Consider the following 51,055-nt stretch of genomic DNA (forward strand, 5'->3'; position numbering starts at 1 on the left):
AGCGTGTCGCGGAGTTGTCGGAGTTGCGCGAGCTGGTCCTCGGTCGGTGTGAAAGGTGATCGAGGGAAGCTGATCTCTTCATTCAGTGTCTGCATCCACGCGTGGGCCCGGTCGGGCGAGTCGAACAGGTCGGTGATGCCGCGACCGTCGTAGTAGCGGCTGCTCAGGAAATTGGTGGACGGGCAGGGGCTGTGCATCGATCAGTCGGCGACGCGTTTACGTGGCCGGCCACGCCGCGCCGTCTTCTTGACCGGGGCTCTTCGTCGCGGCTCGGTTTGCTGCGGCTCGCCTTCGTCCTCGTCTTCACCCGGGTCCTCATCCGAACCTTCGGCGGTGTCCGCTTCCTCGTCCGGCTCCTCGTCCTCCTCCTCGTCCGCATCGGCTTTTGGGCTGTCGGATGGTGCGTCGCGCCAACTGAATTCGACCTCGATCTCGGCCTGGGCGCCGTCCACCTCGATCTCGAGTTCCCATTCGAGTCGGTCGGCGACGACGAGCGAAATGGTGTCACCGCCCGAGTCCAGTTTCACTTCGGATCCCGTCGCCAAGGCGCGGCCGAGTGCGATCAACCGCTCGGATGCCTGCTTGCGGGAAAGTTCGGCCTTCTGCTTGATCTCCAGCTTCGGCACGGCAACTCCTGACCTCGGTGAAGTATGCATCCACGGTATCTGCCGCGGGGTAGGCAGGAGTCGTGAACGAGGAGTCGTGAACGAGGAGTCGTGACGATTTCGAGGTTCGCCGTCCTGGCAAGTTACGTGCGCGCGACCGATCGCGGCGAAAGTACTTCCGGGCGCGATTAGACTTGCCGGTGTCGCAGGCCTGCCGATGATGTCGGGCCCGGTGCCTTGCCGGTGCCGGTTCGTGTGGCGATGGTTCTGTTCGTGTTGCGACGGTCGACGGTGCGGTCGGTGGTTCTTCTGTCAGGAGTTGTCATGGCCCGTTCCGTTCGAGATGAAGAAGGCCGTTCGTCGGCAGATGAGGTGACGCTGCACGACCTCGAGATGGTGGTGCAGGCACTGACCGGCCGAGGTGCGGACGCAGATGCCGTCGAGTTCGGGAGCAGTCGAGGAGCCGCAGAGCCGGCCGGGCAATCCGACGTGCCGGATGGGAGGCGTCGTCGCCGCGCACAGCGGTGAGCCCGTTATCGGCGGTGAGGGGTACGACCAGGGGCCGCGTGAAACAGTCATGAGTGCTTGCTCCGAGAGCAGCGACATGTGACGCTGACCACATGGTGGAGTCGCGTGAGCTTCTCGACGATCTCTGTCCGCTCGTTACTCAGCGGACAGGACGCCCGGTCCAGGAGTGGATCGCGTGAGCCGCGTCGTGCGAATCGGCAACTGCTCCGGTTTCTACGGTGACCGTCTGTCGGCGATGCGCGAGATGCTCGAAGGCGGCGAACTCGACTATGTGACCGGTGACTACCTCGCCGAACTGACGATGCTCATCCTCGGTCGCGATCGTCTGAAGAATCCGGATCTCGGTTACGCCAAGACGTTCCTGCGGCAGGCCGAGGACTGCATGGGTCTTGCCCTCGACAAGGGGGTGCGGATCGTCGCGAACGCCGGGGGTCTCAATCCTGCGGGTCTGGCCGCGGCGCTGCGCACGGTTGCGGATCGGCTCGGTCTGTCCCCGCGCATCGCCCACGTCGAAGGCGACGATCTCCTTGCTCGCATCGACGAGTTCGGTTTCGACGCCGACCCGCGCCCGCTGACCGCCAACGCGTATCTCGGTGCGTGGGGCATTACGCGGTGCCTCGATGCCGGAGCCGATATCGTCGTGACCGGGCGCGTCACCGACGCTTCGGTGATCGTCGGTCCCGCCGCCGCCTACTTCGGTTGGGCTCCTGATGACTTCGATGCACTCGCGGGTGCTGTTGTCGCAGGGCACGTCATCGAATGCGGTACCCAGGCGACCGGCGGAAACTATGCGTTCTTCACCGAACTCGACGACCTCGTCCGCCCCGGATTCCCCATTGCCGAGATCGAAGCCGATGGCGCGGCGACCATCACGAAGCACCCGGGCACGGGAGGAGCCGTCACCGTCGGCACGGTCACCGCACAACTGATGTACGAGGTGACGGGCGGACGCTACGCGAACCCCGATGTCACCGCGCGCATCGACACCGCCACGCTGAGCCGGGAAGCACCCGATCGTGTCCGCATCACCGGCGTGAAGGGCGAGCCGCCCCCACCGACCCTGAAGGTGTGCCTCAACGCGCTCGCCGGGTTCTACAACGAGGTCGTCTTCGTCCTCACCGGACTGGACATCGACGCGAAGGCCCAGTTGGTGCGATCTCAGATGGAATCGAATCTGCCGAGGCGGCCTGCCGAACTCGAATGGACTCTCGCTCGCACCGACCATGCCGATGCCGACACGGAGGAAACCGCGAGCGCTCTGCTGCGCTGCACTGCGCGCGATCCCGATCCCGACGTCGTCGGACGCGCATTCACCTCCACGGCGGTCGAGTTCGCCCTTGCAAGCTCTCCCGGGTTCTTCGTCACCGCTCCGCCCGGCCCGGGCACCGCCTACGGTGTCTACACGGCCGAGTACGTCGAGGCGACCCGCGTGCCGCACATTGCAGTGTTGCCAGACGGCACCCGCGTCGACATCCCGGCCGCGGCGACCACCCGGACCCTCGAACCGTTGCCGGACCCGAGTGTGCCCGCGCCGCTGTCGTCCGGACAGACTCGTCGCGTTCCGCTCGGCACGATCGCCGGTGCCCGCAGCGGCGACAAGGGCGGTGACGCCAACATCGGGTTGTGGGTCCGATCCGACGACGAATGGCAATGGCTTGCAAACACTCTCACCGTCGACACGCTGAAGGACCTGCTCCCCGAGATCGAACCCTTGCCTGTCACACGTCATCTGCTCCCGAACCTGCGGGCCGTGAACTTCGTAATCGAGGGAATCCTCGGTCGTGGCGTCGCCTCCCGTGCCCGCTTCGACCCCCAGGCCAAGGGCCTCGGTGAATGGTTGCGCGCCCGATACCTCGACATCCCCACCCTCCTGCTGGAGAAGCACACGTGAGCACCTTGATCTCGACCCTGGATGCCGGCTCCACCGAATACGGCGCAGCCGCCGATACAATGCGTGCTCGCCTGGCCGAACTCGATACAGAACACGGCAAGGCCCTCGCCGGCGGGGGAGAAAAGTACGTCCGGCGACACCACGACCGAGGCAAGTTGCTTGCGCGGGAGAGGATCGAACTACTCCTCGACCCCGACTCGCCGTTCCTCGAGCTCTCACCGCTCGCGGCCTGGGGCACCGAGTTTCCCGTCGGCGGCAGCGTCGTCACGGGCATCGGTGTGGTCGAAGGCGTCGAATGTGTCATCGTGGCCACCGACCCCACCGTGCGCGGGGGAACTAGTAACCCGTGGACGCTCCGCAAGACGTTGCGTGCCGACGACATCGTCCTGCAGAACCGGATGCCGCTGATCTCCCTCGTCGAATCCGGTGGCGCGGATCTGCCCACGCAGAAAGAAGTGTTCATTCCCGGTGGCCGGCTCTTCCGCGATCTGACCCGGTTGTCGGCGGCAGGTATCCCCACGATCGCGGTGGTCTTCGGCAATTCGACCGCCGGCGGCGCATACATCCCCGGCATGTCCGACCACGTCGTGATGATCGAGAAGCGGTCGAAGGTGTTCCTCGCCGGCCCGCCGCTGGTGAAGATGGCCACCGGTGAGGAATCCGACGACGAGTCGCTCGGTGGCGCCGAGATGCACGCGCGTATCTCGGGTCTGGCCGACCACTTCGCGGTCGACGAACAGGACGCGGTGCGCATCGGTCGCAGCATTGTGCGGCGCCTCAACTACCGCAAGGCCGGCCCTGCACCCCGGACGGACGTACGCGAACCGCGGTACGACGCCGAGGAGCTGCTCGGGATCGTCCCTGAGGATCTTCGGCAACCCTTCGATCCGCGTGAGGTCATCGCCCGCGTCGTCGACGATTCCGACTTCGACGAGTTCAAACCGCTCTACGGGTCGTCGCTCGTGACCGGCTGGGCACAGGTGCACGGCTATCCGGTCGGGATTCTCGCCAACGCGCGCGGCGTGCTGTTCAACGAGGAATCGCAGAAGGCAGCCCAGTTCATCCAACTCGCGAACCGTGCCGATACGCCGCTGTTGTTCCTGCACAACACCACCGGGTACATGGTCGGTCGGGAATACGAGGAACGCGGCATGATCAAGCACGGGGCGATGATGATCAACGCGGTCGCCAACTCCACGGTGCCGCACATCTCCATCCTCATCGGCGCGTCCTACGGCGCCGGTCACTACGGCATGTGCGGACGTGCCTTCGAACCGCGGTTCCTGTTCGCGTGGCCCAGCGCCAAGTCTGCGGTCATGGGCGGTGCCCAACTGGCCGGGGTCATCTCTCTCGTCGGACGCGCTGCCGCGCAGGCACGCGGCCAGGACTTCGACGAGGCCGCCGACGAGGCGATGCGCGCGGCCGTCGAGAACCAGATCGAAGCCGAATCGCTGCCGATGTTCCTGTCCGGTCGTCTCTACGACGACGGCATCATCGACCCCCGCGATACCCGCACTGTGCTGGGACTGTGCTTGTCGGCTGTTGCCACCGCCCCGATCACAGGTGCCGAATCCTTCGGCGTCTTCCGGATGTGAGGTTCCCGTGACCGAATCGACCATCACCACGGTGCTCGTGGCGAATCGCGGGGAGATCGCCCGCCGCGTGTTCGCGTCGTGCCGTCGGGCCGGACTGGGGGCGATCGCGGTGTTCTCCGATGCCGACGCGAACAGTCCGCATGTCGGCGACGCCGATGCCGCCGTGCGACTTGCGGGAGTCACCCCTTCCGAGACCTACCTCGACGGGAAGAAGATCGTCGCGGCAGCGTTGGCGACGGGCGCCGACGCGGTCCATCCGGGTTACGGATTCCTTTCCGAGAACGCACGATTCGCGCGCGAAGTGCTCGAGGCGGGGTTGATCTGGATCGGACCGCGCCCGGAGTCGATCGAACGGATGGGCTCGAAGGTCGAGGCCAAGAAGATCATGGCCGACACCGGTGTCCCTGTTCTTGCCGAACTCGACCCTGCCGACATCACCGACGCCGACCTCCCGGTGCTCGTCAAGGCCTCCGCAGGCGGCGGTGGGCGCGGAATGCGGGTGGTGCGGACATTGGCCGACCTGCCTGGGCAACTCGACGCGGCCCGCCGGGAGGCCGCGTCGGCGTTCGGCGACCCGACGGTGTTCTGCGAGCGGTATCTCGAGAACGGGCGGCACATCGAGGTCCAGATCCTCGCGGACCGCCACGGCACGGTGTGGGCGGTGGGCGAACGCGAATGCTCGATCCAACGTCGCCACCAGAAGGTGATCGAGGAAGCCCCCTCGCCGCTCGTCGACGCGATCGAGGGGATGCGCCCACGCCTGTTCGACGCCGCCCGGCGCGCCGCTCAGGCCATCGGGTACGAGGGCGCCGGCACCGTCGAGTTTCTCGCGGACCGCTCGGGGCGGTTCCACTTCCTGGAGATGAACACGCGCCTGCAGGTCGAGCATCCCGTCACCGAATGCACGACCGGGCTCGATCTCGTCGATCTCCAGTTCCGCATCGCCGACGGTGACCTCCTCGACCCCGAACCACCCCCGGTACACGGCCATTCCGTGGAGGCCAGGCTCTACGCCGAGGACCCGGCCCGAGACTGGCAACCGCAGTCCGGCACCGTGCACCGTTTCGCGCTGCCGCAGGAGGCACGCGAGTTCGACGTGCTCCGGCACACCGGTGTGCGCGTCGATTCCGGTGTCCTCGCGGGATCGGAGGTCGGGGTCCACTATGACGCGATGCTCGCCAAGATCATCTCGTACGCACCGACCCGTGACCGCGCGGTGCGGCTGCTGGCATCGACGTTGACGCGCACCGAGATCCACGGCATTGTCACCAACCGCGACCTCCTCGTCGCGGTGCTGAAACATCCCGCCTTCCGTGCGGGGGAGACCGACACCGCCTTCTTCGACACCCACGGACTCACGGAACTGTCGGCACCGCTCGCCTCAGCGCACGCGGAAGCGGTGTCCGCGATCGCCGCTGCTCTGGCGGAGTCGGCCACCAATCGCACCGCTGCCACGGTGAATGCGGGACTGCCCTCGGGATGGCGGAATCTGCCCTCGCAGCCGCAGGCCACACGATTCACGGGCGTCCACAATGACCACGTGGTGCGTTACCGAGTCACCCGCGACGGTGTCCACGTCGACGGCCGTGACGACCTCGGTGTCGTCGGGTTCGCCCCGGATCGCGTGGTTCTGGACGTCGACGGTGTCCGCCGGCATTTTGTGGTGGCGCGATACGGCGACGCGGTGCACGTCGACTCGTCGCTCGGACCGGTGCGCTTGACTGCGGTGCCGCGTTTCGTGGACCCCACCGCCCGAATTGCTGCAGGATCACTGCTCGCACCCATGCCGGGATCGGTGATCCGGCTCGGCGCTGCCGTCGGCGATGTGGTGGAAGCGGGGAGGCCGCTCGTGTGGCTCGAAGCGATGAAGATGGAGCACACCGTCACCGCACCCACTGCCGGCACGCTCACGACGCTCGCCGTCGAAGTCGGCGATCAGGTCGCCGTCGGCACCGTCCTCGCTGTCCTCACCCCGCACGACGTGTCCGCACCGGTCGAGAGCCCCGACAGCGAAGGGGGCCACCACATCGAGGAGTTGTCATGACCGAACCCGATCCGGTGGTGGTGCGCTACGTCGTCGACCACGGCGCTGCGACACTGACCCTCGACTCCCCGCACAACCGCAACGCCCTGTCCGTACCGCTGCTGACCCAACTGAGCCGCGGACTCGTCGACGCGGCCGCCGACCCCGCCGTCCGCGCGGTCATCCTCACCCATACCGGTGGAACATTCTGTGCCGGAGCGGATCTGAGCGGCTCTTCCGGATCCGCGCAGGAATCGGCTGCCGCACGCACCCGCGACATGACGGCCTTGCTCCGGCAGATCCTGGAGCTCCCCAAGCCGGTCTTGGCCCGCATCGACGGGCACGTCCGCGCCGGCGGCATGGGTCTGATCGGTGCCTGCGACATCGTGGTCGCCGGGCCGGCTTCGACGTTCGCACTTACCGAGGCACGGCTCGGTCTGGCCGCGTCGATCATCTCCTTGACCGTGCTCCCGCGATTGTCGCCGCGCGCAGCGGCACGGTACTTCCTGACCGGCGAACGGTTCGGTCCCGAGGAGGCGTCCTCCGAGGGTCTCGTCACCCTGTCGGTGTCCGATACCGACGCTGTCCTGGTGGAGTTGCTCGCGGAGATCCGTGCCTGCTCACCGCAGGGTCTGGCCGAATCGAAACGCCTCGTCACGCAGCGGATCCTCGAGGACTTCGATCGTTACGGAGACGACCTGGCAGCACGTTCGGCGCGGATGTTCGGTTCCGAGGAAGCCGCGGAGGGGATGACGGCGTTCCTACAGAAGCGGCGCCCGTGGTGGGACATTCGGTGAGAGGGTGTCACCCGAGGCCCTGCGTCATTTTGTGCGGAGCGAATACCGATCCTGCCGATCTCGTCACCGGGCGCCCGGTGCGCGAAACGACCGTCTCCACCCTGCTCGGCGACGCGGTGCTGAAAGTTCGTGGCACGCCCGGGCATCGGGTGGTCTCGATCGCATCGGATCTCGCCGGAGAGAACGGGTTCGAAATCGACGGCGACTCGGTGCTGCTGGATCTGCCGCCCGATCGCGGCCCGACGTCGTCCGCGCGCTCGTCGCCGACAGCATGGATGTGTTGTCGGTCGGACCGGCCGAACGCATCCTCGAGGACGTGTTCCTCGAAATGACCACTCGTTCCACACCCACGAAGGGGGCGTGACATGTCCGCCTCGACACTCCGCTCGCACTCCGATTCCACCTCACTTGCCGCACGGCACAACACCGTTGCTCGGAGCTTGCGTGCCGAGTTGTACCGGTTGCGTTCGTGGCCGGCGATGTGGACGACGGTCGGCACGTGGTTCCTGCTCGCGATGGTTTTCGGCTACGTATTCCCGTACGTCTCCTACACGACCGGAACGGCCGGCTTCTCCACGGAAGGGGAGCCGACCGAAGCGTTGCTGCAGAGCGTCCTGCCCGAATCGATCCCTGACGTCCTGGTCCAGGGCACACCGTTGTTCGGTGGTGCGCTCGTGCTCGTCCTGGGTGCTCTCATCGCCGGGAACGGGTACAGCTGGGGAACGTGGAAGACCGTGTTCACTCACGGCCGTCTGCGCCCGACAATCGGTGCCCTGCTCGCTCTTGCGGTGATCGTTGCCGCGATGGTGGTCGTCACCGCTGTGCTGTGCACGGTCGTGTCCGTCTCGCTCGCCACGATCGAAACACAACCGCTCACGATGCCGTCGGCCGGCGCACTTCTTCGCTCCGCGGGTGCGGCGTACCTCGTGTTCATGATGTGGGGAACGATCGGCTTCGCCCTCGGCACCTACGCCCGCAGTGCGGCGCTGTCGGTCGGCCTGGGGCTGGTATGGACGGTTGTCGTCGAGAATCTGCTGCGGGGCGTCGGCTCCGCGCTGCAGCTCGTCGAGGACGTGACGGCCTTCCTGTCGGGAACCGCAGCCGGATCGCTCGTCGGCGCGGTGACCGGGGGAGGGGAGGGCACACCCGGGGTGGTGGATGTGATCTCGGGACCGAGGGCGCTCATCACCGTCGCCGCCTACATTGCCGTCGCAGTGGTCGCCACCGGGATTCTGGTGCGGAGCCGGGACGTGAACTGACCGCAAAGATTCTGCCGGTGGGATAACCGGAACAGGGCCGGGGTACCCGATCGCACATGACGACCAGCTCGAGGGGCCCTGACGATTCGAACCCCGATTTCTCGGCGCCCGCGCGACGTAGCGATACTCCGGTACCCCCATCCGGGGCGACACCGGATCCGGACGCTCCCAGCAGGCTGCATCCCGACGTCGCCCGGGGCAAAGGCATCAGAGGCACCCGCACCGGGGCGTTGTGGACTGCCCTGATCGTCGGTGTGTTGATCCTGCTGTTGCTGTTGGTGTTCATCCTGCAGAACCTGGACAGCGTCACCCTCGAACTGTTCGCGTGGGACTTCTCGTTGCCGCTGGGTGTGGCACTGCTGTTCGCTGCGATCGCCGGAGCGGTGATCGTCGGCCTCGCCGGGGGCCTGCGGATTCTGCAGCTCCGCCACGCCGCCAACCGGCAACGCGCACGCACTGTCCGGTAAGACAGATCTCCGACTGCAGTACACCCACGCCGGCCGCTCTTCCTTCGTAGAGTGAAAGATCTCGAGTGGGGAGAACGCCATGGCCGCCACAGGACCGACCGACACCGCTCCTGTGCGCGGCGGGGCGGCGGCCACGATCGGCGTCGAAGAGGAATTCGTCCTGGTCGATCCCCGTACCGGTCGTCCCCTCCTGCGCAGTCTCGACGTGCTCGCGGCCGGACGCACACTCGGCATCGAGCTCGAGGTCGAGCTCTCCCCGTGTCAGGTCGAGACCGCCACCACGGTATGTACACACCTGCAGGACCTACGCGAAGAGCTGCGCCGCTCCCGCGCGACGGCCGCCGACGCCGCAGCGCGCGCAGGATGCCGGCTCGTAGCGGTCGGCACACCGATCTTCGAACCTCCGAGCGGATCGGTCACCGCCACGCCTCGCTACCAACGCATGGCACAGCACTATCGTGGCGTCGCCGACGGCGTGATCTGCGGATGCCACGTGCATATCGGTGTCGACGATCGTGACCGCGCGGCCCAGCTCATCAACCATCTGCGCCCATGGCTTCCCGGCCTGCTGGCGCTGACCGCCAACTCGCCGATCACCGACGGCCGGGACACCGGATATGCCAGCTGGCGATACCTGCGGTGGGGGCGCTGGCCGAGCGCGGGACTGCCCCCGCAGTGCGCCTCGGCCGCGGAATACGACGCGGCGGTCGAATCGCTGCTCACCACCGGCACGATCCTGGATCCTCGAATGGTCTATTGGGATGTGCGGATCTCCGCGCATCATCCGACCCTCGAAATCCGCATCGCGGACGTGCCCGCGACCGTCGAGGAGACCGTCACGCTGGCCACCTTGGTGTATGCATTGGTCGCCCAGGCGACGGCATCGATCGAACGCGGCGAGCCGACGCCCTCGGTCGATCAGGAGCTGCTGCGCGCGGCGTGCTGGAGAGCGGCCCGGGACGGTCTGGCCGGGCGCGGTGTCGATCTCGGCTCTGGGCAGTTGGTTCCGGCAGTCGACCTGATCTGGCGACTGCTCGCTCAGGTCCGGTCGATCCTGGAGGAACTCGACGTCTACCGCTCCGTGCACGACACTCTGTCGGGAACCCTGGATCGAGGTAATGGGGCGATCAGGCAGCGTCGCATTCTCGAGAGCGGGGGTTCCTTCACCGATGTGGTTGCCGACGCGGCGCGACGCACTGTGGAGGGCTACGGGCCGGATCTGCGTCCGTCATGACCGACACGACAGCCGGGGTGCCGCGCTTGCGGACCGACGCTCATCGGGGAGCGGATCGTCCTAACCTCGGGCCGAGCTCGCACCGTATCGAAAACCGCTGACCCGACACGATCCCGGCAAGATCGTGCCCGATCTCGCGACGGCATTGGCGATCGGTGGGGACTGCCTCGCCGACATCAGCCAACTGCGGGCTCACCCGGAGATCTTCGGTGCGGTGGCCTCCGACCCACCGTCTCCCGCCTGATCAGCGTGTTGGCCGTCGACGCCGACACCGCGCTCGCCGCGATCGACCGGGCCCGCGCCACAGCCCGTCGCCACGCCTGGACCGCCGCCGGTGCGTCGGCTCCCGAGCACGCCATCGACGAAGCGCATCCGCTGGTCCTCGACATCGATGCCACCGAAGGTCACCGCGCATTCCGAGAAGGAACAGGCCGCCCCGACGTTCACGCGAGGCTTCGGTTTCCATCTGCTGTGCGCGTTCGCCGACCACGGCGTGGGCGGCACCGGTGAACCCGTCGCGATGCTGCTGCGGCCCGGGCAACTCGGGATCGAACACCGCCGCCGATCCTCCCCCAAGCACTACGTGCAGCGCGGTACCCCCATCACCGTCGTGCAGGACGCACTCGCGCAGCTGCCGCTCTACCCGGGATACCGGGTCGGGAAGAAGGTGCTGGTGCGCATCGACGGTGCCGGCGACACCCACCAACTGATCGAGTATCTGACCAAGCGGCGCCTGTCGTACGCCCCCGCGAGCGGGAGGGACCCCCAGGTCGGATTGGGGTTGACCGACGCCCACGCCGAAGCGATCGACCTGGTTCCTGATCGGGCCTGGACCCCGGCCTACGACGCCGACGGACAGGTCCGCGACGGCGCCTGGGTGACGGAGTTGACCGGCCTGCTCGATCTGTCGTCGTGTCGACAGGCATGCGGGTGATCGTCCGGAAAGAGAGGCCGCATCCGGGTGCGCAGTTGCGGTTCACCGACCGGGACGGCCTACGCCTGACCGCGTTCGTCATCAACCCCCGGCGCGGGCAACTCCCGGACTTGGAGCTGCGGCACCGGCGTCGGGCCCGGTGCGAGGACCGGATCCGAGCAGCGAAAGTCACTGGGCTGCAGAATCTTCCGCTGCACGGTTTCGATCAGAACCGGATCTGGCTCGCGCTCGTGCAGCTCGCATGCGAGCTGACCGCGTGGATGCAGATGCTCGCATTCACCGAGGTTCCGGCACGCAGGTGGGAGCCGAAACGGCTACGACTGAGGCTGCTGTCGATCGCGGGGAGGATCGCCCGACACGTCCGCCGTGTTCGTCTGCCGCTGCCATCACAGCTCCGGATGTCGATGTCCTTCGTGGTCGGCCTGAATCGGCTCGCAGCGCTTCCTGCGCCTGCGTGACCTGCACGTACCTGCTCCATCGAGACGAAGGAACTGTTTCCGGGGCCGTGGACCTCGGCGTCACCCGACCGTGTCGGGCAGTCGACCGTGGATGCACACCGCATCCACGGTCTCCCCACCGAATCCGAAGCTGCTCAGTCTGACACGTGATCCGCGCGAAAGATCGAGGCTAAGCAAGTATTCCTCGGCCTCGTCATTTCTCACGGGTTTGCCACGTGCAGCACGGTCTTGGCATCGGAACGCGCAAGCCGCGGATTTTCGCAGCTCGGAGTAAGTCCTGGGCTCTGCCCCGGTTGTGTGAAATGACAAGTAGATCTGTTGGCGGTTCGAAGGTTTCGAAATAGGATGTGACCCGGATTCATTTGCGCGCCGGAATATTGATGACGCAATACCCGCCGATGGACTCTTGATACCATCCGGCATGCCGCCACAATTGTTGTGACTGGCGACACACGCAGCTCGCCGGTTCATCTACAGCTCCAGGGTCGACGACGCCTTCCTATCCGGGGAGGGACGATCAGCTTCACGCACGCGCGGGCACGATTCGCCTACCGGGCGTCGAACCGTGAGAGCTCTTTCATATGCTTGGCGGTACGCACGCCGTAATCGGCGTCGGTCGCGTACGGTTCCACCGATCCGGACACCGACCGGCGAGTGACGTGCGTCTCGTCTGGGCTGCACCCAACAGCCTGCGACGTGTCAGACGAGCCGGAAAGGCAGAGGAGCGCAGTGAGCACCCCGGAATTGGCACAGTGGAACTCGCAAGAGGCTATTGCGGAAGCAATGATCCCGATCATCGGCGGTCTGCACCGCCGGCATTCGGTCACGATCTTGCTTCACAGCCGCTCCCTCGTGAACAAGTCGGTGATCGGTATTCTGCGGACGCACCGTTTCGCGCGTCAGATCCGCGGCGACGAGCTGTCGGTCGAGGCAACCTTCCCGTTCCTCCAGGCATTGACCGACCTCGACCTGCAGCCGTCGAAGATCGACCTCGGCCTGCTGGTGACGGATTATCAGGCCCAGGGTGCCGGACGATCCATCCCGGATTTCGTCGCTGAGAGCCTCGCGGATCTGGTCGGCGGCGCGCAGACGAGCCCCGCGAAACCGCAGGACGTGGTCCTGTACGGGTTCGGGCGAATCGGCCGGCTCGTCGCCCGTCTGCTCATCGAGAAGGCAGGCTCGGGCAATGGGCTGAACCTGCGTGCTGTGGTGGTCCGTAAGGGAGGTGACGACGACCTGACCAAGCGTGCCTCTCTGCTGCGTCGCGACTCCGTCCACGGACAGTTCAACGGCACGATCAAGGTCGACACCGAGAACAACGCCTTGGTCGCCAACGGCAATGTCATCAAGTTCATTTACAGCAACGATCCGGAAAGCGTCGACTACACCGAGTACGGCATCGACAAGGCCATCCTGGTCGACAACACCGGAATCTGGCGCGACCGCGACGGTCTGTCGAAGCATCTCCGCCCCGGTATCGCCAAGGTGGTGCTCACCGCACCGGGTAAGGGTGATCTCCCGAACATCGTGCACGGTGTCAACCACCGCGACCTCGACCCGGACGAGACGATCGTGTCGTGCGCGTCCTGCACCACCAATGCCATCGTTCCGCCGCTGAAGACCATGGACGACAAATTCGGTGTGGTGCGTGGTCACGTCGAGACGGTGCACTCGTTCACAAACGACCAGAACCTGCTGGACAACTACCACAAGGCCGACCGTCGCGGACGTTCCGCGCCGTTCAACCTGGTGCTCACCGAGACCGGCGCCGCTTCGGCGGTCGCGAAGGCGCTTCCCGATCTGAAGGCGAAGATCACCGGCAACTCGATCCGCGTTCCTACGCCGGATGTGTCCGTCGCGATCCTTCACCTTCAGCTGACTCGTGAGACCACCAAGGAAGAGGTGCTCGAGCACCTGCACCAGGAGTCGCTCACCGGTGCGCTGCGCCGCAACCTCGACTACACCTCGGCCACCGACGCAGTGTCGAGCGACTTCATCGGCTCGCGCGCGGCGTGCATCATCGACGCCAATGCAGCGATCGTGGATGGCGACACCGCCATCCTCTACGTCTGGTACGACAACGAGTTCGGTTACTCGTGCCAGGTGGTGCGAACGGTCCAGTACCTGTCGGGTGTGGAATACCCCGTCTATCCCATCACGGAAGCCGGCCCCGTGGAGCACGTCGAGGAACCTACCGCTGCACAGGCATAACAGTCCTGCGCAGACTGCAGTAACGACAGTCCGCTAGGGACTCGCCGACGAGGGAACCCATCCTTACCTGAGGATGGGTTCCCTTTTGCGTTGGGCCATTGGTGGCGTCGAGGAGGAGTAGCGGCCGTCGAAACTCGGGGGAGGTTGTGTGCGGTTCCGGCGAAGAACACGCACACAACCTCCCCCGAGTTCGTCACTCTGGAACTGATGCACACCGCGCGGTCGGCGAACTCTCCGGCCCGACTCGGTCAGGGATGGTAGTCGGGGTACTTCGTGTGCAGCTGGAAGTACCCCGTCACGTTCTCGCGGAGCCAGTCCTTGCCGTCCTCGGGTGTGCGACCGTCGCAGATCGCGTCGCCTTCGATGCAGACTCGTTCGACGTGGATCTCACCGAAGTCGTTCCGGCCGCCGGCGAGCGTCACACCGGGAGCGACGGGACCCGGGAACAGGGTCTCGACGCCGCGGTCGTCGCGGGGGTCGGAATAGAGGACGCCCGAGATCCGTTCGGGGGGAACGGACCCGTCGGCTGCGATCTCGGCGAGAACATCGCCCGCGATCGAGGCGCCCTGCGAGTAGCCGAGCACCAACAGGTCCGAGTCGGGGCAGGTGCTGTGTCGGACGGTGATGGTCTGGCGGAGTCGCTGATGCCCGATCTGCTTCGACCTGTCGTAGGCGATGGTGCCGTCGTCGTCGATGCCGTCGAAATCGTCGTGCGAGCCGGTCCCGGGCAACGGCACAACCACTGCGGGGTAGCGGATGTGTTCTACCACGGTGCCGGGAGACTCGAACCGAGCGGAGATCTTCGCCAAGGGGGATGCCGGGTCGATCGAGTCGCGGGTTTCGAAGCCGCGGGTTCCGTCGACGGCGAGGACGTACCGTTCAGGGCAGTTGCGGACCGGGTCAGCGGACGCGGAACCGTCCGGACCCGCGACGCTCAGACCTGCGGTGAGCAGACCTGCGGCGAGCAGGCCGACGGTGCGTGTGCGTCTGCGATCGATCCGGGACATGCGCGATTCTCCTCGTGTGCCCCCGACAGACAATAACTGAGGCCGATGATATCGATGTCCCGTTTGTTCGTCATGTTAAGGATGCGTGCTTTTCGGTGATCGTGGTCACCCCTGACCGGTGACTCCGGTGGCATGTCCGTCAGGGCTGGTCGGCCGGGATGCGGGCGGCCAGCTCGGTGATGAAGCCGGCGATCTCGTCGGGGTTCTCTTCGGCCATGAAGTGGCCGCTGGTGGTGCCCTGGTAGGTGAGATCGGGTGCCCACGCCTGCCAGAGGGCCGAGGCGTCGAAGCCCAGTTGCGAGCCCCAGTCCTGGGAGATGACCGCGACGGGCATGGTGAGCCGAGCCCCGCGTTCGCGGTCGGCGAGGTCCATGTCGAGATCGATGCCGGCGGTGGCGCGGTAGTCGGCCACGATCGAGTCGACAGAGTTGATCGAGCTGGTGACGTAGTGATCGCGCTCCTCGGGCGTGAAGGTGGTTCCGGTGGGGTCCCACGCATCGAGGAACGAGCCGAAAAATTCCGGGGCGACAGCGGCGATCATCTTCTCGGGCATCCCTGCGGGCTGGGCCATGAGGTAGAGGTGCCAGGCAACCTTGGCGTTCACGCCCTGAAGTACGGCCCAGGTGTCCATCGTGGGAAGGACGTCGAGGATGCCGAGGTAGTCGACGGCGTCGGGGTGGTCGAGTCCCGCAGGGACGGCGACGAGCGCACCGCGGTCGTGACCGACGAGCCCGACGTGGTCGAAACCGATCTCGCGGGCGACCGCGACGATGTCGTTCGCCATGGTGCGCTTGGAATACGACTCGGGATTGTCGGCCGGGGGTTGGTCGCTGGCGCCGTAGCCGCGCAGGTCGGGGACGATCACGGTGTGGTCGTCAGCGAGTGCGTGGGCGACGTGGCGCCACATGTAGTGGGTCTGCGGGAAACCGTGCAGCAGGACGACGGCCGGACCTTGCCCGCAGACGGCGACGTTGAGCTTCACGCCGCCGTCCCCGGTGATCGTGCGGTAGGTGAAGTCCTCGATGGTGCAGCGGGTCATGGGGTCTCCGTAGTCGTAGTCGTGGTGGAGGTTTCGGGGTGGCCGGAGAAGATCCCGGCGGGCAGGTCCGTTCGGCCGGCGGACGCGGTGAGCGCGGGAATGATGACGGTGTCGACGAGGGCTTCGAGGTAGGTGTCGTCGACGGTGAGACCGTTCGCTCGTCGCAGGAGCAGGACGGTTCCCACGACCTCCTCGTATGCGAATGATTGAGCGTCCGAAGGGAGTTCGCCTCGTGCAACGGCATCGTCGAGGACCGCCTGGGGGAGACGTGCGCCTGTCGGGCCGACGGTCTCCTCGATGGCGTCGCACAACTCCGGGTCTTCGAGTCCCGCGTGGAGCAGCATGAAGGCGGCGTTGCTGTCGGTTGCGGACATGGTGAGGCTGAGGCGTTGCGCAAGCATCAGCAGGTCGTCGCGGAGTGTGTCGCCGCGCCGGAGTGGGACTGCCGAGGGATGCGCAGGGGCGTCCTTCACTGCTGCGAGCACCATGTCGCGCTTGGACGGCCATCGTCGATACAGCGTTGCCTTCGACGCCTGGCAACGTCGAGCGACCGCCTCGAATGTCACGCCCTCGTAGCCTTCCTCGGCCAGTAGTTCGAGAACGGTGGTGGTGATCCGACGCTCGAGTTCGGCGTCGCGTGGACGTCCGCGTTGCACAGGCGGCTTATTCAGATACGACACGTTCCGTATCGTAAACCAGATGGCCGCTGTCGGCGAACTGCAGGGTCGACACCCGCGTCTTTCTGGTCACGGTCGATTGTGATGCACTGTCTCGTTGTCGGCATAACGGACATCGGCGAGGAGATCGGTATGGGTTCGAGGTATCACCATCTGGCGTTCGGCCCGGAGGCGGTCGCGCGTCAGGAAGCTGCGGGCAGCATCGTTGCCTATGGTGCCGACCTCGACGAACCCGACCGAGGACCTCAGCCGTTGGGCGACCGGGAACTCGCTCTCGTACGCGAAAGCTTCCAGTTCCATATGGCGACGGTGACCCCGAGCGGATGGCCGTATGTCCAGTACCGCAGCGGACCCGTCGGGTTCCTGCACCACCTCGGTGGGCAGACGATCGGGTTCGCGGACCATCGAGGCAATCAACAATTCGTCTCGGTCGGGAACATCGCGGACAACGGAAGGGTCGCGCTGTTCCTCGCCGACTTTCCGCTGAAGAGACGGTTGAAGCTCTTCGGTACCGCGCGGGTGGTCGATGCGGAAGACGACCCGCAGCTTCTCGACCGGCTGCGCGATCTCGGCGACGGGCGGAGAATCTCGGCGCGATGCGAACGAAGCATCGTCATCGAGGTCGAGGCCTTCGACTGGAACTGCTCTCGGAGCTTGATCCCGCAGTACACCGACGAAGCGGTCCGCGCCCGGATCCGTCCCTACATCGACGAGATCAACGACCTCCGAGCCGAAGTGGATTCTCTTCGGACTCAGCTGAAGGCGGCACGCGAGGGCTGACAACCGCCGAGGGTGCGCGCGTGCAGGCTCAATCCCGACCGAGCTGTGCGACAACCAGATGCAGTGCTGCGGTGGTGGTCAGAGTCCGGACCCGTTCGCGGTCGCCGGGGAAACGGCGGGTGACCGTGTACGTCGGCCGTCCCTCGATCGCGACGCCGAAGCACACCGTGCCCACCGGCTTGGCCTCGGTTCCCCCGTCGGGGCCGGCGACCCCGGTGGTGGAGACCGCGACGTCGACCTTCAGGCGCCGTCGGGCACCCTCGGCCATGGCTGCGGCGACCTGCTCGCTCACCGCCCCGTGTTCCGCGATCATCTCGGCCGGTACGTCGGTCAGATCGGACTTCGCGTCGTTGGAGTACGAGACGACGCCACCCATGACATAGGCCGACGACCCGGGACGGTCGGTGAGCCGCGCGGCGACGAGTCCGCCGGTGCACGACTCCGCAGTCGCGATCGTGCGGCCGTCGAGGACGGCGATCAGCTGGTCGTCGATGGTGGAACCGTCGGTCGAGAAGATCTCGCGTCCATGGTGTTCGGTGAGGACGTCGAGAAGGCGATGGTAGATGTCCGCGTCACCGGAGGCGACTCGCGTCACCATGTCGAGTTCGCCGTGTCGGAGGCAGGTGGTGATCTCGAGGCGTTCGAGGCCGGCGATCTCTGATTCGGCCCGGCGCAGCGTCTCGGCGAGTTGTGCCTCGTGCAATCCGTAGGCGCGCACGGTGTGCTGCTGCAGGTCGTCGGCTCGCGCCAACACGTCGGCGACCGCGGGGGAGGCGACCGCGCTCGGCCACATCGCCTGCAGCTCACCGGGCGGGCCGGGCAGGATGACGATGGTCGGTACCGGCCGTTCGCCGGCGACCGCGGGGATGACCACGCCCGGCGCTGTACCGGTGGGCGGCAGGGCGGTGGCACCGGCGGGCACGTGCGCCTGCTTCCGGATCCCGATACGCGTCGGTCCGGTGTCGAGATCGGGGGTGTCCGGGCGGAACCGGCGGATGACACCTGCGATGTGTTCTTCGAGTTCGGGGTCGAGCAGCAGTTCGCGATCGCAGTACTCGGCGACGGTGGGGACGGTGAGGTCGTCGGCGGTGGGACCGAGACCCCCGCTGGTGACGATGAGATCGACGCCCTGCTCGGTGAGGAACCGTAACTGTGCGGTCAGGTCGGCGGGCCGGTCACCGCAGATCGTGATGTGGGCGACGTCGACGCCGAGTTTCAGGAGTTGGTCGGACAACCACGGTCCGTTCAGGTCGGAGATCCTCCCCGTCAGCACTTCGGTCCCGGTCACGATGATTCCTGCACGCACGCTCACGGAGCCGAGCCTAGTCGGCGACGATCATCGTGGACGCCTCACTGCCTTGTTGCGACGGTCTGCGAGGCGGGCGAGCTCACGAAGCATGCCGGGAGCCCGGCGCGCCATGGTCAATACTGCCCGGTCCGAGACGGTCGGGCGTGGTGGCAGCGCAGGCTGTGCAGGACGGGCCCCGACCGTCGCCCTGAACACCTGGACCTGACCGGGCACACCTTTGAGCCGATGCCTGCCCAGGTCGGTGAAATCGAAATCTCCGCCGACCGCAAGCTCGCGCACCGCCTGTGAGCATCGCACCTCGCCAGGCCCGGAGGAGGCAGCGATCCGCGCTCCGATATGGACCGTCATTCCGGTCAACCCGGGACCGGTGCGGGTCACCGACCCGACATGCACGCCGGAGCGCACAGAGAATCCGAGAGTCGATGTCGATCGGATGATCCGGTGCGCGCACTGCAGTGCGGCCACTGGACCGTCGAAGACACTGAGGGTCCCATCGCCCGCGATGCCCACCAGCGTGCCTCCGCCGGCCTCGACCTCCGCGCGCACGAGTCGGTCGTGCGCGCCCAGCAACCTCGCGAACCGGTTGTCACCGACCTCCGCGAGCAGGTCGGTGGAGCGGACGACATCGGTGAACAGAACCGCGCCCAGGAACCGATCGGCCTCGACCGGATGGTCCGTGCCGCTGACGAGTTCCTCCACGTGGTCGAGAACAGGAATCAGCACTTCACCCAGGGTTGAGCCGAGGGCGATCGGTGGCAGCTCGTAGAAGCGGCCGTTCGGAATCTGCGCGGCCATCCTGCGGCCGGCCTCTCGAGCGAACAGAGTGTCCGGCTGATGCAACACCTTCGTCGGGCATTGGATTGCCGGCAGAATCAAGGAGTAGTTCGCGCGGAGAGCCCACTCGAGATGTTTCTGGGCAGTTCTCGGTGTGGCGGAGCAGCGTTCGAGCAGCGCCATGATCCGTCGATTGTGTGGGACATCGAGGGTCGGGTGTGCCAGGGACGTGAGCTTCCCTTGACCCCAGCATGCGTACGCATCCCGATACGACTCGACGAACCGGTCTCGCTCGTCAGCAGTCCATCCCGGTGGCGGATCACCGTCGGACAGCAGGGTATCGGACCAGGGTTCGGCGAGGACCAGCCCGGAAACGCGGTCGGGGTGCCGAGCAGCTACCAGGGCAAGGGGCCCGCAGGTGCTGGCTGCGCCGACGAGCGTGGCGCGATCGACCTCGGCGTCGTCGAGCACCGCGACGACGTCGTCGGCCTGCTCCTCGAGCGTGGGGACGTGCTCGACGGGATCGGACAGTCCGAACCCGCGTCGCTGGAAGAACAGCGAACGCGCGAAGCGGGCACAACGTTCGAAGTTGTAGTGGAAGTGCGGATCGGTCCACATCAGGTCCGGATGCATCATGTCTTCGAAGAACCACGCGATCGGATGTGGCCCCTCACCCACGATCTGATACGCCAGTGCGGCGCCGTCGCGCTGGATGTACCGCGTCACGGGCGGATCCATGGGAACAACGATAGGAGCCGGTCGACAGCGCGGCGAGTGTCGGCTGTCGAAACCGACCGGCGACGGAAACCGGCCTCTATCGTGAGGTTGCTGAGGAAAGCGTGGTCTTCACGGCGCGTCTCGCATGAGACGGGTGGACGCCGGAGCAGGGGTGTGCTGCTTTCTGTGGTCGCTGCAGCGCTGCTCCTGGGTGTCTTCGCATCAGGGTGCGCTTCGATGCGCGGCGGGGTGGAAGGCGATTTCGGTCGGGCAGCGCAGCAGATCGGTTCGGCGGCGGTCTCGGCTCAGCTGAGCCTGGAGGTTTCGCCGACGGTCACAACACCACCGCCGCCACGGACACCGCCCTGTCGGACATGCTCGAAGAGGTCGACCAGGCCGTCTCGGCAACCGCGGATCGAGCGGTGGACACCCCCGGCCAGGGAACCCTGCGCGCCGAGGTCCTGCAGGCGGCGAACACGGTTACCGGACAGATCATCCGGGGACGAGACATCGTTGCCGGAGTCGGCGAGCAGACCGAGCTGACTGCGGTTGCGGCCGAGCTCGGACGTGCAGGTACGGAGTTGCTCGATCTCGGAGACCGTCTCGAGGCGGCCGGATGAGAAGTCTCTTCGCCGTCGCTCTCAGAATCCTCACCGCGATCGGGGGATTTCTCGACATCGGTGATCTGGTCACCAATGCCGTGGTGGGCGCGCGTTTCGGGTTGTCCTGGCCTGGGTGGTGCCGGTAGGCGTGCTGGGAATCTGTGTCTTCCGCAGATGTCCGGCCGCGTCGCTGCGGTCAGCGGCCGAGCCACTTTCGAGATCATTCGCGAACGTCTCGGGCCGCGCATGGCAGTGGCGAATCTGAGCGCGTCGCTTCTGATCAACCTGTCGACGTGGACCGCCGAGGTCGGTGGTATCGCGCTGGCGTTGCAGTTGGCGAGCAGTGTGAACCCGAAGATGTGGATTCCGGTAGCCGCCCTGGCGGTGTGGCTGGTGATCTGGCGGGTGAAGTTCTCGGTGATGGAGAACGTCACCGGGGTGGTCGGACTGTGCCTGGTCATGTTCGCAGTGGCGGTGTTCCTTCTCGGCCCGGATTGGGGGGCAGCTCGCGAACCAGGTGTTCACTCCATCCCTGGTGGACAGCGAAAAACTGGCGGCATATCGGTATTACGCGATCGCGTTGTTCGGTGCGGCGATGACTCCGTACGAGGTGTTCTTCTTCTCCTCCGGGGCGGTGGAAGAGAAGTGGACGGTGCGGGATCTGGCGAAGTCCCGGCTCAACGTTCTGGTCGGATTTCCCCTCGGCGGCATCCTCTCGGTGGCCATCGCCGCGCTGTCGGCGATCGTGCTGATGCCCCCTGCTCGTCCGGTTGTATCAGCCAGTGGGGGAGTGCCGTCGCCGGAGGTCGTCGGGATTCTCCTCTCGCCTTGCCGGCGCGCCGCTGACCGATCACGCCGCGGCCTCGACGATGCTGGGCAGAGTTACCACGCTCCGGCGGCGGCACGTCGCTGCTGCCGACGCCCGCCTTTTCCGTCGTGACGTCGCCTTGCCGGTATCCGCTGCGCACGTCGACGCAACGCCAGCTCGTGCTGCAAGCGCTCCGCAGACAGCTTGCCCGGACCGTGAATGCTCGTGCCGTCCGGCCGTTCGATCGTGGTGGCCATCGCCGTGTTTCTCCTCGAGGATCTCGAAATTCGCCAGCGTCCAGTAGTACTCCTCGACAAGTGCTGGGGCAATGGAATTTACGCCATTCTGCTGAGCACGAATGAACACCAGGCGATCACGAGTGACGGCGTTGTGTCCGCTGCCGTGGACCAACAGCACTTCCGGCCCACGGCCACCGAAATCGAGTCCCGACAGCACGCCGTCGTCGACGGCACTTCGATACGGGTTCCCGACACCATCACCATCCCTCGCCGTCGATAGCTCGGCGAGACTGCCTACCGCAGAACGTTACCTACCCCTCGTGAGACAACCGATCCATCCGATCGGTCAACGGAATTCGGCCGAGCGCCTTTGCATCGGATCTCAGGCCGCAGCCGGCGCGCGACACCCGCACCGCACGGCACGCCCCTGCTCGTCATCGGGAAGCCACCCGTACTCGTCGCAGTCGCCGCACTTCGGGTGGAGGACACGGGGCGTCGACAGCGACCGCCACAACGGCAACCATCCGTGCGCCAGTCGCATCGGATTGCCCGGTCTGTGCACGGATTTCGCTGCCGCAACCAGAGCCGGCACGCCGTGTGTGGCGACGAGTGTTTCGATCGCCGCTGCCGCATCGGGTTTGAGGTAGACGAAGGTCGCGGTGAGCCCGGCCTGCCTGCAGGCTGCCGCAAGCTCGACCACCGCCGGACCGAGCGGTGTCTTCGCGACGCGCGGTGTGCGGTTGGTTTCCGTCCTTGGTGCATCGGTACTTGAAAGAGCGCCTGGGTCTGCGATGTCCGCGCTGCCGCGGGTCGGATTCTCAGGCGCCGGGTCGGTGGCGGGACGTTCGTAGATGGTCTGGATGGTGATCCATTGGCCGAGTTCGTTCTGGATCTTCTCGCGTACCAGGTAGCCGAGGTCGGCGAGCTCGCGCAGAGCGGATCGGATCGCGTCGCGACCTTCCTTCGGTGACTGTGCCGCGATCGAGTCGGCGCGGGTGCGCCAGTCGTCGGGCTTGGACAGCAACCAGACGAGCACACCCCGCGCGCGGAAGGACAGCCGCTCGTCGGTGATGACGGCATTGCTGAGGACGGTGAAGTTGGCGGCAAGGCGCGGTCCACGACGCACGCCGCCGGCCAGGGTATTCTGACCCACGTTCGACTCCTGTTCAGTCGGACATCCGGCCCGTCGGGAGCTGCAACTCCTGGCGGGCCTTATTCGATTGTGGCCGCGCGGATCGGCGGCGTGCTGGCATCGTGCCACCGTCTGTACAAGGCGCGCAAGGAATCGAGCGGAGGGTGCTCGAGTTTCGGTGTTCTCGACGTCGCTGAGCGGGGTCCGGAACACCGAGGTTTCCCCGACGCTAGGGGGACGCTTCGAACCGCGCCTCGACGTCGGCGGTGAGGGTGACGCGGTCGGGTTCGAAGACCAGCGCGGGTTCGGCGGACTCGGGTGCGCTCATCGCATCCGAGCGCAGCATCGCTGTGCGCATCGTCGGAGCGCCGCCCGCGTGGACGGGTGAGGGCTGGGAGCCGAGCATGCCCGGATCGGCGATGGCCACCGCACGAACGGTGGCGAGACCCAAGGACGTCGTGTACGCCTTCGCCTTGTCGAGGGCGTCGCGGACGGCGAGGTCGCGGACCTGTGCGAGTCGCTTCTTCCGGGCCTTGCGGGTGATCCACCACTGGAGATCGGCGACGGTGACCACCTCGAGTTCGGCGACCTGCTCGACGAACGCACCCACAGCGTCGAACTCGTGGAAGGTGACGGTGATCGACGCCGACGAGTTGTACACCCACGGCCGGTTCTTGCCCTCGCGGTTGAACGGGCGCCGCCGGCTGTGGCGTACCCGATCGAAGGTCCACCGCTTCACCGGGCTCGGGGTGCGCTTGCGCAGTTCGGTGACGAGATCGGTGATGGTGGCGACGGCCGCGGTCACCGGTTCGGCGGCCTGCTTGCGCGACGAGCCGTCGGCGTGCACCCGCAATACCACCGTGCACCGGTTGGGTGCGACGGTGCGCTCGGCGTGCCCGGTGACGGTGATCGTGACGGGAGGCTGGGTCATGCGCAGGAGTGTGCCAGCGCGAGCCGTCCCCGTCGGGCAGACGGCACGTGCCACGGTCGGAACCGTCGAATCCGACCTTCCGGGCGTCGCATTCGTGCCACTCTGAAGTTGTCAGAAGTGAGAGGTGTGACTGGTGGGACGACTGGGTATCTGAGTTGGGTCGAACTAGCCAGTGTTCACGAAAGGACTGCACATGCTCGGACTCGGAATCCTCGGTTGGATCATCATCGGTGGTCTCGCCGGTTGGATCGGCAGCAAGATCATGGGCACCGACGCCCAGCAGGGCATTCTTCTCAACATCGTCGTCGGCGTCATCGGCGGCTTGATCGGTGGTTTCCTGCTGAAGGTCTTCGGGGTGGATGTCGAAGGCGGCGGACTGATCTTCAGCTTCCTGACCTGCCTCCTCGGCGCGGTCATCCTGCTGTTCCTCGTCAAGGCCGTCACCGGCCGAGGCGTGCGCCGCTGACCGCTCTGCATCAACGAGGTCCCGGATCCACACGGATCCGGGACCTCGTTCGTGTCGGGGGTCGGCTCGTCAGACCAGTTGATCGCGAAACCAACGTGGGTCGGGATTGGTATGCGACACGTCGCCGACGAACACCGTCGGCACCGTCTCGTTCCCGCCGTTGACTTCCCGGACCCGAGCGGCCGCAGCGGGATCCCGCCAGATGTTCACCCAGATCGCGCGACGCGCGCGAGTGCGCAGGGTGGCGCGCAACCGGATGCAGAACGTACACCCCGGGCGCCAGTACACCACCGGAACGCCGCGGGTTGCGGCGTCGCGACGGGCGGTCGCGTCGTCGACGTGATGGGGGAAGAACAGGGGAGAGGTGACCCAAGCAAAGACGAGGAGCAGTACTGCCGTCACCACCGAGGTCACGTCGAATGCGCCAGTGAGCAGAACGACCGCCGCGACGGCCACCATCGCTGCGGAGAGGATCCAGGTTCGCCACACGCGTGCGAGCCTATCGCCCGGGCGGGAGGCAGAAGCCAACTCGTCCGCCGGCCTGCAGTCGTCTCGGAACGGGACGCGTCGCAGGCTCGAAGCTCCCCGTCACCCCGCCCGACCAGCCGGTCTGCCGCCGGGCAAGGTGGCGCGATAGCGTCTTCGGTCATGGTCGTCACCGAGAATTCACCTCCTGTATCCCCGCGGTTGGTCCGCTCGATGTTCATCCCTGCCGTAGGGGTGGCGCTCGTGCTGACTCTTCTCGCGGCGGCGACGGTACCGATGCGCGACCGCCTGTATCTGTCCGTCGCTCAGACCGTCGAGGGGTCCTTCCTCGGACCGCTCGCAGGTCTCGTCGCGGACAAGGGGCTGCTCGTCCTGGTCGCCTTCACCGGTGTGCTCGCGGCGTGGCTGTGGCGGAACGATCGACGCAGCTTCGGCACCCTCGCCGTCGGCGGTATCGGTGTCGTGGGTGCCTACCTGTCGAGTGAACTCGTCAAGCTCGTGGTGACGGAGCCGCGACCGTGTCGCGCACTCGGGATCGAGACGGTGCTGGAATGCCCCGAGGTGGGTGACTGGTCCTGGCCGTCGAACCACTCCGTCATCGCGGCGTCGTTCGCCACGGCGTGTGTCCTCGCGGCTCCGCGTCTGATCTGGCTGGTCGCTCCGCTCGCCGCGGTGCTCGCCTTCTCCCGGGTGACGGTGGGGGTGCACTACGTCCACGACGTGCTGTCGGGCATGGCGCTCGGCGTGTTGATGGTCGCGCTGGTCGTCGTGGTGCTTCTGCCGTTCGCGTCGCGGCTTCCGATCCTGTCGCGCGAGGCACCGGCCGCCCCGCCCATCGGATAGGCGAACTGGATACGGCACACCGAATCCGGCTGTCGGCAGAGCGAATCTGCAGGCAGCCGGATTTTTGTTGGCAAGTCGGACGGGGCGCGACCGCCTCGAAGCTGTCGCGGTCGTGCTCATGGTGGGCTTCATGCTGCTGTTGAGCCCTGTCGCCGGCGTCGTCATCGTTGTCGACCTCCGCGTTCGGGGTACTCGATGCGCATGAAGGATCGGACCTACCGTTCGAACAGCTGACCGCCCGGATCCGGGAGGGACGGTTCGTCGGACTCCTCGGTGAGCGTGACCTGACCGGAGCGGGCGTGCCGGTAACCTTCTTCGGCGAACCGGCCTGCATGCCTGCCGGCCCGGCCAAGCTCGCGATCGATACGGGTGCGCCGCTGCTGCCGGTGCACTGCTGGTTCACTCCGGGCGGTTGGGGGTTCCGCATCGACGCCCCAATCGATACCGCAGGCGGCGTAGAAGCCACGACCCAGTTACTGGCCGACCGGTTCGCCGCCGGTATCGCCGCGCATCCCGCCGACTGGCACATGCTGCAATCGGTGTGGACGGCCGACCGGCGGGACCGCACACAGACACCCGGCAGACAGTGACGACGTCGGTTTACGCGGCAGGCCTCGTGGACCGTCAGAAGAAGTCGGCAGAGGTGATCTCGGCGCGGAAGAACTCGCCGTCCGTGCCGGTGCCCGTGTCCCAGCTCGCGCGGATCCGTGAGGCGATGGTCATGCCACCGAACCGGTGTTCGGCCTCGACCGCGACGATGAACGGATACCGGCCGAACTCGTGATTGTCGGGGTTGCCCCACCGCAGCATCCGCACCCCGCACAACGCCCCGTCCTCGGCGACATCCAGACGCACGGTTTCCTTGCGGCCGGCCACCGTCCAGGTCGCCGCGGCGACGAATTCGTCGCCGCGCCACCGTGCGAGGGGAAACGACGTCGGCACGAAGATGCTCTCCCCGGCCAGGCGGCCGACCGCGCTGTCGCTGACATCAGGGCCGTCCGCGGACATCACCGGAATGATTCCCCCTATCCGACAACGCATCTCGCCACAACCGTCGGTGAAGCGGTCGTACCCCGACACTGATACCGGGCCGATCCGAGTGGTCGCAGCCCACACGAATCCCGACGTCGGGGCGAGGAGTTGGACAGCGGTGAACGGTCGCCAGGATCCGAGCCGGATCTGCCCGGACATCTCGAGTCGTGCGGCTGCGGCCATCGGCGTGCCCTCGGCCACCGCATGGTTGATCCAACGCCGCGCAGCAGGCGGCAGGGGTTCGGTCAGGGCCGGGACGAACCGCTCACCGGTGCCCCTGATCTCGGACAGAGCACGCCAGTGTGCGCCGACATGATGAGCGGCGCGCGGAATAATCGGTGCACGGCCCATGCGCACGAATCCTCCACCGGTCGATTCGGCCCTTCACGATGCTTCGCTCGGACTCGGTGCTTCATCGATGGGGTGGGCCGATACTCGCTGATTCGAGCAAATTATGCCTGGGCACCGTGTCCTTGCCGACGGAATCGTCGATCATCGCGTTATAGGTGACCCTGCCCAGTCGGTCGGCGGTGACGTCCCTGGGTACCCGGTCGCCGGGACGGAAGAGGTACACATGAGCGTAACGAGTAGAGGACGGTGCCGACGCGGGGGTTCGGTTCGATGTTGACGGCCCTGTGGTACGGACTGGGGACCGCCGTGCCCTTGTTCCTCGGAGCTGCGATCGGCCTGCTCTACAACCTGCCCCGCCCGGTGCTCGCGGGGTTGATGGCCTTCGGCGCCGGTGCCATGGTGGCGGCGGTCTCCACAGAACTGTTCGCCCCGGCCTTCGCCGACCAGGGGTTGTGGGCGGCCGGCGGGGCCTTGATGCTGGGAACCGTCGTCTATGTCGTTGCCGATCGCGTAATCGAGAACATGCTCGGCCCTGCAGCCCTGGGTTGGGCGCTGATGCTCGGGGCCCTCCTCGACGGCGTTCCGGAGAATGCTGCGTTGGGGACCACTCTCGCAGCCGGCAGCGGTGGAATCGTGTTGCTGGTGGCCGTGGCGGTTGGCAACATCCCCGAGGCGGTGGCGGGTGCGGCGTCGATGCGGTCGGCTCTGTCGCATCGCTCTGCTCTGCTCATCTGGGGCGTGACGGCCGTTCTGCTGGTGGCGGTGGTTGTGGTGGCCACTGCGTTCGCCGATTCTCTGCCGGAAGCGGGAATTCCGCTGATCCAGGCATTCGCTGGAGGCGCCACCATTGCGGTGATCGCCGACTCGTTGATGCCGGAAGCCTATCGAGAAGGCGGATGGTGGGTCGGTATCTGCACTTCGCTGGGATTCCTGGTCGCCTTCGCTCTCGGTGCATGAAAAGCCCACCCTCATCGGATCCGGCCGAAAGTTCGGACCCCCGATACTCTTCAGAACGGATTTGCCGTTGACCCAACGAGATCCGCAACGGAATTGATGACGCGGGTCGGGCGGTAGGGGAACCGCTCGACGGACTCGCGGGTTGAAATGCCGGTCAGGACCAGCAGTGTCTGCAGACCGGCCTCGAGGCCGCAGACGATGTCGGTGTCCATGCGATCACCGATCATCAGCGTGTGTGCGGAGTGCGCACCGATCGCACGCAGGGCCGACCGCATCATCAGGGCGTTCGGTTTGCCCACGAAATACGGCTCACGGCCGGTCGCGCGGGTGATGAGCGCTGCGACTGCCCCGGTGGCAGGAAGCGAACCCTCCCGTGACGGGCCGGTCGGGTCCGGATTGGTCGCGATGAACCGGGCGCCGCGTTCGACCAGTCGGATCGCGGTGGTGATCGCCTCGAAGGAATACGTGCGTGTCTCACCGAGGACGACGTAGTCCGGGTCGCTGTCCGTGAGGACGTAGCCGATGTCGTGCAGCGCGGTGGTCAATCCGGATTCACCCACCACGTAAGCGCTGCCACCGGGACGTTGATTGGCGAGGAACGTCGCCGTCGCCAGCGCGGAGGTCCAGATCGATTTCTCGGGCACGTCGAGGCCGGAGCGCAGCAGGCGCGCCCGCAGATCTCGGGGTGTGCGGATGGAATTGTTGGTGAGCACCATGAACGGCGTACCGGTGTCGCGGAGCTCGGTCAGGAACGCGTCGGCACCGGGGATCAGGTGATCCTCGTGCACGAGAACACCATCCATGTCCATCAGGTAGTTCCAGACCGGCGCGGATGTGGGTTCTTCGCTCATTCTCCGAGTGTGTCACCTACTGTTCCGGTCGGCAGCCGATACAAGGCGATCACCCGCCGAGGTTCGCGACGGTCGAGCCGAGCACGCCCGCCTGTAGCTCCAGGTCGCTCTCGTCGTGGTCCCGATCCCGCGGTAGCTGCTTGCGGAGGTCTTCCCTGGTGACCACGAGGAACGCTCGGTTCTCATCCGTGAGCTCCTGACCTCCGACCACGCGGAAGCGTCCCTCCTCCAGAACGAGTGCGGGGTCATCGAGCGTCGAATCGAGGAGTTCTCGAAGGTCGGTGGCGGTCAAGTTGGTGGGCACATGTCCTCCTGCACTTGCTGTTCTTTCGAACCTGTCGGTGTCTTCCGGAGGTACCCGGTGGAGCGGTGGCCGAACCCGGTGGTATTCGGTCGCCGGGGCGGGTCGGCCACATCCGTGCGGGAAGCGCATCCGGTGGCGAAGGCTCGCGTGGCGGAGTGCGCCGACTCGCGTTACGAAATGTGAAGGGATCGGGTGCGTTCGGTCGCCTCTCGGCGAAAGGCGCAACACGGCTCCAGTCGAACGGAACTTCCGTGAAGGCAAAGGGTTGAGCCCGAGGGACACGAATACGCACCCGATCCGCCCAGCACAACGCGACCCGATGGCTATCTATTCCCGGTGGGGACAAGCGTGCGGAAGCCGAACGCGTGCGTGACGGACTGTGACCGCGGACATCTTCGTTGATGCTTCAACCGGCGTACGATCGAGACCACTCATGTACACAGACTTCGCCACACTCGGCGGAACTCTCATCTGGTTCGGCGCTCTGATCGCCCTTACCCACATCCTCGGCCACACCCTCTGACCTCCGACCCACGGTCGGCCACCCCATTCCTGAGGCGTCCGCCGAACGCCCAGAGGGTGCTCTTCACACTCCCGTGCCGGCAATCGCGGTTAGCGTGGGTGGTACGGGCATCTTGCCCGCCACTTTCTCGCCTTGACACGCGGCATCGTGAAACAGGCGGAAGAGGCTGCATTTCATGGCCGAATCGATCGAAATCTTGATCAAGGCCCTTGGAGATCTATGAAGACCGCCGAGCGGACGGCACGATCTCGGTGAAGCACTGCGTGCGGTGACCACGGCCGCCGCGGTGACGATCGCCGGGGTCGAGTGCGCCGACATCGTGCTCATCGGCAAGGACACATTCGAGGCGCACGGAGTGGCGTCGTCATCGTCCCGGGAACTCGGTCGGATCCAACGCGACGCCGGTGGTCCCTGCATCGACGCTGCCGGGGTCACGAGCGTGGTCTACAGCAGCGACCTGCGGTCCGAGAGACGGTGGCCGCAGTTCACCGAGGAAGCCCTGCTGGTCGGGGTCGGCAGTGTGTTGTCCTTCCAACTCACACCCGAACCGATATCGCCGGTTCGCTGAACCTGTTCGCATCGAAACCGCAGGCCTTCGACGGTGCTGCGGTAGCGCTGGGCATCGCACTGGCGGCGCAGGCGGCCGCCGAGCTCACTGCTGCACGCGCGGAGCTGCATCTGCGCTCGGCGTTGGGCACCCGAGACACCATCGGCCAGGCCAAAGGTCTTCTGATGCAGCGCTGCGGTGTCGATGCCGCCCGCGCCTTCGTGATGCTGCGGACGCTGTCACAGGATCTCAACGTCGCCGTCGCTCGAATTGCCGAGCGAATCGTCGAGGACCACACCGCTTCTCTGTGATCGGTTGTCGGATCACGGAACTTCGAGGTATACGGGCTCAGTCCAGACAGAACTCGTTGCCTTCGATGTCCTGCACGACGATGCAGGACTCGTCCACACCGTCGGCGTGCAGAACCTTCACTTGCGCGGCGCCGAGCGTCACCAGTCGGTCGGACTCCGCTTGCAGAGCAGACAGTCGCTCGTCGCTCTCCAAGCCTGTGCCGACGCGCACATCGAGATGCACCCGATTCTTCGCAGCCTTCGCTCGGGTCCGACGAAATCGAAGGTGACCTGTACCTGCCTGACCGACACCATGCGGGTACGCCCCGTGGCCGAGAGCGGACCCTCGGATCGGCGCACGACACTTCGATGAGCCCGCTACACCACCGATGCACCCCATCCGAACGCAGCCACGGCCACGATCGCTACCGCCCACAGCGGCGCTGTCACTTCGAATCCTCCACGTGTCGTCGGTTGGTAGAAGACCGCCCGCAGGCTACGTAACCGTGCGTTCCATTACAGGCGCGCAACAGAGTTGCAACAGTCTTCTCCGATACTCGAGAAACGAACAGACACCCTGTTCGCCCGGGAGGATGCTGGATCATCCGAGTTACACGGCTGCACTCCATCTCGTTGCGCGATTCTTCACGACCCCGGGGGGGGGTAGCTCATGAACACCGACAGCTGCTCGCGCGACGTTCCACTACCTCGGCGTGACGCCGCCGTACGAACCGATCGCCTGAGGGAGACGGAATGTCGGTCGTAGAACCATCGAAGAGTTCGAGGACCCGCAAGCACCACGACGGCGCCGACTTCCACGCCGAGAAGAGCGAATACCTCGAAAAACGTTCACTTCGTAAAGGAACCGCAGGGTGGGTGCTCCTTGCGGGACTCGGTGTCAGTTATGTCATCTCCGGTGACTACGCCGGATGGAACAACGGACTCGCCGAAGGCGGATTCGGCGGTCTGCTCATCGCCGGCGTGGTCATCGCGGGCATGTACTTCGCGATGGTGCTCGGGATGGCGGAATTGTCGTCGGCGCTCCCAGCTGCCGGCGGTGGATACACCTTCGCGCGTCGCGCGCTCGGTCCCTGGGGCGGATTCGCCACCGGCACGGCAATTCTCATCGAGTATGCGATCGCACCTGCGGCCATCGCGACGTTCATCGGCAGCTATGTCGAATCGTTGAACATCTTCGGGATCACCGACGGACGGTGGATCTACCTCGCTGTCTACGCCATTTTCATCGGCATCCACCTCACCGGTGCGGGCGAAGCGCTCAAGGCGATGTTCGTCATCACCGCCATCGCACTTGTCGGACTCGTGATCTTCGCAGTCTCTGCGGTGGGACTGTTCGAGTCCGACAATCTCACGGACATCGCGCCGACCGATGCCGTCGGCGCCTCGGGCTTCCTGCCGTTCGGTTACTTCGGTATCTGGGCCGCGGTCCCGTTCGCGATCTGGTTCTTCCTGGCGATCGAGGGCGTTCCTCTCGCTGCGGAGGAAGCGCGTGAGCCGGAGAAGAACGTGCCGCGCGGCATCATCTCCAGCATGCTGGTGCTCTTGCTGACCGGAGCGACCGTGCTGTTCCTGGCGACCGGTGCGTTGGGCGCCGAGGGGTTGTCGAACTCGGGCAACCCGCTCGTCGAGGCGCTGGGTGACGGGACAGCGGCGAAGGTCGTCAACTACATCGGGCTCGCCGGGTTGATCGCCAGCTTCTTCTCCATCATGTACGCGTACTCGCGGCAGACTTTCGCGCTGTCCCGGGCCGGCTACCTGCCGACGAGCCTGTCGGTGACGAGTTCCCGCAAGGCACCCATGCTCGCGTTGATCGTTCCCGGCGTGATCGGTTTCGTCCTGTCGCTGACCGGTGAGGGCGCGATGCTCCTCAACATGGCGGTCTTCGGTGCCGCCGTGAGTTATGTACTCATGATGGTCAGCCACATCGTGCTGCGCGTGCGCGAGCCCGGGATGCGGCGTCCGTACCGCACACCCGGTGGAATCGTCACGACATCGTTCGCGCTGGTGATCGCTGCGGCCGCTGTGGTTGCCACCTTCCTCGTCGATCCTGTTGCGGCTCTGTGGACGTTCGCCGCGTTCGCTGCATTCATGGCCTACTTCGGTCTCTACAGTCGCCACCACCTCGTCGCGAACTCCCCGGACGAGGAGTTCGCGGCCCTCGCGAAGGCGGAGGAAGAGCTGGGGTGACGACCTCAGGCCGGGTGCGCGGCCGTCCGCTCACACCGCGCGGACCGAGGTGGGTTCGTAGACCATGACCGAAGCCGTCGGCGCTCCACGGCAGGTCAATCGGCACGGGGGAGTGCGATGGGCCCGCAGTTCGACGTCGACACGCTCCGGGTGCGGTGCACGACCGGCGAGCCGGACCCGCCAGCGATCACCCTCGCGCACACTCTCGGCGACCGTGTAATCACTGCGCCCGGCCGGACCGAAGCGTCGGAGCGTGGCAGCGAGCGCGGCCTGCTGAGGCGGAGACATATCGGTGTAGCCGCGTAGATGGTGGTGGTGGATCCGGTCGAAGAAGTGTTCCTCGATCGTGAGGACGGACGATTCGGCGTCGAGACCGCCGTAGTAGACACCGTCGGGTACGACGACGACATTGGCGGCGAACCGGTCTCCGCCTACGTGCGAGCATTCCCAGACCTGATCGGGCCAGCGCTCGGCCAGAGCGCGCGCGACCGGCCGTCCACGCACGGCGCAGCACGGATCGTGGTGACCGTGAGCGCAGACCAGGACGACGGAGGGGCCGCTGAGGTCGCCGGGAGTCTCGAGGGCGGTGACGATCTGTGTCAGATCCTCCCCGCGATCCCACATTCCCCATTGCTGACGCACCGTGCCCGAGGTCTCGCGGCGGAGCACCGCCCACTGGTCGTGCCCACCGCGGCGACGACGGCCCGGGCGCTTGACCAACAGTATGCGTGCGCGGGCCGCCTGCGCGGCGGAGAACACGGCCGTCTTGGCCGCGGCGTCGAGATCGAGCCCCTCGAACCCGTTCACCGGCCATCTGCCCCGATATTCGACGAGGACCCAGACGAATCCGCGCGGGGCCGTGCCGGCCATCGGATCACCCCGCTGTCGGGCACTGTCTGCGCAGAAGAAGCGTTCGGCTGAGGCCACAGTGCACCGTCACTGTTCCGCGGGGACGAGGATCCCTGCGCGCAACAGCCGTTCGACCAGGTCGGTCCCGAGGGTTTTCGTCGGGTGGGATCCGCCGTCGAGCAGGCGCGTGACAGACGGCAGTTCATCGTCCGCCACGGCGACACGGCCCACGCGCGTGACCAGGTGTGAACCTTCCAGACGTCCATACAGCGCGCTGCGGAGTTTCACCGTGGTGTCGGGGCCGAGATCGTGGACGACGGCGAATTGGGCGAGCGGCCCCAGCGGTGCAGGACGCGCCTGCTCCCGCCGGGCACGGTGGAACAGGGAGGCGACGTCCGCCTCGGCCAGTGCGGCGATGAGATGCTCACGTACAGCAGTGATCTCGTCATCCGGATCGTCGATGCCCATGGGTAGTGCACCGCGCATCTCAGGATCGTCGCCGAGCGCAGTGAGCGCTGCTCGGGTCAGATGCTCGGCAAGTGCGTGACGCGTCCACGTATGGATGCCGACGGTGAGGTGGATGGAGATCTCCCCTCGGGCCTCGGCGGCATGGATCCAGCCGCGCGGTAGATAGAGACAGTCGCCGGGTTCGAGCACGGTGTCGATGCACGCCGGCTCTGTCGCGGCTCGGGCGACAGCGGCGCGGTGATCGATCCAGGGCTGATTGCGCAGCGGCGCCGGGTGGACAGGCTCGTGGATCACCCACCTCTTGGTTCCCTCGATCTGCACGACGAAGACGTCGTGGACGTCGTAGTGGTGGCTGAACCCCTGGTTCCGAGGTGGAGTGATGTACGCGTTGACCTGGACGGGATGTCCGAGTTCGTCGCTCAGAGCGGTGCCGAACTGCGAGATCGGTTCCCACGTGCGGTGCAGTGCCTGCAGGACGAGGGTGGCACCGTCGGCGAGGTTGCGCCAGAGCATCGTGTCGTCGAGTTGGTCGGAGATGGTCGCTCCGACACCGCCGGGGGAGGTGAACGACGAGTCCGGCAGTGTCGTCCCGTCCTTGGCGACGCGAAGAAAGGGCGTGCGAAGTCCTCGGCGCGAGATGAGTTCATCGACTGCCTCGACGGAGAACAGGTCGGTGAATGTGCCGGCGCGACGCGTCAGCAGTGGTGCACGTCCCCAGATTTCGGACGCGAACTTCTCCCGACCGATGTCGATCAAGCGTGTTTCCAGGACTCCGGCGTCCGTTTCGACGCCGGAGTCCTGGATGCGATATGAGGAGTCCTCACACCTAGCTGCCTCCGTCGGCTCCGCCATCGGCACCTCCGTCAGCCCCGCCGTCGGCTCCGCCGTCACCGCCGCTGTCGGCTCCACCATCGGCGCCCCCGTCGGCACCCCCGTCAGCTCCGCCATCGTGAACGCCCGGGACGCCGGCTGCACCGCCGTCCGCCGGGCCCTCCTCACCTTCGTCCTTGTTCGGATCCTGCTGTGGGTCGGTCATGATTCCTCCCGAGGTCAAAAGGCTTGGGAGCAGCGGTGTTACCGGCTCCCGGAGCCTGCAGCGGTGTATTGTTCGGCCGTTGTCAGCTTATCCCGGCGTATCGGCGGCCACGTCGATTCCGGGATCATCGAACCGTTGTCCCAGACGTTGTACCCCGCGCACTCGCAGGTGCGGCGCTGCGAAGAAGAAAAGTCGACGCGTTGCTCGCCGATAATCGGGTACAGGAGAGTATGGCTGACGAGAATCCCGACGCGTCCGAGTTCGACCCGCAGAACCCTGATCCCGCGAACACTCCTGGTCTCGAACCCGGAGGCGGGGTGGCGCCCGGAGATACTCCGCCCGCCGAGACTGCTGTGGGCGGTCCGCAACACGAACCGCCGCAGCGCCGCAGTGCCGGGGCCCTCATCGCCATCGCGATCGTGGTGATCGTGGTCCTGGTGGTGGCCGTCGGTCTGATCATCCGAGCAGTCGGGCTGTTCTGAGCGCGCGACGAAACGAAGGTGAAGAGGTAGCGGAAAAGCGAACTGCCTCCCGGTAGTAGAGAGGGGCGTGGACCGGTCGCATCACGCCACGAAGGCGATAGCACGCCGCCGTATCAGTCGACTCGATGCGACGGCGGGTTCGGCGCACCCCATGTTCCGAGCCAGACCGTCTTCACGTTGGCCAGCATCCGTCTCGACTCGGCTTCGGACGGCCTGAGTGATCGGTCCTTGAAGAAGGCGATGACGATCATGTCGGTCAGGGTCGTGACGAGGCCTTCGTGGTCGTCCGACAGCGGAGTGATCTCCCCGGCGTCGGCGTCCCTACTCATCTGCGCGGCCAGTCGGCCGTTGAGATCGGTGACCAGCGCTGTCCACCGCGCGCTGAGCTTGTCGTCGTAGTTGACCGCCTGCAGGCCGGCGACCATCACGCGGTCGCGCTCGACCCAGGCGCGGTAGGACGTGCCGAAGAGCCGGTCGAAATAGTCGGCGTGGGATTCGCCGGCGCTGGATCGTCACAGCCGCACGCGCAGCGGGACTGTCGTCGCCGATCCAGAGTATCTGGACCGCCGTGAGCGACCTGGCCGGGCTCGCGGAATCGTCCCGAGTCGGCCGCATCCAAGGATTCTTCGGACGCTCCGTCGTCCACCCGAAGCAGATCGACATTGTCAACGAGGCCTACACGCCCTCGGCCGAGGAACGAGAGCGCGCGCAGCGCATCGTTGACGACGCGTCCGCGTCCTCGGCGGCGAGGGAGACCGCGGTTCTCGACGAGAACGGCAGATTCATCGACCCGGCGGTCGTTGCGAATGCTCGCGTCGTACTCGACCGAGCCCCGGCCATCACAGTACGAGGAGCCACATCATGACCGAACAAACCATCACCGGTCCCGACGCACTGCTGAATGCGGTCGTCGACACCGACGTCGACATCGTCGAGCTGGGACATCCCCACACGACCGGTATGCCTTGCTCACCGAACCACCCCGGATTCCGGATGACGCTCATCCTCCGGCACGGCGACATGGTGCGACCCGACGGCGGATCGGCATCGAACGAGATCATCGTGACCGGCGGACACGTCGGCACCCACGTCGACGCGCTCTCCCACGTCAGCCACGAGGGCAAGCTGCACGGCGGCATCGACGCCCAGGAAGCCCAGCGCGGTGGAAAATTCTCCCAGCTCGGCGCGGAGTCCATTCCCTTCATGCTTCGCCGTGGACTGCTCCTCGATGTCGCACGGGTCCGCGGCGTCGACTCCCTCGACGTGGGGCAGGCGGTCACCGAACAGGACCTGCGCGATGCGGCCGACGCCGCCGGTGTGACACCGCGCCGCGGTGATGTCGTGCTGATCCGTACGGGATGGGCCCGGTACTTCGACGATCCGCAACGCTATCTCGGCCAGCAGGACGGTGTTCCGGGCGCCGATGTCGGTGCGGGCCGGTGGCTCGCGGCCAGCGGCATCGCGGCCGCCGGTGCAGACACGACCGCCTTCGAACACATCCCGGCGGGCAAGGGGCACAGTGTTCTTCCGGTTAACCGAGTGATGCTGGTGGAGAACGGAATCCACATCATCGAGCACCTCGACCTCGAGGATGCAAGCGCCCGCGGCCTGACCGAATTCACGTTCGTCATGGCACCGCTGCGCATCACCGGCGGCACCGGTTCGCCCGTTCGCCCCGTCGCGGTGGTGGCCTCGTGACCAGCACCGAGACCCGACACGACCTGATCGGAACGGTCGTCGGCCGGCTCGCCGCCCTCGCCGCCGACATCCGCACCACGGGACTGCCCGCAGAACTGCGCAAGGACGTCGCGCGCCGGGTGCTCGACCTGCTCGGAAACTCCCTCGCGGCGCACGACCAGCCGTCCGCTCGCGTCGTCACCGAGGTGGCACGCAACTGGTCGGGCGCAGCCGCGGCCACCGGCATCGGCACCGGAGAGCGGTTCCCGGCGGCCACCGCCGCGCTCGTCAACGGAACACTCGCCCATTCGATGGATTCCGACGACACCCATCTGCCGTCGGTGCTGCACCCGTCCGCTTCGGTGATCCCGGCGGCGCTCGCCGTCGGTGAAGCAGTGGGAGCCTCCGGTGCAGCCGTTCTCGACGCTGCGGGTGTGGGTATCGAGATCGTGGTCCGCCTGGGAATGGGCGGCTACGACGAGGAACTCGGCAACTCCGAATTCTTCGAACGTGGCCAGCACGCAACCTCCATCTGCGGTGCCGTAGGTTCGGCTGCCGCCGCAGCGATGCTCTACGGACTCGAGACCGAAGGCATCGCGGACGCCATGGGCATCGCCGCGAGCTTCGGTGCCGGATTGCTCGAAGCCAACCGCACCGGCGGCACGGTCAAGCGGCCGCACTGCGGATGGGCCGCACACTCCGGTGTCACCTCGGCAGAATTTGCTCGCGCCGGGCTCACCGGACCGCCGACCGTGATCGAAGGACGCTTCGGATTCCTGCACGCCTTCTGCGGCGATCGGGCCGACACCGCGAAGGTGCTGGACGGACTGGGCGAGCACTGGGAACTGCCGGGCATCTTCTTCAAGCCCTACCCGTGCAACCACTTCACCCACGCCGGCATCGACGCCGCGCGGGCGCTCGTCCGCGACGGTCTGGACCCGGCCGACATCGTGGAGATCCAACTCGGCGTACCGAAGCCGGTACTACGCACGATCGCCGAGCCCCCGGCATCGAAGGCTGCTCCCGAATCCGGTTACCACGCGGTCTTCTCGGGCCCGTTCACCGTCGCACGGGCACTGCTCGGTGGCTCGGGACTCGGTGTGGGACACGCCGATTTCACCGACGCTGCCGCGAAGGATCCGCGCACACTCGAACTCGCGCGGCTGGTCACGAGTTACAGCGACGACCGCTGCGACGAGATCTACCCACATCAGTTCCCGGCGGTGCTCCGGGTACGTACGCGGGACGGTTCCTGGCACGAGGTTCGCGTCGACTATAACCGGGGTGGTCCGGCGAACCCGCTCTCCGACGACGAGCTCACGATGAAGTTCGATCTCAACGTCGAAGGACGGTTGTCGCCGGAGAGCGCCGTAGAGGTCGCTGGAGCCGCGCTGGCGCTCCCCGCCGCCGAGCCACTCGATGCCCTGATGGCGACCGTGCGCGGTTGATCCACGCAATGTGCGGATCGTGATGGTGTGCCGTCCGGCCGGCACGCGAGAAGGCGGGCCTTCTTCGGTAGCTCTTGTACCGAGAAGACCCGCCTTCGGCGCAGCGCCCCTATGGATCGCGCATGTGGCCGCGGGACCCTGCGACCATCGTCAGGACGGTGTCGCCGTTCGTAGCTCGCGGCGCAGCAGTTTGCCCGTCGCCGTCTTGGGGATGTCGGAGATGATCTCGACGAAGCGTGGGCACTTGTAGGCCGCCAGTCGCTTCTTCGTGAACGCGATCAGCTCATCGGGCGTGACCGTGGCTCCGGGGCGGAGGCTGACGAAAGCTTTGACAGTCTCCCCGCGGTATTCGTCGGGTACACCCACCACCGCTGCTTCGCGAACGGCGTCGTGTTCGTAGAGCACGTCCTCGACCTCGCGAGGCCAGACCTTGTAGCCACTGGCGTTGATCTGGTCCTTCTTGCGGTCGATGATGTAGAACCAGCCGTCGCTGTCCATGTAGCCGACATCGCCGGTGTGCAGCACGCCGTTCGGGATCGAGTTCGCGGTGGCCTCCGGCTTGTTCCAATACCCCGCTACCACCTGCGGCCCCGCCGTCACGAATTCCCCGACCTCGCCCGGGGGAAGGTCGTTGCCGTTGTCGTCGACGATCCGCACGACGGTGTCGTAGACCGGCACGCCCACGGAGGTCGCTCCGGTCAGCTCGTCGACCGGTGCCCGCCTGCCGAGCGGCACCCCGTGGGACGGGGAGGTCGTCTCGGTGAGGCCGTAGATGTTGTGGATGTAGTGGCCGAATCGCTCCTCGAACGCCGCGATGGTGCTCGGTGGGATCGGCGCTCCGCCGGAGTAGATCTTGGTCAGGCTCGCCAAGGCCTCCTTGCTCGCGTTCGGGGCGTTCATCAACGCGATGAACACCGTGATCGATCCGACGGTGAACGTGGCGCGTTGCTTTTCGATCGTCTCGATGGTGTCGGCCGGATCCATGCGGTACATCAGCACCAGCGGTGCACCGGTCAGCAGCGACAGGGCGATGTGGCCGACGAGCCCGGTGATGTGGAACAGCGGTGCGACGCCGAGGACGACGTCGTCTGGACCGATGTCGATCCAGTCCCGGTAGGTCTGCGCGTTGAACGCCACGTTGCGGTGGGTTGTCATCGCGCCCTTCGGTGGGCCGGTGGTCCCGGAGGTGTATGTCAGGAAAGCGACCGTGTCGGGGCCGATCTCGGCAGGCGGCACGGTTCGGCCACGGAAGGCCGTGAGCATCTCCGCCATGTCCGTGGTGCCCGCGCACTCGACGTGTTCGACGTCGGCGAGGGTGCCGCTGTTCGCAGTCTGGTACTCCAGTTCCGATGTCGTGATCACGGTGCGCACGTCGGTCGACTCGACGACCTTCGCTGCTACGTCGGTGTAGAGGGATTGCAGCGCGACCAGGACCGTGGCACCGGAGTCGCGCAGGATCTCCTCGAGTTCGCGTTCGCGGTACATCGGGTTGGCGGACACCGCTATACCGCCGGCCTTCCACGTTCCGAGTTGGGCGATGACGAACTGGGGCACGTTCTGTGCATAGATCGCGACCCGTTCACCCGGCTGGAACCCTGCGTCGAGGATTCCGGCGGCGAATGCGTCGCTCAGTTCGTCGAGTTCACCTGCGGTGATCCGGCCGTCGAAGTAGCGGATGATGTCGGCGTCCGGATCGCGTTCGACGGTCGCCCGGAACATCGCCAGGGCGTCGTCGAATTCGATCGTGCGTGGTTGCCGCTGCGCAGCGTCGTACTGCGACAACCACACCTTGTCGTCATAGATGGTCATGGTTCGCCTCAGCGGATGACGATGGGATTCACCGGGGCGCCGGTGCCGTTGACGATCTTCAGCGGGGCGGCGGTGTAGAGGAAACTCCAGCGGCCGTCCGCGGCGCAGGCGTCGGCGAGGTCGTCGAGCCAGGCGATCTCCGTCAGCGTGACACCGAGATTGCGCATCAGGGCGCAGTGCAACGGCAGCGCGACGCCGCTCTGCGGGTCGTAGGTCACCTCGTTGGCGATCGTGTCGGTCACCAGGTTCGGAATCTCCTTGTCCTGGAACCACTCGACGAGCTCGGGCGAATAGGTGAGGCCGGGCTCGCAGAATCCGTCGTAGAACTGTTCGGGGTTGTTCAACTCGTACCAGTACTTGAGCCACCCGGTGCGGATGATCAGGATGTCGTGCGGCTCGATGGTCACGCCCTGGGCGGTCGCAGCTTCCTCGAGATCGCGGTGGTCGAACGTTTCACCCTTGTCGAGATAGGGCTTCCCGCGATGGCGGGCCATGTCGATGAGGACGCCGCGGCCGACGATGCCCTTCTCTGCGATCGGGAGGACGGAGGCCTTGTCCATTCCTCCGACGGTGCTGCGGGCGTCGTACCCGTTCCAGAGTTTGCCGTCGTACCAGACGTGTCCGAGTGCGTCGTACTGGGTCGATCCCTGGAGAAAGACCAAGGCCGTGTCGTCGGCGTAGTGCAGGCCGCCCGGGAAGGCCGGAGCCCCGTCGCCGTCCCAGGAACTCTCATCGAGCACGTTCTGCCGCTTGATCCCCTCACGACCCGGCCACAGCGGGTCGCCGGGGCTCTCGGCGCGTCCCATGTGGATCTGGAGCGTGAAGGTCTCGCCCGACTTGACGTGCTGGACGCCGCGCAGAACCTCCGCTGCGTCGAGGTAGTTCAGTGCACCCAGCTCGTCGTCGGGTCCCCACTTGCCCCAATTGCTCGGCGCGTTCTCTCCGAGCAGTTCGCGCATTGCGGGAGCGTCGACCTCGGTCATGTTGTCCTCCATCGGGTAAACAGCGGGAGCGAGCACACGCTCGGTGTCGACTATGGTGCACGTCACACCTGTCGACGTCAACGGGTCGATATTTTCGCGAAAATCGCTGCGAGACAGCCGTGCAAGTGGATACGCTGCCCGGAACGGTCGAGGGCCGAATGGTCGGTGTTCAGCTATTTCAAACACAGGAGTTGTCGGTGAGTGCGGTTTCGGTCGACAGGTCGGCGTCGGTCGGGGCCGGTTTGCGCCAGGTACGGATCGCGCGCGGCATGACGCTGCGAGGCCTGGCCCGGTGCATCGACGTCAGCCCGGCCACCCTGAGCCAGATCGAGAACGGCAAGACCGGACTGACCGTCGATCGCTTGAACCGCATCGCCGATGCACTCGGGGTGAGGCCGGCGGAGATCCTCGAAGCCGGTCGGGCGGCGCTCACGGCACCCGCAGAGGAACCGGAAACCCTCGTTGCGACCCGGTCCGACCCACCCGGGCAGGTCGAAGCGTGTCGGCAGTGGCGGGAGTACGAACCGTTGTCGCTGGCACCCGTGCTCCAGGCCGCGCTCGAGGAGATCCTCGCCGTGGGGTATCACGGCACGAGCATGCGCGAGATCTCCAAGCGATGCGGCCTGTCGGTTCCGGGGATCTACAACTACTTCACCAGCAAGCAGGACATCCTGATGACGATCTATCAGGCGACGATGGACGATCTGGAGCAGCGCACACGCGGCGCACTCGCCGAAGGGGCCGGCCGGGATCCCGTCACGGTCTTCACGTTGTTGATCGAGAACCTGGCGCTGTACCACACGCACCGCCGCGAACTCGGGTTCATCGGTGCCAGTGAGATGCGTTCTCTCACAACGGAGAACCGGCGGATCATCGCCAACAAGAGGAACTGGCAGCAGGCGGTCGTCGACGAGAAGGTGCTGGCCGCCGTGCGCGCCGGATCGTTCCGGGTCCGAAACCCCGAGGACGCTGCTCGCGCAGTGGTCTCGATGTGTACTGCTCTCCCCACCTGGTGGCGACCCGTTGGGCGGATGAGTCCGGAAGAGGTAGCGAGCCTCTACGTGGAGTACGCCCTGGATCTCATGCAGTACCGAGGCGCAGACCTCGACCGCGGTCCCTGACCGAACCTCGACCCCATTTTCACGACGTCCCCGACCGAATCTTCGAGGGAGAAACCGTATGACCGACGTAGCGAACAGCATGCTCACCGCGCAGACGAACACCGAATTGCTGGATCTTCGACCGTCTCCCAGAGCGCTCGAACTCGAACAGGCCCTCGTGGAGTTCATGCACAGCCACGTGTTCCCGGCCGAACACGAATACGAGGCCTATCGCCGCAACGTCGGCCCCGACGACCACACAGTCCCGCCTGTCATCGAGACCCTCAAGCAGGAGGCCCGCAAGCGGGGCCTGTGGAATCTGTTCCTGCCGTCCGAATCCGGCATCGGGCAGCTCGACTATGCCGGACTCGCCGAGATCACCGGTTGGAGCCTGCATCTCGCCCCGGAAGCCACCAATGGGCAGGCTCCCGATACCGGCAACATGGAACTGCTCCACCTGTTCGGCACCGATGATCAGAAGAAGCAGTGGCTCGACCCACTGTTGAACGGCGAGATCCGGTCCGCTTTCTCCATGACCGAGATCGCCGTGGCCAGCTCCGATGCCACCAAAATCGAGACCAGAATCGAGCGCGACGGCGACAGCTACATCATCAACGGTCGCAAGTGGTGGACCAGCGGCGCCGCGGATCCCCGCTGCAAGGTGCTGATCGTCATGGGCAAGACCGATCCGAGCGCAGACACCCATCGTCAGCAGTCCATGATCCTGGTGCCGATCGACACTCCCGGTGTCACGATCGTCCGCGACCTGCCGGTGTTCGGACGACACGACCAGCACGGTCACTGTGAAGTCGTCTACGACAACGTCCGCGTTCCCGCCGAGAACCTCCTCGGGGAGGAGGGCGGCGGCTTCGCCATGGCGCAGGCACGTCTCGGACCCGGCCGCATCCACCACTGCATGCGCGCACTCGGTGCCGCCGAACGGGCCCTGGCGCTGATGACCACGCGCGCGCAGGGACGTGTCGCCTTCGGCAAGACACTGGCCGAGCAGGGGGTGGTGCAGCATCAGATCGCCGAATCGCGCGTCGCGATCGAACAGGCCCGGCTGCTGTGTCGTCTCGCGGCCAAGACCATCGACGAACACGGCAACAAGGCCGCCGCTCCCTACGTGTCCGCCGCGAAGGTCGCGGTACCGCGCATGACCCTCGAGGTCATCGACCGGGCGATCCAGGTACACGGCGGAGCGGGTATGAGCGACGATGTGCCCCTCGCCGCGATGTACGGCTGGCACCGTGCTATGCGCATCTACGACGGGCCCGACGAAGTGCACCTGCGCACCATCGCCAAGAACGAACTGCGCAAGTACCCGAGGTGACCGCGCTCCTCGTACGGATGGGGACGCGGCCGATCGTAGGGCCGGCATCGTAGGCCGATCACGACCGTGCGTCGGACTCTCGTTCCACTCGACATACTGTCTGCCTATGGCTGCCGGTTTCGATTTCTCCTGGGCTCAATTCTTGTGGATCGTGCTCATCTTCGTGGGCGTGCCGACCCTGATCGGCGTGAGCATGGTGTGGGTTGCCTGGCAGCGGGAGCGTGCGGGTGTCCGGAGTCCGTCGAGCGACCACGAGCACACCGGTGATCGACCCGCGGGTCTCGGCCGGCGCGGCCTGTGGGCGACCGGTGCAACCGCATTCGCACTCGGATTCTTGTCCTGCGCGGGATGGTTGAGTTGGTCGGCCGAACACGACGGTGAGTTCCGAGGTCCCGGCCTGCCCGCACCGAACGAGTTCCCCACCTGGCAGGTGATCGCCTGTGGAGTGACCGTCGTGCTGTCATGCTTCCTTTGCGCTCGTCGATCCCGCTGGGTGGTCAGCGGTGGACTGGCCGCCGCAATCGGCACGGCGGCAGGGTTCACCACCGCATTCAGCGTGGTTGCCAGTACCGACGACACCGGTCAGGCGGGAGTGGGTGTGATGCTGTCGGAGATCGGATGGGGTATCGGGCTGTGCCTGCTGATGCTTGTCAGGGCTGCTCGGATCAGAGGGACGCGTCGCAGAGCGGTGGGCGCGTCGTAGCTCATCGATGCGGGGGTGGGGAACGATCCGATGTCCCACCGAGTCCGCGGAATGCCGAGATCCGAGCACCGGCTCCGTCCCAGCAGTAAACGGACGAGACAACATCGAAGGATGGATCCCATGGCACACGTACGACGTTTCGACCATGTCGGCCTCACCGTCTCCGACCTCGACGTTGCGACGGCGTTCTTCGCCGGCCTCGGTTTCGAGGTCGAAGGCACCGGCTCTGTGCAGGGCGACTTTCCTGCGACCGTCTGCGGACTCCCCGGCACGCACTGCGAGATCGTGATGCTCCGACCCCCGGACGGAGGGACCCGGCTCGAGCTTTCGCGCTTCATCGCGCCCGACCACCTCCCCGGTTCGCCGACGGCGATGCCGAACGAGCTCGGGATCCGCAATGTGTCGTTCGAGGTCGGCGACCTCCAAGTTGCCGTCGACGCTGTAGCCGAGCAGGGTTACGGGCTCGTCGGGGGTATCGGTGAATACGAGAACAGCGTGCGAATGGCGTACGTGCGGGGACCGGACGGCATCATCGTGTCGTTGTTCGAACAGCTCGGTTGACGCTCGCCCCCGCCGGCGGAGATCGGCATCGAACCTCTCGATGATCGGGCGACCGGCTCAGCTCGTCCCGGCGGCCCCCACTGCATCCAGTTCGGCGCGGAGAGAGGTCGATTCGGTTCTCAGCGTCAGATTTTCAGTCTGAAGCGTCTTCGTCTCGTCGCGCAAGGCGGTGATCTCGTCGCGCAGTGCCGACAGTTCGGCCCGCAGTTCGTCGCCGCGTGCTCGTGCCGCGGTCTCGGCTGCCTGGGCCGTCGCGGCGGTGATGCGCGATTCCTCGAGTCGGCTCCGTAGCTCGGAGGTGCGGTCGCGCTCGGTGGTGAGCTCGGTGTCGAGGCGCTCGCGGGTAGAGACCTCCCGGTCGAGTGCGGCCTGCAGGCGCGCGATCTCGGCTCGCAGGTCGGTGACCTCGACGGTCGCGCGCTCACGCTGGGCTGCTGCCTCGTCGAGTTCGCGTCGCTGCGCGGTGAGGGATTCGTCCTGCTGAACGATCGTCGCACGCAGGTCGCCGACTACCCCTGTGTGCTCGGCGGTCGCGGCCTCGAACTCGTCCTTCCACCGCTGCAGTGTTGCGGCGTGCTCGTCCTTGAGGCGCGTCAACTCGGCGTGATGCGCCTCGTCGAGTCGGCGCACCTGTTCGGTGTGTGCGGTACGAGCGTCGGCGAGTTCGGCGTCGACGGCGGCCACTGCCGCGTCGGCGTTGTCGCGGTCCTCGAGTGCCTGGGCGAGTTGTTCGCGTAGACGGACGATCTTCGCGTCGGCGTCGGCTTTGACCTTCGCGAGTTCGGCGGCGGACCGCGTCATCTGCGCCTCGAGGGCCTCGGCGTCGGTGAGCTTGTCGACCGCGGTGGTGATCCGTTCGGCGATCGCCGAGTACTGCTCGACGCTGTTGGTTGCGAGGGCGCGTAGGGCAGTGGTGGCGGCCGTGAGCGCGGAGACCGCATCGTCCGGGCTCTCGACGACCGCCGGGGCCGTGCCGGCGGCTTCTTTCTTGGCACGTTCGCGTTCGCGATAGGCGCGCACACGGTCGGCTGCCGTGGCGTACTTCCGAGGGCGTCCCACCCGGGGTTTGCTCGAGTCCTCCTCGTCGGTGGTCGCTTCGGGAGTGGGGGAGTGTGCGTCGGTCATGGGTGTCCTCGTTGTGGCGCGTGGAAATCCCGGGTCGCAGGTATCGTACCGCATTCAGTTACGTAATTAAAAACGAGATCGTGACGAAACGAAACGTTACGAAAAACGCTGAGCTGGGTAGAAACCGCACTGCTTTGCATTGCGTAACGAGGACTGAAATAGGAACAACTCGATCTCGTCCGCGATCGAGCGTGCGTAATGATCGTCATAATCCCCACTTATGACGATCAGCTGCGGGCGACGGTCGAAAACTGTGCACCCCCCGGATCGGGGACCGGGAAGCCCGCTGAGGAAGGGGCCCCTCGACTGTGGCGCCGGTCACCGACTGTGCGGGGCGGGAGTTGTCGAATGTCTGCTCCAGCCGGCGGATGTAATGAAACACATTGCAGCGCTGGGCAGTCTGCGCTCGCTTGAGCGTGTATCGACACACCGAAGAGAAGAGGTAATCGAATGGGCTCTGCAGCAATGTTCCTTGCGGATGTTCTCGTCGCCGTCATCACGCAGCTGATCGAGACCGGATCGTCATCCGGATCCTGATCTATCACCGCCGTGGTCGCCCTCCCGCTCGTCACACGGAGAGCGACCACAGGCGCAGGACAGAGGGGGTACAAGGATGAAACACGTCGGAATCCTGGGCCACAGCTGGGAAGGTGCCTCGCTGTGCTGGCGCGAGGTCTGTCAGCACAGCAACCGTCTCGGGCATCCGGCGCATCCGGATGTCACCATGGACTGCATCTCCTTCGAGCACTGCATGCCCGCGTGGGAGCGCGGGGATTACGAAGCGGTGCGCGCCATGCTTGCAACCAGCGTCGATCGTCTGGCCTGGGCCGGCTGCGACTTCTTCGTGTGCCCGGACAACACCGCTCATCTCGCGCTCGAAGCACACGGTGATCCACTCACGATTCCCGGGCTGCACCTGATCGACATCGTGGCCGACGCAGCGCAGCGTGCCGGGCACCGACGCGTCGGCATCCTGGGAACGCGGTTCACCATGCAGGGCACTCTGTATCCCCGCGAACTGGCGGCACGCGGAATCGAGGCCATCATCCCGACCGACGACGATCAGGACCTAGTACACGCGGCGATCTTCGACGAACTGGTGCACGGCATCTTCCGGGACGAGACCCGGACGTCCTTCGCGGACCTCATCGGCAGACTCGCGGAGTCCGGGTGCGACGCGGTCGCGCTGGTGTGCACCGAGATCCCACTTCTGGTCTCCCCGGACGACTCGCCGTTGCCGGCACTGGACTCGACACGACTGTCCGGACAGGCGGCCCTCGAAGTGGCTCTCGGAACGCGCGACCTGCCGACCTGGCGCGGCGGACAGTTCCGGTGATAATAGGCAGGTAGCCGCGGCGGGTCGTAGCATCGAGCATATGGTCCTCTTCTACGAGATCGCCCTCGTGATCGCGTCGGTGCTCATCGCGTGGTTCGCGGTGTACGTGCTGTACCGCCTCGTCACCGACGAATCCACCAGCAGGCACTGACGGGTCGCCCGACCGACCGGACACATGTGGACATGTCGGCCACGCTGCCCCGGCTCAGGGAGCCCGGGGTACGTCGGACGTCGGTGCCCCAACTTTGTCGAACACGTTCCGAGTGCCGTACGCGACGGGCATGAGGGCAGACCATGACCGACAGCTCCTTCCGTCCCGAGCGCACCTACCGACCGAGCCGGTGGCGACACATCGAGAACGTCGCGATGAGCACGCTTACTCGTGCGGGATTGGTGCCGCACTCCTATCTACTGACCACACGCGGCAGGCGCACCGGGAAGATCCGCCGCAACCCCGTGCTGATCGTCGATCTGCACGGAAAACGCTGGCTCGTGGCCCCGTACGGATCGGTGGGGTGGGTGCACAACGCGCGTGCTGCCCGCGAGGTCGAGCTCAGCAGGCGCCGCGACACGCGCCGCTACTCGATCCGTGAGCTATCAGCGGAGGAGGCCGGGCCCGTCCTGCAGCGGTACATCGAGCTGGCGTCCGCCACCCGGCGGTATTTCGAGGCACGCAGGAACGATCCGGTGGAACGGTTCGTCGCAGAGGCCGGTCACCATCCGGTCTTCGAACTGCTGCCACCGACGTAGTCGACGGAACTTTCATACGAGATTCGGGCAGCGCGCTACGCGTGTGCCTGCTGCCGTTAGTGACCACCATGATCTTCGTCGATTCGATTCGGATCGCGGACGCTCGACACCACCGAGGTACGGTCATGGTTACGAAATACGAAGTCGTCGCAGGCGACACGCTCTCGAAGTTGGCGCAGAGGTTCTACGGTGACGCGACGCTGTTCCTCGTCATCGCCGTTCCGAACGGCATCACCGATCCGGACGAGATCACCGTCGGACAGGAACTGCTCATCCCGTACATCACCGAACGGCACACCGTTGCACCGGACGAGACACTGTCGGGATTGGCGCAACACTTCTACGGCGACGGGACCCTGTTCCCGGTGCTCGCGGCGGCCAACCGCATCGCCGACCCGAATGTCATCCAGGTCGGCCGCGTGCTGATTCGTCCGGGGCTCAACTACCGGCACACCGTCGTCCCTGGCGATACCCTGCGGGCTCTGGCGGAGGACCACTACGGGAACGCGGAGATGTTCGCGATGATCGCGGCTGCCAATCACATCGACGATCCGAACAGGATCACCGTCGGGCAGGTGCTGTTCTTCCCGAACCTCACCAACTTCTGACCAGTGGGGGCGTGAGGCCGGTGCGGGTCACGGGGCGACGGGGTAGTGGCTCCGAACGGCGATGCGGTTCCACGCGTTCATGACGATCGCAAGCCACGTGACCGCGGAAACCTGCTCGTCACTGAGTGCACCGTTGTCCCACTCGTGACGACCGGGTTCCATGGGGCGTGTGACTTCTTCCGCCAGCGCGAGCGCGGCGCGCTCCTGGTCGGTGAAGTACTGCGACTCCCACCAGGCCGCGACGACCGCGAGACGATCGGTGGTCTCGCCCTTCTCCAAGGCGTCGCGCGTATGCATACGCAGGCAGAACGCGCATCCGTTGAGCTGCGACGTGCGGATCTTCACCAGTTCGGCGAGCTTCGCATCGAGACCGGCCTGCGAGACGGCCTCCTCGACCTCCTTGTTCAACGCCAGAACGTTCTTGTAGGCGGCCGGGTGCTGCTTACCGAGATTGATGTGCGCCATTGTGGATGTCCTTCCGGCGGGCGACACCGGCCGGAGCGACCGGCCGCTTCATTCTGTCAGCCGCATCCATGCCGGTGGGGGTGGTTCGCGCCGCCCGGATCAGTGGCTGCGGTCGTACTCGTCCTGCGCGGCGACGATCTCGGGCATCGACTCCTCCACGACGTCGATGAGCGTCAGCAGGGGCGCGGTGATGCGGCGTCCGAGGGCGGTGAGCGAGTACTCGACATGCGGAGGGATCGTCCCCAGCACGGCGCGGTGGATCAGACCGTCGCGTTCGAGGGTCTGCAGGGTCTGCGACAGCATGCGTTCGCTCACGCCGTCGACCCGGCGACGCAGTTCCGAGAACCGGCGCGTGTCGTCGACGAGCGCCGCCAGCACCAGCACACCCCAGCGTCCGGTGATGCTCTGCAGCACCGGACGTGACGGGCACTCGCGCGCGAAGACGTCGGCTTCGGGGAGGCGATCGGTGCTCATGAACGCCGAGTATACGACGGCTATGAGAACGAATGGTACTGGCTCGATCGGTTGCACTTACTAAAAGTAAGTGATGGAATGGTGTCGTTCCCGATCCCACTCGACCACTTCGAGGAGTCCCATGACCATCGCTGTCACCGGAGCCGCCGGTCACCTCGGCCGCCTGACCATCACCGCTCTCCGCGCCCGCGGAGTCGCCGCCGGCGACATCGTCGCCGTCGTGCGCGACGCGGCGAAGGCCGCAGATCTGGCCGCCGACGGAGTGCAGGTCCGTGTTGCGGACTACGCCGATGCGGATGCCCTGCGCGACGCGCTGGCCGGTGTCGACAAGCTGCTCCTCGTCTCCGGCAGCGAAGTGGGGCAGCGACTGCCCCAGCACACCAACATCATCGACGCCGCCGAGGCCGCTGGCGTCGCGTTCATCGCCTACACCTCGATCCTGCACGCAGCGACGAGTCCGCTGATCCTCGCCGGTGAACACAAGGCCACCGAGGAACTGCTCGCGGCTTCCGGCATCGACCACGCCCTGCTGCGCAACGGCTGGTACTGGGAGAACTACGACAGCTCGGTCGCCGCGGCTGCTGCCTCCGGTGCGCTGTTCGGTTCGGCCGGGGCCGGCCGCGTCGCCGGGGCGGCCCGCAAGGACTTCGCCGAAGCGGCCGCCGCGGTCCTCACGACCGAGGGACACGCCGGTGCCGTCTACGAACTCGGTGGCGAGCGACTGACCTACACCGAACTGGCGGAGGTCCTCTCCGGCATCGTCGGCGTGCCCGTCACCTACAAGGATCTGCCGAAGGAGGAGTACGCGAAGATCCTCGAGAACGCCGGTGTGCCCGCACAGTTCGCAGCAGTGCTCGCCGACTCCGACGCGGGCATCGCCGTCGGCGCGCTCGACACCGACAGCGGAGATCTCGAACGCCTCATCGGACGCCCCGCCACGCCGGCAGTCGAAGCGATCGGTGCCTGACATCCG

53 protein-coding genes and 3 pseudogenes are annotated in these 51,055 nt (G+C 66.1%); 32 read left to right on the forward strand and 24 right to left on the reverse strand.

What is annotated here, in order from left to right:
- From AC6CID_RS23035 to AC6CID_RS23045, 3 genes are all read right to left on the reverse strand, one after another.
- Window positions 1-197: hypothetical protein (locus tag AC6CID_RS23035; protein ID WP_498354551.1), on the reverse strand; the 197-nt coding region annotated here is incomplete at its 3' end.
- A gap of 3 nt (window positions 198-200) precedes the next feature.
- Window positions 201-626: an amphi-Trp domain-containing protein gene (locus AC6CID_RS23040; RefSeq protein WP_498354552.1), complete on the reverse strand. Its 426-nt coding sequence runs from the start codon at window positions 624-626 to the stop codon at window positions 201-203.
- Window positions 627-917: 291 nt separating this feature from the next.
- The gene (locus AC6CID_RS23045; protein ID WP_138941536.1) at window positions 918-1,184 is read right to left on the reverse strand and encodes a hypothetical protein; all 267 of its coding nucleotides are present in this window, start codon (window positions 1,182-1,184) and stop codon (window positions 918-920) included.
- A gap of 184 nt (window positions 1,185-1,368) precedes the next feature.
- Between AC6CID_RS23045 and AC6CID_RS23050 the strand changes: the two genes are divergently transcribed.
- The 9 genes and pseudogenes from AC6CID_RS23050 to AC6CID_RS23090 all read left to right on the forward strand — a co-directional run bounded on the left by AC6CID_RS23050 (window position 1,369) and on the right by AC6CID_RS23090 (window position 14,002).
- Window positions 1,369-3,024, forward strand: a complete 1,656-nt coding sequence (locus AC6CID_RS23050; protein ID WP_498354570.1) for an acyclic terpene utilization AtuA family protein — start codon at window positions 1,369-1,371, stop codon at window positions 3,022-3,024.
- Entirely contained in the window at window positions 3,021-4,619 is a 1,599-nt protein-coding gene (locus tag AC6CID_RS23055; protein ID WP_498354553.1) for an acyl-CoA carboxylase subunit beta, read from the forward strand. Before AC6CID_RS23050 ends, AC6CID_RS23055 begins: the two co-directional genes overlap by 4 nt.
- Window positions 4,620-4,626: 7 nt before the next feature.
- Window positions 4,627-6,663 (forward strand): acetyl/propionyl/methylcrotonyl-CoA carboxylase subunit alpha, encoded by a 2,037-nt coding sequence (locus AC6CID_RS23060; RefSeq protein WP_498354554.1) that lies wholly within the window; start codon window positions 4,627-4,629, stop codon window positions 6,661-6,663.
- Window positions 6,660-7,439 carry an enoyl-CoA hydratase family protein gene (locus AC6CID_RS23065; protein WP_498354555.1) on the forward strand — a complete coding sequence of 260 codons (780 nt, stop codon included), beginning with the start codon at window positions 6,660-6,662 and terminating at the stop codon, window positions 7,437-7,439. Before AC6CID_RS23060 ends, AC6CID_RS23065 begins: the two co-directional genes overlap by 4 nt.
- 365 nt (window positions 7,440-7,804) lie before the next feature.
- Window positions 7,805-8,698, forward strand: coding sequence for an ABC transporter permease (locus AC6CID_RS23070; protein ID WP_094980473.1), 894 nt, complete (start codon window positions 7,805-7,807; stop codon window positions 8,696-8,698).
- A 56-nt stretch (window positions 8,699-8,754) separates the two neighbouring features.
- The gene (locus AC6CID_RS23075; RefSeq protein WP_072740514.1) at window positions 8,755-9,165 is read left to right on the forward strand and encodes a LapA family protein; all 411 of its coding nucleotides are present in this window, start codon (window positions 8,755-8,757) and stop codon (window positions 9,163-9,165) included.
- Window positions 9,166-9,244: 79 nt separating this feature from the next.
- Window positions 9,245-10,399 (forward strand): carboxylate-amine ligase, encoded by a 1,155-nt coding sequence (locus AC6CID_RS23080; protein WP_498354556.1) that lies wholly within the window; start codon window positions 9,245-9,247, stop codon window positions 10,397-10,399.
- Between the two features lie 76 nt (window positions 10,400-10,475).
- A pseudogene (locus tag AC6CID_RS23085) lies at window positions 10,476-11,791 on the forward strand (IS1380 family transposase); the annotation flags it as partial.
- A gap of 729 nt (window positions 11,792-12,520) precedes the next feature.
- Entirely contained in the window at window positions 12,521-14,002 is a 1,482-nt protein-coding gene (locus tag AC6CID_RS23090) for a glyceraldehyde-3-phosphate dehydrogenase (protein ID WP_039587315.1), read from the forward strand.
- Window positions 14,003-14,250: 248 nt separating this feature from the next.
- On the opposite strand, the gene AC6CID_RS23095 is transcribed toward AC6CID_RS23090, so the two are convergent.
- From AC6CID_RS23095 to AC6CID_RS23105, 3 genes are all read right to left on the reverse strand, one after another.
- The gene (locus AC6CID_RS23095) at window positions 14,251-15,009 is read right to left on the reverse strand and encodes a cutinase family protein (RefSeq protein WP_498354557.1); all 759 of its coding nucleotides are present in this window, start codon (window positions 15,007-15,009) and stop codon (window positions 14,251-14,253) included.
- Window positions 15,010-15,148: 139 nt separating this feature from the next.
- The gene (locus tag AC6CID_RS23100) at window positions 15,149-16,048 is read right to left on the reverse strand and encodes an alpha/beta fold hydrolase (protein ID WP_498354558.1); all 900 of its coding nucleotides are present in this window, start codon (window positions 16,046-16,048) and stop codon (window positions 15,149-15,151) included.
- Window positions 16,045-16,728, reverse strand: a complete 684-nt coding sequence (locus AC6CID_RS23105) for a TetR/AcrR family transcriptional regulator (protein ID WP_498354559.1) — start codon at window positions 16,726-16,728, stop codon at window positions 16,045-16,047. Before AC6CID_RS23105 ends, AC6CID_RS23100 begins: the two co-directional genes overlap by 4 nt.
- 129 nt (window positions 16,729-16,857) lie before the next feature.
- Between AC6CID_RS23105 and AC6CID_RS23110 the strand changes: the two genes are divergently transcribed.
- On the forward strand, window positions 16,858-17,505 hold the full coding sequence (locus AC6CID_RS23110) for a pyridoxamine 5'-phosphate oxidase family protein (protein ID WP_232512278.1): 648 nt from the start codon (window positions 16,858-16,860) through the stop codon (window positions 17,503-17,505).
- A gap of 28 nt (window positions 17,506-17,533) precedes the next feature.
- Here the strand turns inward: AC6CID_RS23110 and AC6CID_RS23115 are convergent, their stop codons facing one another.
- Window positions 17,534-18,817: a competence/damage-inducible protein A gene (locus AC6CID_RS23115; RefSeq protein WP_094980470.1), complete on the reverse strand. Its 1,284-nt coding sequence runs from the start codon at window positions 18,815-18,817 to the stop codon at window positions 17,534-17,536.
- 24 nt (window positions 18,818-18,841) lie between these two features.
- Window positions 18,842-20,326, reverse strand: coding sequence for an adenylate/guanylate cyclase domain-containing protein (locus AC6CID_RS23120; RefSeq protein ID WP_450151333.1), 1,485 nt, complete (start codon window positions 20,324-20,326; stop codon window positions 18,842-18,844).
- A 353-nt stretch (window positions 20,327-20,679) separates the two neighbouring features.
- On the opposite strand from AC6CID_RS23120, the gene AC6CID_RS23125 reads away from it, so the two are divergent.
- The 3 genes and pseudogenes from AC6CID_RS23125 (at window position 20,680) to AC6CID_RS23135 (ending at window position 22,234) form a co-directional block, all read left to right on the forward strand.
- Window positions 20,680-20,925, forward strand: a complete 246-nt coding sequence (locus AC6CID_RS23125) for a hypothetical protein (protein WP_490604541.1) — start codon at window positions 20,680-20,682, stop codon at window positions 20,923-20,925.
- A pseudogene (locus tag AC6CID_RS23130) lies at window positions 20,922-21,691 on the forward strand (Nramp family divalent metal transporter); the annotation flags it as partial. The gene AC6CID_RS23125 and the pseudogene AC6CID_RS23130, both read left to right, overlap by 4 nt.
- 243 nt (window positions 21,692-21,934) lie before the next feature.
- Window positions 21,935-22,234, forward strand: a complete 300-nt coding sequence (locus AC6CID_RS23135) for a hypothetical protein (protein WP_498354560.1) — start codon at window positions 21,935-21,937, stop codon at window positions 22,232-22,234.
- A 102-nt stretch (window positions 22,235-22,336) separates the two neighbouring features.
- On the opposite strand, the gene AC6CID_RS23140 is transcribed toward AC6CID_RS23135, so the two are convergent.
- Both AC6CID_RS23140 and AC6CID_RS23145 read right to left on the reverse strand, forming a co-directional pair.
- On the reverse strand, window positions 22,337-23,107 hold the full coding sequence (locus AC6CID_RS23140; RefSeq protein ID WP_498354561.1) for a replication protein: 771 nt from the start codon (window positions 23,105-23,107) through the stop codon (window positions 22,337-22,339).
- A 208-nt stretch (window positions 23,108-23,315) separates the two neighbouring features.
- The gene (locus AC6CID_RS23145; RefSeq protein WP_498354562.1) at window positions 23,316-24,017 is read right to left on the reverse strand and encodes an SIMPL domain-containing protein; all 702 of its coding nucleotides are present in this window, start codon (window positions 24,015-24,017) and stop codon (window positions 23,316-23,318) included.
- A gap of 193 nt (window positions 24,018-24,210) precedes the next feature.
- Between AC6CID_RS23145 and AC6CID_RS23150 the strand changes: the two genes are divergently transcribed.
- Window positions 24,211-24,483 carry a GlsB/YeaQ/YmgE family stress response membrane protein gene (locus tag AC6CID_RS23150; RefSeq protein ID WP_019289453.1) on the forward strand — a complete coding sequence of 91 codons (273 nt, stop codon included), beginning with the start codon at window positions 24,211-24,213 and terminating at the stop codon, window positions 24,481-24,483.
- 69 nt (window positions 24,484-24,552) lie between these two features.
- Here AC6CID_RS23150 and AC6CID_RS23155 read toward each other — a convergent pair whose 3' ends face one another.
- Window positions 24,553-24,972, reverse strand: a complete 420-nt coding sequence (locus tag AC6CID_RS23155) for a glutaredoxin domain-containing protein (protein ID WP_006552091.1) — start codon at window positions 24,970-24,972, stop codon at window positions 24,553-24,555.
- A 159-nt stretch (window positions 24,973-25,131) separates the two neighbouring features.
- Between AC6CID_RS23155 and AC6CID_RS23160 the strand changes: the two genes are divergently transcribed.
- Both AC6CID_RS23160 and AC6CID_RS23165 read left to right on the forward strand, forming a co-directional pair.
- Window positions 25,132-25,812 carry a phosphatase PAP2 family protein gene (locus AC6CID_RS23160; protein WP_450151334.1) on the forward strand — a complete coding sequence of 227 codons (681 nt, stop codon included), beginning with the start codon at window positions 25,132-25,134 and terminating at the stop codon, window positions 25,810-25,812.
- Between the two features lie 182 nt (window positions 25,813-25,994).
- Window positions 25,995-26,402: pseudogene (locus AC6CID_RS23165) on the forward strand (LpxL/LpxP family acyltransferase); the annotation flags it as partial.
- 34 nt (window positions 26,403-26,436) lie between these two features.
- Here the strand turns inward: AC6CID_RS23165 and AC6CID_RS23170 are convergent.
- Entirely contained in the window at window positions 26,437-27,195 is a 759-nt protein-coding gene (locus AC6CID_RS23170; RefSeq protein WP_259444431.1) for a DUF6920 family protein, read from the reverse strand.
- A 270-nt stretch (window positions 27,196-27,465) separates the two neighbouring features.
- Between AC6CID_RS23170 and AC6CID_RS23175 the strand changes: the two genes are divergently transcribed.
- Window positions 27,466-28,152, forward strand: coding sequence for a ZIP family metal transporter (locus tag AC6CID_RS23175; protein ID WP_039958072.1), 687 nt, complete (start codon window positions 27,466-27,468; stop codon window positions 28,150-28,152).
- Between the two features lie 50 nt (window positions 28,153-28,202).
- On the opposite strand, the gene AC6CID_RS23180 is transcribed toward AC6CID_RS23175, so the two are convergent.
- The 3 genes from AC6CID_RS23180 to AC6CID_RS23190 all read right to left on the reverse strand — a co-directional run bounded on the left by AC6CID_RS23180 (window position 28,203) and on the right by AC6CID_RS23190 (window position 30,157).
- Window positions 28,203-29,003 (reverse strand): HAD-IIA family hydrolase, encoded by an 801-nt coding sequence (locus AC6CID_RS23180; protein ID WP_006552097.1) that lies wholly within the window; start codon window positions 29,001-29,003, stop codon window positions 28,203-28,205.
- Between the two features lie 49 nt (window positions 29,004-29,052).
- Complete coding sequence (locus AC6CID_RS23185) at window positions 29,053-29,307, reverse strand: hypothetical protein (protein ID WP_006552098.1); 255 nt, start codon at window positions 29,305-29,307, stop codon at window positions 29,053-29,055.
- Window positions 29,308-29,893: 586 nt separating this feature from the next.
- Window positions 29,894-30,157 (reverse strand): hypothetical protein, encoded by a 264-nt coding sequence (locus tag AC6CID_RS23190; protein ID WP_371850701.1) that lies wholly within the window; start codon window positions 30,155-30,157, stop codon window positions 29,894-29,896.
- Between AC6CID_RS23190 and AC6CID_RS23195 the strand changes: the two genes are divergently transcribed.
- A complete protein-coding gene (locus AC6CID_RS23195; RefSeq protein ID WP_228045063.1) occupies window positions 30,099-30,398 on the forward strand; it encodes a hypothetical protein in 300 nt (99 codons plus the stop codon). The two genes, AC6CID_RS23190 and AC6CID_RS23195, sit on opposite strands and share 59 nt — an antisense overlap.
- Before the next feature lie 164 nt (window positions 30,399-30,562).
- Window positions 30,563-30,688, forward strand: a complete 126-nt coding sequence (locus AC6CID_RS23200) for an ANTAR domain-containing protein (RefSeq protein ID WP_498354571.1) — start codon at window positions 30,563-30,565, stop codon at window positions 30,686-30,688.
- Between the two features lie 37 nt (window positions 30,689-30,725).
- Here AC6CID_RS23200 and AC6CID_RS23205 read toward each other — a convergent pair whose 3' ends face one another.
- Window positions 30,726-31,067, reverse strand: coding sequence for a VOC family protein (locus tag AC6CID_RS23205; protein ID WP_255312743.1), 342 nt, complete (start codon window positions 31,065-31,067; stop codon window positions 30,726-30,728).
- A gap of 353 nt (window positions 31,068-31,420) precedes the next feature.
- On the opposite strand from AC6CID_RS23205, the gene eat reads away from it, so the two are divergent.
- Window positions 31,421-32,875, forward strand: coding sequence for an ethanolamine permease (gene eat / locus AC6CID_RS23210; protein ID WP_498354563.1), 1,455 nt, complete (start codon window positions 31,421-31,423; stop codon window positions 32,873-32,875).
- Between the two features lie 30 nt (window positions 32,876-32,905).
- On the opposite strand, the gene AC6CID_RS23215 is transcribed toward eat, so the two are convergent.
- Both AC6CID_RS23215 and AC6CID_RS23220 read right to left on the reverse strand, forming a co-directional pair.
- Window positions 32,906-33,745, reverse strand: coding sequence for a sucrase ferredoxin (locus AC6CID_RS23215; protein ID WP_498354564.1), 840 nt, complete (start codon window positions 33,743-33,745; stop codon window positions 32,906-32,908).
- Between the two features lie 66 nt (window positions 33,746-33,811).
- Window positions 33,812-34,948 carry a cupin domain-containing protein gene (locus AC6CID_RS23220; protein ID WP_248846250.1) on the reverse strand — a complete coding sequence of 379 codons (1,137 nt, stop codon included), beginning with the start codon at window positions 34,946-34,948 and terminating at the stop codon, window positions 33,812-33,814.
- Window positions 34,949-35,458: 510 nt separating this feature from the next.
- Between AC6CID_RS23220 and AC6CID_RS23225 the strand changes: the two genes are divergently transcribed.
- On the forward strand, window positions 35,459-35,710 hold the full coding sequence (locus AC6CID_RS23225) for a DUF6480 family protein (RefSeq protein ID WP_006552118.1): 252 nt from the start codon (window positions 35,459-35,461) through the stop codon (window positions 35,708-35,710).
- Window positions 35,711-35,823: 113 nt separating this feature from the next.
- On the opposite strand, the gene AC6CID_RS23230 is transcribed toward AC6CID_RS23225, so the two are convergent.
- Window positions 35,824-36,138, reverse strand: a complete 315-nt coding sequence (locus tag AC6CID_RS23230) for a hypothetical protein (protein WP_138941538.1) — start codon at window positions 36,136-36,138, stop codon at window positions 35,824-35,826.
- Between the two features lie 140 nt (window positions 36,139-36,278).
- Between AC6CID_RS23230 and AC6CID_RS23235 the strand changes: the two genes are divergently transcribed.
- From AC6CID_RS23235 to AC6CID_RS23245, 3 genes are read left to right on the forward strand one after another with little or no spacing between them, the layout of a single operon-like run.
- Window positions 36,279-36,575 (forward strand): HpcH/HpaI aldolase/citrate lyase family protein, encoded by a 297-nt coding sequence (locus AC6CID_RS23235; RefSeq protein ID WP_498354565.1) that lies wholly within the window; start codon window positions 36,279-36,281, stop codon window positions 36,573-36,575.
- Window positions 36,572-37,408 (forward strand): cyclase family protein, encoded by an 837-nt coding sequence (locus AC6CID_RS23240; RefSeq protein WP_064061020.1) that lies wholly within the window; start codon window positions 36,572-36,574, stop codon window positions 37,406-37,408. Before AC6CID_RS23235 ends, AC6CID_RS23240 begins: the two co-directional genes overlap by 4 nt.
- Window positions 37,405-38,835: an MmgE/PrpD family protein gene (locus AC6CID_RS23245; RefSeq protein ID WP_094980466.1), complete on the forward strand. Its 1,431-nt coding sequence runs from the start codon at window positions 37,405-37,407 to the stop codon at window positions 38,833-38,835. The genes AC6CID_RS23240 and AC6CID_RS23245 overlap by 4 nt, the downstream gene beginning before the upstream one ends.
- A 150-nt stretch (window positions 38,836-38,985) precedes the next feature.
- Here AC6CID_RS23245 and AC6CID_RS23250 read toward each other — a convergent pair whose 3' ends face one another.
- Window positions 38,986-40,644, reverse strand: coding sequence for a class I adenylate-forming enzyme family protein (locus AC6CID_RS23250; protein WP_064061022.1), 1,659 nt, complete (start codon window positions 40,642-40,644; stop codon window positions 38,986-38,988).
- A gap of 8 nt (window positions 40,645-40,652) precedes the next feature.
- Window positions 40,653-41,627, reverse strand: coding sequence for a cyclase family protein (locus tag AC6CID_RS23255; RefSeq protein WP_024101012.1), 975 nt, complete (start codon window positions 41,625-41,627; stop codon window positions 40,653-40,655).
- Between the two features lie 197 nt (window positions 41,628-41,824).
- Here AC6CID_RS23255 and AC6CID_RS23260 point away from each other — a divergent pair, with 197 nt between their 5' ends.
- The 4 genes from AC6CID_RS23260 to AC6CID_RS23275 all read left to right on the forward strand — a co-directional run bounded on the left by AC6CID_RS23260 (window position 41,825) and on the right by AC6CID_RS23275 (window position 45,324).
- Window positions 41,825-42,748: a TetR-type transcription factor C-terminal domain-containing protein gene (locus tag AC6CID_RS23260; RefSeq protein WP_307718228.1), complete on the forward strand. Its 924-nt coding sequence runs from the start codon at window positions 41,825-41,827 to the stop codon at window positions 42,746-42,748.
- Window positions 42,749-42,806: 58 nt separating this feature from the next.
- Window positions 42,807-44,060, forward strand: a complete 1,254-nt coding sequence (locus AC6CID_RS23265; RefSeq protein WP_498354566.1) for an acyl-CoA dehydrogenase family protein — start codon at window positions 42,807-42,809, stop codon at window positions 44,058-44,060.
- Between the two features lie 106 nt (window positions 44,061-44,166).
- On the forward strand, window positions 44,167-44,763 hold the full coding sequence (locus tag AC6CID_RS23270; protein ID WP_452585272.1) for a hypothetical protein: 597 nt from the start codon (window positions 44,167-44,169) through the stop codon (window positions 44,761-44,763).
- Between the two features lie 120 nt (window positions 44,764-44,883).
- Complete coding sequence (locus AC6CID_RS23275) at window positions 44,884-45,324, forward strand: VOC family protein (RefSeq protein WP_019289494.1); 441 nt, start codon at window positions 44,884-44,886, stop codon at window positions 45,322-45,324.
- Window positions 45,325-45,381: 57 nt separating this feature from the next.
- On the opposite strand, the gene AC6CID_RS23280 is transcribed toward AC6CID_RS23275, so the two are convergent.
- Window positions 45,382-46,449, reverse strand: a complete 1,068-nt coding sequence (locus tag AC6CID_RS23280; protein ID WP_064061026.1) for a coiled-coil domain-containing protein — start codon at window positions 46,447-46,449, stop codon at window positions 45,382-45,384.
- Between the two features lie 613 nt (window positions 46,450-47,062).
- On the opposite strand from AC6CID_RS23280, the gene AC6CID_RS23285 reads away from it, so the two are divergent.
- The 3 genes from AC6CID_RS23285 to AC6CID_RS23295 all read left to right on the forward strand — a co-directional run bounded on the left by AC6CID_RS23285 (window position 47,063) and on the right by AC6CID_RS23295 (window position 49,143).
- Complete coding sequence (locus AC6CID_RS23285; RefSeq protein ID WP_498354567.1) at window positions 47,063-47,785, forward strand: aspartate/glutamate racemase family protein; 723 nt, start codon at window positions 47,063-47,065, stop codon at window positions 47,783-47,785.
- 294 nt (window positions 47,786-48,079) lie between these two features.
- On the forward strand, window positions 48,080-48,535 hold the full coding sequence (locus AC6CID_RS23290; RefSeq protein WP_006552141.1) for a nitroreductase family deazaflavin-dependent oxidoreductase: 456 nt from the start codon (window positions 48,080-48,082) through the stop codon (window positions 48,533-48,535).
- A 125-nt stretch (window positions 48,536-48,660) separates the two neighbouring features.
- Window positions 48,661-49,143 (forward strand): LysM peptidoglycan-binding domain-containing protein, encoded by a 483-nt coding sequence (locus tag AC6CID_RS23295; RefSeq protein ID WP_498354568.1) that lies wholly within the window; start codon window positions 48,661-48,663, stop codon window positions 49,141-49,143.
- 27 nt (window positions 49,144-49,170) lie between these two features.
- Here AC6CID_RS23295 and AC6CID_RS23300 read toward each other — a convergent pair whose 3' ends face one another.
- Both AC6CID_RS23300 and AC6CID_RS23305 read right to left on the reverse strand, forming a co-directional pair.
- Window positions 49,171-49,608 carry a carboxymuconolactone decarboxylase family protein gene (locus AC6CID_RS23300; protein WP_064255657.1) on the reverse strand — a complete coding sequence of 146 codons (438 nt, stop codon included), beginning with the start codon at window positions 49,606-49,608 and terminating at the stop codon, window positions 49,171-49,173.
- A 99-nt stretch (window positions 49,609-49,707) separates the two neighbouring features.
- Window positions 49,708-50,082: a winged helix-turn-helix transcriptional regulator gene (locus AC6CID_RS23305; RefSeq protein ID WP_159418215.1), complete on the reverse strand. Its 375-nt coding sequence runs from the start codon at window positions 50,080-50,082 to the stop codon at window positions 49,708-49,710.
- Window positions 50,083-50,203: 121 nt separating this feature from the next.
- Here AC6CID_RS23305 and AC6CID_RS23310 point away from each other — a divergent pair, with 121 nt between their 5' ends.
- Entirely contained in the window at window positions 50,204-51,049 is an 846-nt protein-coding gene (locus AC6CID_RS23310) for an SDR family oxidoreductase (RefSeq protein WP_498354569.1), read from the forward strand.
- Window positions 51,050-51,055: the final 6 nt, after the last annotated feature.

Source organism: Rhodococcus sp. GQ147 (assembly GCF_059759155.1).

Coding starts and splice junctions, on each gene's coding strand:
- AC6CID_RS23045 (WP_138941536.1), bottom strand. CDS start 1,184: ATGACTGTTTCACGCGGCCCCTGGTCGTACCCCTCACCGCCGATAACG.
- AC6CID_RS23050 (WP_498354570.1), top strand. CDS start 1,369: ATGCGCGAGATGCTCGAAGGCGGCGAACTCGACTATGTGACCGGTGAC.
- AC6CID_RS23065 (WP_498354555.1), top strand. CDS start 6,660: ATGACCGAACCCGATCCGGTGGTGGTGCGCTACGTCGTCGACCACGGC.
- AC6CID_RS23070 (WP_094980473.1), top strand. CDS start 7,805: ATGTCCGCCTCGACACTCCGCTCGCACTCCGATTCCACCTCACTTGCC.
- AC6CID_RS23075 (WP_072740514.1), top strand. CDS start 8,755: ATGACGACCAGCTCGAGGGGCCCTGACGATTCGAACCCCGATTTCTCG.
- AC6CID_RS23080 (WP_498354556.1), top strand. CDS start 9,245: ATGGCCGCCACAGGACCGACCGACACCGCTCCTGTGCGCGGCGGGGCG.
- AC6CID_RS23095 (WP_498354557.1), bottom strand. CDS start 15,009: ATGTCCCGGATCGATCGCAGACGCACACGCACCGTCGGCCTGCTCGCC.
- AC6CID_RS23100 (WP_498354558.1), bottom strand. CDS start 16,048: ATGACCCGCTGCACCATCGAGGACTTCACCTACCGCACGATCACCGGG.
- AC6CID_RS23110 (WP_232512278.1), top strand. CDS start 16,858: ATGGGTTCGAGGTATCACCATCTGGCGTTCGGCCCGGAGGCGGTCGCG.
- AC6CID_RS23120 (WP_450151333.1), bottom strand. CDS start 20,326: ATGGATCCGCCCGTGACGCGGTACATCCAGCGCGACGGCGCCGCACTG.
- AC6CID_RS23125 (WP_490604541.1), top strand. CDS start 20,680: ATGCTCGAAGAGGTCGACCAGGCCGTCTCGGCAACCGCGGATCGAGCG.
- AC6CID_RS23135 (WP_498354560.1), top strand. CDS start 21,935: ATGCTCGTGCCGTCCGGCCGTTCGATCGTGGTGGCCATCGCCGTGTTT.
- AC6CID_RS23145 (WP_498354562.1), bottom strand. CDS start 24,017: ATGACCCAGCCTCCCGTCACGATCACCGTCACCGGGCACGCCGAGCGC.
- AC6CID_RS23150 (WP_019289453.1), top strand. CDS start 24,211: ATGCTCGGACTCGGAATCCTCGGTTGGATCATCATCGGTGGTCTCGCC.
- AC6CID_RS23160 (WP_450151334.1), top strand. CDS start 25,132: ATGGTCGTCACCGAGAATTCACCTCCTGTATCCCCGCGGTTGGTCCGC.
- AC6CID_RS23170 (WP_259444431.1), bottom strand. CDS start 27,195: ATGGGCCGTGCACCGATTATTCCGCGCGCCGCTCATCATGTCGGCGCA.
- AC6CID_RS23175 (WP_039958072.1), top strand. CDS start 27,466: ATGTTGACGGCCCTGTGGTACGGACTGGGGACCGCCGTGCCCTTGTTC.
- AC6CID_RS23180 (WP_006552097.1), bottom strand. CDS start 29,003: ATGAGCGAAGAACCCACATCCGCGCCGGTCTGGAACTACCTGATGGAC.
- AC6CID_RS23190 (WP_371850701.1), bottom strand. CDS start 30,157: ATGAGCACGATGTCGGCGCACTCGACCCCGGCGATCGTCACCGCGGCG.
- AC6CID_RS23200 (WP_498354571.1), top strand. CDS start 30,563: ATGCAGCGCTGCGGTGTCGATGCCGCCCGCGCCTTCGTGATGCTGCGG.
- AC6CID_RS23205 (WP_255312743.1), bottom strand. CDS start 31,067: ATGGGGTGCATCGGTGGTGTAGCGGGCTCATCGAAGTGTCGTGCGCCG.
- eat (WP_498354563.1), top strand. CDS start 31,421: ATGTCGGTCGTAGAACCATCGAAGAGTTCGAGGACCCGCAAGCACCAC.
- AC6CID_RS23215 (WP_498354564.1), bottom strand. CDS start 33,745: ATGGCCGGCACGGCCCCGCGCGGATTCGTCTGGGTCCTCGTCGAATAT.
- AC6CID_RS23225 (WP_006552118.1), top strand. CDS start 35,459: ATGGCTGACGAGAATCCCGACGCGTCCGAGTTCGACCCGCAGAACCCT.
- AC6CID_RS23240 (WP_064061020.1), top strand. CDS start 36,572: ATGACCGAACAAACCATCACCGGTCCCGACGCACTGCTGAATGCGGTC.
- AC6CID_RS23250 (WP_064061022.1), bottom strand. CDS start 40,644: ATGACCATCTATGACGACAAGGTGTGGTTGTCGCAGTACGACGCTGCG.
- AC6CID_RS23255 (WP_024101012.1), bottom strand. CDS start 41,627: ATGACCGAGGTCGACGCTCCCGCAATGCGCGAACTGCTCGGAGAGAAC.
- AC6CID_RS23265 (WP_498354566.1), top strand. CDS start 42,807: ATGACCGACGTAGCGAACAGCATGCTCACCGCGCAGACGAACACCGAA.
- AC6CID_RS23270 (WP_452585272.1), top strand. CDS start 44,167: ATGGCTGCCGGTTTCGATTTCTCCTGGGCTCAATTCTTGTGGATCGTG.
- AC6CID_RS23275 (WP_019289494.1), top strand. CDS start 44,884: ATGGCACACGTACGACGTTTCGACCATGTCGGCCTCACCGTCTCCGAC.
- AC6CID_RS23280 (WP_064061026.1), bottom strand. CDS start 46,449: ATGACCGACGCACACTCCCCCACTCCCGAAGCGACCACCGACGAGGAG.
- AC6CID_RS23285 (WP_498354567.1), top strand. CDS start 47,063: ATGAAACACGTCGGAATCCTGGGCCACAGCTGGGAAGGTGCCTCGCTG.
- AC6CID_RS23290 (WP_006552141.1), top strand. CDS start 48,080: ATGACCGACAGCTCCTTCCGTCCCGAGCGCACCTACCGACCGAGCCGG.
- AC6CID_RS23295 (WP_498354568.1), top strand. CDS start 48,661: ATGGTTACGAAATACGAAGTCGTCGCAGGCGACACGCTCTCGAAGTTG.
- AC6CID_RS23300 (WP_064255657.1), bottom strand. CDS start 49,608: ATGGCGCACATCAATCTCGGTAAGCAGCACCCGGCCGCCTACAAGAAC.
- AC6CID_RS23305 (WP_159418215.1), bottom strand. CDS start 50,082: ATGAGCACCGATCGCCTCCCCGAAGCCGACGTCTTCGCGCGCGAGTGC.
- AC6CID_RS23310 (WP_498354569.1), top strand. CDS start 50,204: ATGACCATCGCTGTCACCGGAGCCGCCGGTCACCTCGGCCGCCTGACC.